Source organism: Acidobacteriota bacterium, from assembly GCA_039028635.1.
Lineage (GTDB): Bacteria > Acidobacteriota > Thermoanaerobaculia > Multivoradales > JBCCEF01 > JBCCEF01.
This window is the reverse complement of the sequence record JBCCHV010000023.1, coordinates 1-57,671: the sequence shown is the minus strand read 5'-3', so window position 1 is coordinate 57,671 and position 57,671 is coordinate 1. Positions and strand designations below refer to the sequence as shown.

General features: G+C 66.3%; 47 protein-coding genes, 2 tRNA genes and 1 other RNA gene (1 of these 50 running past the window's edge). 18 read left to right on the top strand and 32 right to left on the bottom strand.

Features of this window, described 5'->3' with window-relative positions:
• The 3 genes in view from AAF604_11310 to AAF604_11300 are tightly spaced (at most 37 nt apart) and all read right to left on the bottom strand, a layout consistent with a single transcriptional unit that may run on beyond the window.
• A protein-coding gene (locus AAF604_11310; protein ID MEM7050240.1) for an ABC transporter ATP-binding protein crosses the window boundary here: on the bottom strand, positions 1-1,874 show its 5' portion. The gene continues 247 nt to the left of window position 1, outside the view; only the first 1,874 of its 2,121 coding nucleotides appear in the window; its start codon is at positions 1,872-1,874; its stop codon lies off the left edge, out of view.
• On the bottom strand, positions 1,871-4,549 hold the full coding sequence (locus tag AAF604_11305) for an ATP-binding cassette domain-containing protein (protein MEM7050239.1): 2,679 nt from the start codon (positions 4,547-4,549) through the stop codon (positions 1,871-1,873). The genes AAF604_11310 and AAF604_11305 overlap by 4 nt, the downstream gene beginning before the upstream one ends.
• Before the next feature lie 37 nt (positions 4,550-4,586).
• The gene (locus tag AAF604_11300) at positions 4,587-5,723 is read right to left on the bottom strand and encodes an HlyD family efflux transporter periplasmic adaptor subunit (protein ID MEM7050238.1); all 1,137 of its coding nucleotides are present in this window, start codon (positions 5,721-5,723) and stop codon (positions 4,587-4,589) included.
• Positions 5,724-6,209: 486 nt separating this feature from the next.
• Here AAF604_11300 and AAF604_11295 point away from each other — a divergent pair, with 486 nt between their 5' ends.
• Both AAF604_11295 and AAF604_11290 read left to right on the top strand, forming a co-directional pair.
• Positions 6,210-6,995, top strand: coding sequence for a DUF429 domain-containing protein (locus AAF604_11295; GenBank protein ID MEM7050237.1), 786 nt, complete (start codon positions 6,210-6,212; stop codon positions 6,993-6,995).
• A 174-nt stretch (positions 6,996-7,169) separates the two neighbouring features.
• The gene (locus tag AAF604_11290; GenBank protein MEM7050236.1) at positions 7,170-7,628 is read left to right on the top strand and encodes an SRPBCC domain-containing protein; all 459 of its coding nucleotides are present in this window, start codon (positions 7,170-7,172) and stop codon (positions 7,626-7,628) included.
• A gap of 15 nt (positions 7,629-7,643) precedes the next feature.
• Here the strand turns inward: AAF604_11290 and AAF604_11285 are convergent, their stop codons facing one another.
• The 3 genes from AAF604_11285 to AAF604_11275 form a co-directional block, all read right to left on the bottom strand.
• On the bottom strand, positions 7,644-8,087 hold the full coding sequence (locus AAF604_11285) for a hypothetical protein (GenBank protein MEM7050235.1): 444 nt from the start codon (positions 8,085-8,087) through the stop codon (positions 7,644-7,646).
• A 14-nt stretch (positions 8,088-8,101) separates the two neighbouring features.
• Positions 8,102-8,614, bottom strand: coding sequence for a hypothetical protein (locus AAF604_11280; protein ID MEM7050234.1), 513 nt, complete (start codon positions 8,612-8,614; stop codon positions 8,102-8,104).
• A 287-nt stretch (positions 8,615-8,901) separates the two neighbouring features.
• Positions 8,902-9,975, bottom strand: a complete 1,074-nt coding sequence (locus AAF604_11275) for a hypothetical protein (GenBank protein MEM7050233.1) — start codon at positions 9,973-9,975, stop codon at positions 8,902-8,904.
• A gap of 558 nt (positions 9,976-10,533) precedes the next feature.
• On the opposite strand from AAF604_11275, the gene AAF604_11270 reads away from it, so the two are divergent.
• Positions 10,534-11,112, top strand: a complete 579-nt coding sequence (locus AAF604_11270; protein ID MEM7050232.1) for a sigma-70 family RNA polymerase sigma factor — start codon at positions 10,534-10,536, stop codon at positions 11,110-11,112.
• 207 nt (positions 11,113-11,319) lie between these two features.
• On the opposite strand, the gene AAF604_11265 is transcribed toward AAF604_11270, so the two are convergent.
• The 4 genes from AAF604_11265 to AAF604_11250 form a co-directional block, all read right to left on the bottom strand.
• Complete coding sequence (locus tag AAF604_11265) at positions 11,320-14,121, bottom strand: serine/threonine-protein kinase (GenBank protein MEM7050231.1); 2,802 nt, start codon at positions 14,119-14,121, stop codon at positions 11,320-11,322.
• The gene (locus AAF604_11260; GenBank protein ID MEM7050230.1) at positions 14,118-14,678 is read right to left on the bottom strand and encodes an ECF-type sigma factor; all 561 of its coding nucleotides are present in this window, start codon (positions 14,676-14,678) and stop codon (positions 14,118-14,120) included. Before AAF604_11260 ends, AAF604_11265 begins: the two co-directional genes overlap by 4 nt.
• A 103-nt stretch (positions 14,679-14,781) precedes the next feature.
• The gene (locus AAF604_11255) at positions 14,782-16,077 is read right to left on the bottom strand and encodes an ABC transporter permease (protein MEM7050229.1); all 1,296 of its coding nucleotides are present in this window, start codon (positions 16,075-16,077) and stop codon (positions 14,782-14,784) included.
• On the bottom strand, positions 16,067-16,969 hold the full coding sequence (locus tag AAF604_11250) for an ATP-binding cassette domain-containing protein (GenBank protein MEM7050228.1): 903 nt from the start codon (positions 16,967-16,969) through the stop codon (positions 16,067-16,069). The genes AAF604_11255 and AAF604_11250 overlap by 11 nt, the downstream gene beginning before the upstream one ends.
• Positions 16,970-17,123: 154 nt before the next feature.
• On the opposite strand from AAF604_11250, the gene AAF604_11245 reads away from it, so the two are divergent.
• Positions 17,124-19,217, top strand: coding sequence for a TonB-dependent receptor (locus AAF604_11245; protein ID MEM7050227.1), 2,094 nt, complete (start codon positions 17,124-17,126; stop codon positions 19,215-19,217).
• Positions 19,218-19,220: 3 nt separating this feature from the next.
• On the opposite strand, the gene AAF604_11240 is transcribed toward AAF604_11245, so the two are convergent.
• The 14 genes from AAF604_11240 to dnaA all read right to left on the bottom strand — a co-directional run bounded on the left by AAF604_11240 (position 19,221) and on the right by dnaA (position 39,744).
• Positions 19,221-22,508, bottom strand: coding sequence for a hypothetical protein (locus AAF604_11240; GenBank protein ID MEM7050226.1), 3,288 nt, complete (start codon positions 22,506-22,508; stop codon positions 19,221-19,223).
• Between the two features lie 68 nt (positions 22,509-22,576).
• The gene (locus AAF604_11235; protein ID MEM7050225.1) at positions 22,577-24,046 is read right to left on the bottom strand and encodes a SpoIIE family protein phosphatase; all 1,470 of its coding nucleotides are present in this window, start codon (positions 24,044-24,046) and stop codon (positions 22,577-22,579) included.
• An 18-nt stretch (positions 24,047-24,064) separates the two neighbouring features.
• Positions 24,065-24,577 (bottom strand): hypothetical protein, encoded by a 513-nt coding sequence (locus AAF604_11230; protein MEM7050224.1) that lies wholly within the window; start codon positions 24,575-24,577, stop codon positions 24,065-24,067.
• Between the two features lie 366 nt (positions 24,578-24,943).
• Entirely contained in the window at positions 24,944-26,266 is a 1,323-nt protein-coding gene (locus tag AAF604_11225; protein MEM7050223.1) for a PhoH family protein, read from the bottom strand.
• Between the two features lie 43 nt (positions 26,267-26,309).
• Complete coding sequence (locus tag AAF604_11220) at positions 26,310-26,966, bottom strand: HAD-IA family hydrolase (GenBank protein ID MEM7050222.1); 657 nt, start codon at positions 26,964-26,966, stop codon at positions 26,310-26,312.
• Positions 26,963-28,009: an NDP-sugar synthase gene (locus AAF604_11215; GenBank protein ID MEM7050221.1), complete on the bottom strand. Its 1,047-nt coding sequence runs from the start codon at positions 28,007-28,009 to the stop codon at positions 26,963-26,965. The genes AAF604_11220 and AAF604_11215 overlap by 4 nt, the downstream gene beginning before the upstream one ends.
• Before the next feature lie 45 nt (positions 28,010-28,054).
• Positions 28,055-28,615: a class IV adenylate cyclase gene (locus AAF604_11210; protein MEM7050220.1), complete on the bottom strand. Its 561-nt coding sequence runs from the start codon at positions 28,613-28,615 to the stop codon at positions 28,055-28,057.
• A 109-nt stretch (positions 28,616-28,724) separates the two neighbouring features.
• Positions 28,725-30,113, bottom strand: a complete 1,389-nt coding sequence (locus tag AAF604_11205) for a dipeptidase (protein MEM7050219.1) — start codon at positions 30,111-30,113, stop codon at positions 28,725-28,727.
• A gap of 70 nt (positions 30,114-30,183) precedes the next feature.
• Positions 30,184-30,762 carry a CPBP family intramembrane glutamic endopeptidase gene (locus AAF604_11200; GenBank protein ID MEM7050218.1) on the bottom strand — a complete coding sequence of 193 codons (579 nt, stop codon included), beginning with the start codon at positions 30,760-30,762 and terminating at the stop codon, positions 30,184-30,186.
• A gap of 37 nt (positions 30,763-30,799) precedes the next feature.
• Positions 30,800-33,340, bottom strand: a complete 2,541-nt coding sequence (gene gyrA, locus AAF604_11195) for a DNA gyrase subunit A (GenBank protein ID MEM7050217.1) — start codon at positions 33,338-33,340, stop codon at positions 30,800-30,802.
• A gap of 57 nt (positions 33,341-33,397) precedes the next feature.
• On the bottom strand, positions 33,398-35,818 hold the full coding sequence (gene gyrB / locus AAF604_11190; protein ID MEM7050216.1) for a DNA topoisomerase (ATP-hydrolyzing) subunit B: 2,421 nt from the start codon (positions 35,816-35,818) through the stop codon (positions 33,398-33,400).
• Positions 35,819-35,945: 127 nt separating this feature from the next.
• Positions 35,946-37,037 (bottom strand): DNA replication and repair protein RecF, encoded by a 1,092-nt coding sequence (gene recF / locus AAF604_11185; protein MEM7050215.1) that lies wholly within the window; start codon positions 37,035-37,037, stop codon positions 35,946-35,948.
• A 65-nt stretch (positions 37,038-37,102) separates the two neighbouring features.
• Positions 37,103-38,203: a DNA polymerase III subunit beta gene (dnaN, locus tag AAF604_11180; GenBank protein ID MEM7050214.1), complete on the bottom strand. Its 1,101-nt coding sequence runs from the start codon at positions 38,201-38,203 to the stop codon at positions 37,103-37,105.
• 245 nt (positions 38,204-38,448) lie between these two features.
• Positions 38,449-39,744 carry a chromosomal replication initiator protein DnaA gene (gene dnaA / locus AAF604_11175; GenBank protein ID MEM7050213.1) on the bottom strand — a complete coding sequence of 432 codons (1,296 nt, stop codon included), beginning with the start codon at positions 39,742-39,744 and terminating at the stop codon, positions 38,449-38,451.
• A gap of 671 nt (positions 39,745-40,415) precedes the next feature.
• Between dnaA and mutY the strand changes: the two genes are divergently transcribed.
• Complete coding sequence (gene mutY / locus AAF604_11170) at positions 40,416-41,462, top strand: A/G-specific adenine glycosylase (protein ID MEM7050212.1); 1,047 nt, start codon at positions 40,416-40,418, stop codon at positions 41,460-41,462.
• 22 nt (positions 41,463-41,484) lie between these two features.
• Here mutY and AAF604_11165 read toward each other — a convergent pair whose 3' ends face one another.
• From AAF604_11165 to ffs, 7 genes are all read right to left on the bottom strand, one after another.
• Positions 41,485-42,474 (bottom strand): cyclic nucleotide-binding domain-containing protein, encoded by a 990-nt coding sequence (locus AAF604_11165; protein ID MEM7050211.1) that lies wholly within the window; start codon positions 42,472-42,474, stop codon positions 41,485-41,487.
• Between the two features lie 76 nt (positions 42,475-42,550).
• Positions 42,551-43,120 carry an ATP-binding protein gene (locus AAF604_11160; GenBank protein MEM7050210.1) on the bottom strand — a complete coding sequence of 190 codons (570 nt, stop codon included), beginning with the start codon at positions 43,118-43,120 and terminating at the stop codon, positions 42,551-42,553.
• 9 nt (positions 43,121-43,129) lie between these two features.
• Entirely contained in the window at positions 43,130-44,422 is a 1,293-nt protein-coding gene (locus tag AAF604_11155; protein ID MEM7050209.1) for an aminotransferase class III-fold pyridoxal phosphate-dependent enzyme, read from the bottom strand.
• A complete protein-coding gene (gene recR, locus AAF604_11150; GenBank protein ID MEM7050208.1) occupies positions 44,419-45,009 on the bottom strand; it encodes a recombination mediator RecR in 591 nt (196 codons plus the stop codon). Before recR ends, AAF604_11155 begins: the two co-directional genes overlap by 4 nt.
• Positions 45,010-45,195: 186 nt before the next feature.
• The gene (locus tag AAF604_11145) at positions 45,196-45,492 is read right to left on the bottom strand and encodes a YbaB/EbfC family nucleoid-associated protein (GenBank protein MEM7050207.1); all 297 of its coding nucleotides are present in this window, start codon (positions 45,490-45,492) and stop codon (positions 45,196-45,198) included.
• Positions 45,489-47,330, bottom strand: coding sequence for a DNA polymerase III subunit gamma/tau (dnaX, locus tag AAF604_11140; GenBank protein ID MEM7050206.1), 1,842 nt, complete (start codon positions 47,328-47,330; stop codon positions 45,489-45,491). The genes AAF604_11145 and dnaX overlap by 4 nt, the downstream gene beginning before the upstream one ends.
• A 43-nt stretch (positions 47,331-47,373) precedes the next feature.
• An RNA gene (gene ffs, locus AAF604_11135) (signal recognition particle sRNA small type) lies at positions 47,374-47,473 on the bottom strand.
• 157 nt (positions 47,474-47,630) lie between these two features.
• Between ffs and tadA the strand changes: the two genes are divergently transcribed.
• The 12 genes from tadA (at position 47,631) to AAF604_11075 (ending at position 54,802) form a co-directional block, all read left to right on the top strand.
• A complete protein-coding gene (gene tadA, locus AAF604_11130) occupies positions 47,631-48,086 on the top strand; it encodes a tRNA adenosine(34) deaminase TadA (protein MEM7050205.1) in 456 nt (151 codons plus the stop codon).
• Positions 48,087-48,102: 16 nt separating this feature from the next.
• A tRNA-Ser gene (locus AAF604_11125) sits at positions 48,103-48,193 on the top strand.
• Positions 48,194-48,214: 21 nt separating this feature from the next.
• Positions 48,215-48,304, top strand: a tRNA-Ser gene (locus AAF604_11120).
• Positions 48,305-48,440: 136 nt separating this feature from the next.
• The gene (rpmH, locus tag AAF604_11115) at positions 48,441-48,575 is read left to right on the top strand and encodes a 50S ribosomal protein L34 (protein MEM7050204.1); all 135 of its coding nucleotides are present in this window, start codon (positions 48,441-48,443) and stop codon (positions 48,573-48,575) included.
• Positions 48,576-48,604: 29 nt separating this feature from the next.
• The gene (gene rnpA / locus AAF604_11110; protein MEM7050203.1) at positions 48,605-49,006 is read left to right on the top strand and encodes a ribonuclease P protein component; all 402 of its coding nucleotides are present in this window, start codon (positions 48,605-48,607) and stop codon (positions 49,004-49,006) included.
• Complete coding sequence (yidD, locus tag AAF604_11105; protein MEM7050202.1) at positions 49,003-49,200, top strand: membrane protein insertion efficiency factor YidD; 198 nt, start codon at positions 49,003-49,005, stop codon at positions 49,198-49,200. Before rnpA ends, yidD begins: the two co-directional genes overlap by 4 nt.
• Before the next feature lie 164 nt (positions 49,201-49,364).
• Positions 49,365-51,101 carry a membrane protein insertase YidC gene (yidC, locus tag AAF604_11100; GenBank protein ID MEM7050201.1) on the top strand — a complete coding sequence of 579 codons (1,737 nt, stop codon included), beginning with the start codon at positions 49,365-49,367 and terminating at the stop codon, positions 51,099-51,101.
• A 12-nt stretch (positions 51,102-51,113) separates the two neighbouring features.
• Positions 51,114-52,025, top strand: a complete 912-nt coding sequence (locus AAF604_11095; protein MEM7050200.1) for a R3H domain-containing nucleic acid-binding protein — start codon at positions 51,114-51,116, stop codon at positions 52,023-52,025.
• A 99-nt stretch (positions 52,026-52,124) separates the two neighbouring features.
• Positions 52,125-52,823, top strand: a complete 699-nt coding sequence (locus tag AAF604_11090; GenBank protein ID MEM7050199.1) for an RsmG family class I SAM-dependent methyltransferase — start codon at positions 52,125-52,127, stop codon at positions 52,821-52,823.
• Positions 52,777-53,535, top strand: coding sequence for a ParA family protein (locus tag AAF604_11085; protein MEM7050198.1), 759 nt, complete (start codon positions 52,777-52,779; stop codon positions 53,533-53,535). The genes AAF604_11090 and AAF604_11085 overlap by 47 nt, the downstream gene beginning before the upstream one ends.
• Complete coding sequence (locus AAF604_11080) at positions 53,532-54,395, top strand: ParB/RepB/Spo0J family partition protein (GenBank protein ID MEM7050197.1); 864 nt, start codon at positions 53,532-53,534, stop codon at positions 54,393-54,395. The genes AAF604_11085 and AAF604_11080 overlap by 4 nt, the downstream gene beginning before the upstream one ends.
• A complete protein-coding gene (locus AAF604_11075) occupies positions 54,392-54,802 on the top strand; it encodes a polymer-forming cytoskeletal protein (GenBank protein MEM7050196.1) in 411 nt (136 codons plus the stop codon). Before AAF604_11080 ends, AAF604_11075 begins: the two co-directional genes overlap by 4 nt.
• 43 nt (positions 54,803-54,845) lie before the next feature.
• Here the strand turns inward: AAF604_11075 and AAF604_11070 are convergent, their stop codons facing one another.
• Entirely contained in the window at positions 54,846-56,609 is a 1,764-nt protein-coding gene (locus tag AAF604_11070) for an alkaline phosphatase family protein (GenBank protein ID MEM7050195.1), read from the bottom strand.
• Positions 56,610-56,687: 78 nt separating this feature from the next.
• On the opposite strand from AAF604_11070, the gene pyrF reads away from it, so the two are divergent.
• Positions 56,688-57,389: an orotidine-5'-phosphate decarboxylase gene (gene pyrF, locus AAF604_11065; protein MEM7050194.1), complete on the top strand. Its 702-nt coding sequence runs from the start codon at positions 56,688-56,690 to the stop codon at positions 57,387-57,389.
• Positions 57,390-57,671 lie beyond the last annotated feature (282 nt).

Genomic DNA, 57,671 nt, shown 5'->3' with positions numbered 1-57,671 from the left:
TCGCAGATCTCGCCGGCGACGGCGAGATCCTCTGGGCTCGGCGGCCAGTTGCGCCCGAGGAGGAGGTTGAAAGCCAGCGGGGCGGCGAAGAGATGATTGTCGTGGAATTGCGGTGCCGCCGCCACTCGGCGGTGCCAAGCGATGGCGCCCCAAGCGTGCAGATCGGCGCCGCGCAGCAGCATGACCCCCGCCTGCGGCCGCCGCAGGGCCGCCAGCAGGGAGATCAGGGTGGACTTGCCGCTGCCGGAGTCGCCGGAGAGGAGAACGCGATCGCCGGACCGGAGCTCGAGGCCGCAGGCGTCGAGGGTTCGGCGACCACGGCCGGGGTAGCGAAAGTCGATGCCCTGGGCGGTCAGCACCACGGCGTCGGCATCTCGGGTTTCGGCTTCGGCAACGGAGTCGATCTCGGGGGAACCCTCCGGTTCTCGGCGCGTCGCGGCGCCGTAGAGGCTCGCCACCTGACGCCATGCGACGGCGGCCGCGGTCAGGCTCGAAAGGCCACCGGCCACGCCCTGAAGTCCGCGCGCGGCGAGCAGGATTCCTCCCAAGGCGATCGCCACGGAGGCGGCCGAGGTGCCACCGGAGAGGAGCGCCGGTGCCAGGGCGAGCAAGGCGGCGAGGAGCCAGCCGCGGGTGGCGAAGATCTGGATGCGCGGCATCAGTCTGTCGAGGCGCCGCGAGCGCTGCAGATAGCTCTCCAGCTCGGCGTCCTCGGCGTCGTGCCAGTGCTCTCGGGACTCCTGGACCAGTCGGGTCCGCTGGCCGAGCAGGCGTTCGACCAGATGGTCGGTCATGCCGACCCTCTCTTCGGCCCAGCCCCGCCGTTCGAGGTAGAGCCGCCAGCCGGCCACGCCGAGGGCGAAGAGCCAGCCGACGAGCAATAGGGCATGCAATGCACCGCCGGCCCCCAGGGCGAGCACGCCGGCGGCGAGAGCGATCTCGACGATGGCCAGCATCGCGGTGAAGCCGCCACCAAGGGCCAGATCTTCGACCCGCTCGGCCTCCATCACCTTCCCGAGCAGCTCGCCGGCACCTTGGTCGCGGATCTCTTCCGGGTCGAGCCGCAGGGAGCCCGCCAGCAGACGATGTTTGAGCAGAGCACCGGCGCCGAGGGCCGCCGTCCCCTCGGACCACAAAGCCACCGCCTGCAGAGGAATCAAGGTGACGAGAAGAAGGGCCCAGGCAACCAGCCAACCGGGATCGAGACGGCCCTCGAGAACGCCGCGACCGAGCACAGCCCAGGAAGTGATCAACAAGACCCAGGAGGCGGCGTGGGCAATGGCCAGGCGACCGAGGCGGCCGAACAAGCCGGCGCGGCGAAGCTGACTCGAGGTGCGGGCCCCAGGCGGCAAGCGCAGCGACCAGCCCTCGACACAAGGCTCACCGCGGAGGCGCTCGCTGAGCAGGGCGCGGCCGGCGCGAGGCCGGCGTCGGGCCGGAACTCCGGCGCGTTCGAGAAGAGCCTCGACCTCGTGAGCGCCCTCGTCTTCGAGGGGAGCGCGCAAGACGGCGGCCAAGCGCCGCGCCGGCAGTCGGACGATCGAGCCGTCGGCGCTGACCAGACGGACTCGCGCCCCGCCCCCGAGTATCGCCAGCCAGCGGTCGTTCCCGGTCGACCGAAGTAGCAACGGCTCGACGCCGGACAGCAGATGGTCGACATCCCGATAGGAAGCCGAAACCGGCCAGGCCTCGACTCCCGCCCGCTGGGCCGAGGCGGCGATGGCCGCGGGGTTGGTCTCGGTGTTCCCTTCCGCCTCCCCTCCACCCTCGCCGTGGGCCGAGCGGTCGCCGGCCAAACCGGCGGCGCGGGCGAGGGCCGGAATCGCCGCGGTCAAGCGTTCCTCCGGCCAGGCCAGGGCGCCCTCGAGCGTCATCGCTCCGCCTCCACTGGGCTTGCGGAAATACATCCGTCGACGAGATGCAGTCGTCGCCAATCCGGATCGGCCCAGGCAGCGGCTTCTTTCTCGAGCAGGCGTCCGTAGCGGGAGCCGGAATCGACCGCCAGCTTGGCCGGCTCGCCGGCTTCGACAATGCGGCCGCCGTCGAGAATCACCATCTGGTCGAAGTCCCGCACCGAAGCGGCATCGTGGGTGGCGCAGATCAAGGTGGCGCGGGGCCACCATTCGCGAGCGTTCTGGAGTAGGCGGGTGCGCTGCGCGCGGTCGAGACCGCGAAAGGGCTCGTCGAGCAGCACCAGACGGGCCGCCGGCCGTCCGAGGGCGCGACCAAAGCGCACCCGCTGCCCTTCACCGCCGGAGACCAAGCCGCCGCCCTCCCCGAGGCGCGTGGCGAGGCCTTCGGGCAGCTCTTCGAGGACTCCCACCAACTCGGCGGCGGAGAGCAGGTCAGCCAGCGGCGCCGCCCGCGATTCTGCGCCGTAGCGCAAGTTGTCGAGCAGCGGACGATTCCACAACCGCACCCCCGGGTCGACCCAGGCGGTGGCGGCCCGTAGGCGCGCCAGAACCACGGCATCGAGAAGCTCGCCGTCGATTCGAGTTTCGCCTTCGGCGGGCGTTTGCAAACCCAGGAGAAGCCCGAGCAGGGTCGATTTTCCAGCGCCCGACGGACCCAGAACCGCCACCCGGCGACCGGCTCCGATCTCGAGGTCGAGACCTTCGAGAACGGGACCACCCGCCCCCGTCACGGATACGCCGTGCAGCGAGATGGCAACGCCTTGGGATCCTCGTGAGACGGCGTGGACCTCGGCCCCGGTCTCGGACTCGTAGTCCGGCGCTCCGAGGGGCTCCAGCATTCGCACCGCCACGCTGCGATGGGACGGAATCTGCTCGAGGCCGGCGGCGATCTCGCCGCCGAGCTCGGGAAGCTTGAGCGCCCAGTAGGCGAGCAAGAGGGCACCTCCCCCGATTCCGTGGTCCGCGACGTGCAGCCCGACCAGCGCCGCCGCCATCCCGTAACCCACCAACGACTGCACCACCATCGCCGCCAGGGCACCGCGAAGCTGGCTGGTTCCGGCTTCCTGCCAATGCTCCAGAATCTCGTCGTGCTGGCGCCGCACCAGCGGCTCGGCGCCATGGGAGCGAACCGCCAGCAGACCGAGCAGTGCATCGAGCTGGAGGCGAGCCAGGGCCGCGCCGTGATGTCGCATGCGCAGCTCGCGCTCGCCGAGGAAGGGCTGGAGCGCCAGGGGCACGGCAACGGCGAGGACGGCGGCGAGGACCGCCAGGGGAGCGGTTCCGGGGAACAGCCAACCGAGGGCGAGGGCGGTGACGGCCAGCTCGCAGCCGGCGCCGAGAATGCCCAGAACGGCCGCAGGGAACGTGCGCAACCACACGGCGCTGTGGGCCCGTTCGGCGAGATCGGACGGCAACCGGCTGCGAAACCAGCGCTCGCCGAGGCGTGGAATCTTCTCCAGAAAGGCCACTCGCAGGCGCGCTTCGAGGCCGCGACCGAGATCGCGGGCACCAAGGGCGACGGTGAGCTCGAGAAGCGCCAGCGCGGCGGCGAAGGCGAGCAAGACAGCCAGCGCCCCCGGCAGCTGGCCGGTTCCGCCGAGCTGATCTGCGATGCGGAGCAGGCCGTTGAGCAGCAGAGCCTCGCAGGCGGCGAGGAGGGAAGCCACCGCCGCGGCCGCACCCAGCGCCATCAGGCTGCGTCGTCCGCCCTGGCGCAGGAATCCGAGCAGCCGCCGCATCGGCCCCGGCTCGCTTCTTGGCGCCACCGAGTCGCCGAGCCGAGGACCGACTCCGGGTAGTGAAGGAATCGTCGGCGAGTCGGCCGTCTGCCTCCGGCCGAGAGCCCGCACCAGGACGGCACCGCGCAGCGTCAGAGCGGTCGCGGACGCCGGCGATTCGGTCACTGTCGCCGGCCGGACCGACCAAAAGCGCGCAGGAACGATCTTCTCCGGCCGGTCGGCGGCGGCCGCCTCGACCGCCAGGCGTTCCACCAGACGGGTCGCCTCCGGGCCGCGCCGGATGGCGCCGGCCGAGCTCAGGCTGTCGCACAGGCGAGTCGCCGCATCCAGGGCCGCCAGGCCGAGCCAGCCCGGAACCGCCCGAGCCGACTCTTGAATCCTGTCGGCGGCGGCTTCCGCGCCCAGGCGGCTCAACCGTGAGCGCACGATCGCCGTCGCCTCGGGCCCTTCCGACCACTGCCGCCAGTCGGCCGCCGCCACTTCGTGCTGGTGAACGTAGACGTCGTCGAGAAAACGGCGGGCCGACGGCCAGCGGCGGCCGGTCGCTGGGTCCATCACTTGGAGGCGCGAGCCGTGGCGCCGCCAAAGGACGACGAAGTGAGTGACTCCTCCGGCGAGCACGACCACCACCGCCGGTAGGGCCTGGGCCGAAGGGATCAGCAGGTCTTCGGCCGGCACCATGACCTGCTCCGCCTCCAGTCCGGAGGCCGTCGCAAGCTCTTCGATGGCCGCGATGGAAGTGCCGTCGATGCCGGTCTGACAGGCCTCCCGCAGGCGCCCGTAGGCGGCCTCGATTCCGAAGCCGGCAAGCAGCGAGCAGAGAACCGCGGGACCGCAGTCCATCGCCGAAGACTGCACCGTTTCCGGAATCAGAAAACGACGCTTCGGCGCATTCATCGTTCTCGTCATCCCGCGGCCCCGAGGAGCTCCCGCTTCAGCCGCCGCTGGGCACCGGCCGGTCGAGGGTTCCGCCGGCGGCGCGCAGCACCCAGCGCGCCGGAGTCACCGTCTCGACGGCGACCTCGGCCGTCGCGGTCAGACCGTGTCGCGGCGAAACGCCACGGGGGGGCGACGGCGCGAGAGCCAGCTCGGCGCGCAGTCGGCCATCGTTCGGCTCGTCGGCAACCCGCTCGACGGTGGCTTCGACGGCACCGAAGTCGGTCCAGGGATAGGCGTCGAGGCGCAGCCAGGCGGACTGCCCCGGAGCGAGCCGACCGAGCGCTGAGGGCGGAAACCAGGCGACGGCGCGGATCGCTCCGTCGGGCAGCACGTCGGCCAGCCGCTCGCCGGTCGCCACCACCGCTCCGACCTGCACCTCGGCAAGGCGCGCCACTCGCCCAGCGACGGGAGCCACCACTCTCCGCTCGGCGATCTCATGCTGCAAATGCTCGAGGTGGGCAGCCAGCTCCGCGGCCTCCCCCTGCACCGTGACCCGCTCATGCTCGAGGTGGGCGGCACGGGCTTCGAGCTCCGTCTGCTGGCCGCGGATCGAGGTCTGGAGGGCTTCGAGATCGGCGCTTTCGGCTTCGGAGCGAGCGCGGCTCTTCTCGACCTCGCCGCGGTAGCGCTGCCGATCGAGGTCGGACAACAGGCCCTCTTCGTGCAGCCGTCGAGCCCGCTGATGCTCCGATTCCGCCACCCGCCCGACGATCGTTTCGACCTCTTGCTGCAAGCCCGCGGCCCGCAGCCGTTCTTGACCGGCGGCGCGCTCGAGATCCAAGAGTCTCGCCACCAGATCGGACTCCTCCGCGATCGAGGCGAGCTGGCGCTCGAGCGCCTCGAGACGGGTCTTGGCCTCGGTGAGCTCGAACTCGGCGTCTTCCGCTTCGAGATCGAACAGCGGGTCGCCGGCGGCAACCGCCTCACCGAGACGAGCGTGGACCGCCACGATCCGGCCACCGAGGGGAGCGTCGACGGGATGGACTTCGGCGGCGCTCTCGAGGCGAGCTTCGGTGGCGACCTCGTACACCCGGATCTCGCCGCAGGCGAACCAGCCGCCCCAGGCGAGCAGGAAGAAGGTGACGATTCCGAGACGCGGCAGCCAGCGCCGGAGATCGTCACCGGCGATCAAGGAGGTGGATCTGGAAAAAGGGAAGGATTTGGGGTCGGGTAAGGACACGACGACTCACCCGTTCCGGGAACAGGTCTTCCAGGTGGCGGCCCGGCGCCGGCTGCGACCAGCCGCCGGCACCACAGCGCGCCGCGAGCTCAGCCAGCCGGGTTTAGCCGGTGTGACGGCCCTGATAGCTGGTCTTGTGGCCCTTCCTACCGGTTGCGCCGCAACCGCAGGTCGGAGCGAGACCCGCCTTGACGTTGGTCTTCACCTTCATGAGTGTCCTCCTTTCCGGCCGGACGCCAATGGACCCCGGTCCGGCGGTGATCACAATCGGTGTGATCGAAAATCTGAAAAAACGAGCACTTAAGGCTACGCCCGTTCGATCGGTAGGTCAAGGAAGCAGCCCCGGCCGGCCGGTTCCGCCCGGCGGCAGCAGCGGCCAGCGGCTCGAAGCAACGGTGCCACCGAGGACCGATAGGATCCTGCCCCGAAGGAGACCGAATGAGCTCGATGCGATCACACACCGGCCCGGTGGCGCTGTTGGGAATCGACTGTGCCGTCAGCCGCACCAATCTCGGCGCGGCGGTGGGCGTGTTCACCCAGGGACGGCTGCGGTGCTCGGGTTTCGTCGAGCCGGTGCCGTCGGCGATGGCGGCGTGGCTGCGTGAGCAGCGCGCCGCGGGCCGACCGGTGCTGGTCGCCCTCGACGCTCCCCTGGGCTGGCCGGAAGACCTCGGCGCCTCGCTGGCGTCGCACTCGGCCGGCGAGGAGTTGCCGGGGGAGCGCAACCTGCTGTTCCGACGCGAGACGGATCGCTGGGTGAGGGCCCGGATCGGCAAGCAATCGCTGGACGTCGGGGCCGATCGCATCGCCCGCACGGCCCATGCCTCCCTCGAGCTGCTGACCGCCCTGCGGCAAGAAGCGGACGAAGCCCTGCCTATGATCTGGAGCCCCGAGGCGCTCTCGACCGGCGGCAGTATCGAGGTCTATCCCGCCGCAACGCTGCGGGCTTGGAGCTTTCCGAACGCCGGCTACAAGGGAGCTTCTGAAGTCGGCCGGAGCAAACGACGGGAAATCCTCGCCTGCATGACCGGCGCGGGGGTCGACGTGCCCGAGGCGCTACGCCAGGAAGCGCTGGCGAGCGATCATCGGCTCGATGCTCTGATCTGCCTGCTCGCCGGCCACGACTTCCTGGCCGGCCTCTGCTCGCCTCCGGAGAACCTTCCCCAGGCGCAGAAGGAGGGATGGATGTGGGTGCGCGAGCCGACATCCTCCAACGTGCCATGAATCGATCCGGCGGGCCCGCGAATCGCTGAGCGGTCGGTTCGTCGAACGGCGAGCCGGCTGTTCTAAGCTGTCACCTCAACAATTCTCGCGCAGCACCTAGTGGGTTCTCGCTCTTGCGTGGCCGACCCTGCTGGGCTTCCGCCCGATGCATCGAACCAACTTCCGAGGGACCCCATGAAGACCCGAGAGCATTGCCACTCTGAGAGTTTCGCGACCTCCCCCAAGAAGCTGTTCCAGCTCTTGCACACTCCGAGCGCCATCTGCGAATGGTGGGGCGCAGCGCAAGCGATCGTCATGCCTGAAACGGAGGGCCTGTGGGTCGCGATTTGGGGCGCATCCCAGGACAAGCCGGACTACACCACGGCCGCCGACATTCGAGTCTTCGAGCCTCCCCGCCGCATGGAGCTGGAGAACTACCGTTATCGCGCCAAGGAAGGGAACCTGCCGTTCGAGGCGGAGTTCATCACTCGCTTCGAAGTCGAGCCCGAGGCGGACGGCGCCCGTCTGACGGTCACCCAAGAGGGCTTTCCGGCTGGCCCCGAGGCGGACGAGTACTTCGCCGCCTGCGAGCGGGGTTGGAGCGAAACCTTTGAAGGGATCCGCCGCTACCTGGGCTCGGCCAGCGTGGACTGAGCCGAACCGGCAGAGCTAGCGGTTGGCGAGCTTGACGTCGACGAGGCGGAAGGTGAGCCGGGGCCCCATCTTTTCGGACAGCTTCGGGGGCATGAGGGCGGCATCGCCCTTGGCGAGCTCGAGATCCTCGATCCACTTGCCGGGCACCCGGTTGGCGTCGCGCGGATCGTCGAGGGAATAGAGAGCAAGGCGGATGGCGTCGCCGCGCAGGCTGATGTTCTCCGGCTTGAAGCCCACCGCGCCCTCGGTGCCATGGATGTAGGCAGAGCCCATGCGCTCTTCGTCGACGGTGACGTAGCCGACCATGTCGCCGTCGATGACCACCTCGAGGGTCACCTCATCGAGCGCCGCCTTGTCGATGATGTCGTGGGTCGCCGATTCGCTGCCGGCCGACACCGTCAAAGAGGCAACTGCGACCACGAGGAGAACAAAGACGAGCGAAAGGGACTTGGTCTGCATGGGACGGGATCTCCTCACCGAACGTCGCAGGAACCGCACGACGTATCGACGGATCCTCCACACAACATATTATCGCCACAAGAAATACAGCAATTCCGAGGGCGAAAATCAGAATCATCAGGTCCGGGAACTGCAACCAGCCGAGCCCCCTCGAGGGCGATCAGACCGCCAGCACCTGGGATGGCTTGGGACTTTCCGGGCTGTGCCGACACCACGCCGAGGAGGTTGGGCTGGCGTGAGCCGGCCAGCTCGAGAACCTCGTAGACCTCGACGTTCATGACGGGCTTGCTGTCGGGAGATGCTCGAAGCAGGGTGGGCACCAGCTCGAGGGTTGGACCGCCATAGCGCTCATAGCGAGCCGGTGAACCCACCGGCACACGCACCACGAACTCTTCCAGTCCGCGCTCTCCGCCAACACTGAGCCGGAGCTCGGCTTGTTGATGAGTCTCATGGGCGACCTCGGCCGCCATCGGCGAGCCGACCAGAGCGACCCCCGCAATGGCCAAGGCCAGAGCATAGTGCTTCATAGAACTTCCCTCTCTTCGTCATGCTCCCCGCCCAAAGAGGGTACAAATTTCTGCACCGAGAAAAAGTCACAGCAAGAGACGCCGGCGAGGACGCCCCCGTGAAGCTTGGTACCTGATTGGTGCCGCTTCCGCTATGGGCGTAACAGCTAAGACCACAAAAACGCCGAAATTTTAGTAACCAAAGCCTAAGCTGTCAAGCTTACAAGACCTTTCGACAAAGCAACACTCCGGAAGCACGCGGGGTGCAACGAGGATCTGCGGGTTCCGACCGATCGGTTGGCTTTCGATCACGGATCGATGACGGGAGTGACGGAGGTTACCTTGACCTGTAACTGGCCATCGCCATCGGGGGCCCGAAAGGAAGCCGGACGGTCGCCGACAGCGGTGGTCTTGCCGGCCTTGATGACACGACGGATGGCGTCGTTCTCAGGATGGTGGATGGTCAAGACTTCGAAGGTCACTCGGATCTCCCCGGCCTCCGTGGTCGTCGCTTCGACGCGGGGCTTGAGACCGAGGGCGATGTCCTGCTCGGCGTCGTGCAGGGTGAAGATCGCCCCTTCCTCGACCTCACCAGGAACCGACCACTCAGGCCGCACTCCAGGAGCGGTCACCGGGAGCACCTCGAGCGCCACTCGATAGCGCGCCGCGACCGTGTCCCCAGCGACCCGCCGTGAGGCGCCGACACCGTTGAGATCACGTTGAACTCCGTGGCAGAGAAACATCGGCACCTGCCGAGGGGCACTGTCCGGGACGAACCCGTAAAAGCGGAGATCGTCGGCGTAGACCGGCCCGGCAAAGGCCTTTCCCTCGCTCCAGGCAAGGATCGAAACCTCGATCAGCTCGAGCTCTTCCTCGGAGCAGACACCGGTCCACTCAAAGGCCGATGGCAGAGTCAGTCGGAGAGGGGTCCAACGATCCGCCTCGAGGGCAACGTGCTCGCTGGCCACCCGCAACTCCTTGCCGTACTTGTCCCGCAGAATTCCCTCGAGGAAGACTTTGAGCGTGGCCCCTCGGTTCCCGCGGGTCCTCGGCATGCCCACGCTCACCGTCACGATACGCGCATCGCCGGGTGGACTGGGATGTCGAATGCCCTGGTAGGGCGGCTGCTCGGAGGCATCACCGCTCCAGTTCTCGAGTCGCAAGAACATCTCCAGGGAACCGTCCTCTCCCGGACGGCTCTTGCCCCCGAGGCTCCCCTCCGGAACGTCGATCAAGAGATCCTCGAGCTGGTTCCTCGGCAGCCAGGGGTCCACGACTCCGGAGCCCGAAACACTGCTGACCGGATAATCTTTGATTAGCTGGAGCCCGCCTGGCTGACCGGCGGTTTGCTCGGCGAGCCAGCGGTCCTTCCAAAATTCCACGGACCAATCGAAAAAGATCCCAGCTCCAAAAGCGAGCAGCACGATCGCGACGATCCACGGCCAAAGACGTCGGCGGCGCGAAAGGCTGTCGGCTCTCGAGCCAAACTTGACGCTGGCGGCGCCAATCAGAGCGGCAACCACCGTTGCCAAGCCTTGGATCAAGGGAGAAGCCAACCACTCAGGCATAGAAACCTCCTATCTCGAGGCGATCAACCCGGGGGAGTGACTAGGGTGTGGATGGATCTCGACGCCAAACAGCGGCGTGCCCGAGAGGCCTCCCCAAGACAACCAACCAAACGCGGTGAGAACCGCTGAAATTTCGAAGTGTTGCGACTCTTCCTGGAGTCTACCCCACGGCTCCGGTCCCCCCGGGGCGATGGTTTGCGTCCTTTTTCGGCCACTTCCGACTACCAGAGGGAAGCCATTCACGAAGGAGAAACCATGGCCATCGCTTCGACCCGCTATAGCATTCCTCTCGACCACCGGAGTCCCGACGAGCCCAGACGGACGCCACCGAACGGGCCGCCGAGTCCCACCAAGAAGCCACACCCTGTCGCCATGAGCGCCGATCCCGATCACCCGAGCTGGCACCGCTTCCTGAAGGGGCTTCGGGCTTTCGTGGCGCGTCGAGTGCCTGAGCAGGACGCCGACGACGTGGTGCAGGAGGTTCTGCTGCGCCTGCATCAGGGAGCCGCCGGCCTGCGCGACGCAAAGCGCGCCGAGGCCTGGGTCTTCACCATCGCGCGACGCACCATCGCCGACTTCTACCGCGCCCGCCGACCGACGAGCGAGGAGGAGGTCGATCAGCTCGCAGCGAGCCTGCCGGACGAGCCGGGATCCTTCGCCACCTTCCCGGGAGACCACAGCGTCCACGAGGAGGTGCTGAGCTGGTTGCGGCCGATGGCCGAGGAGCTGCCCGAGAAGTATCGCCAGGCGCTGATCCTGGCCGATTTCGAAGGCCTCAAGCAACGCGAAGTCGCCACCCGGCTGGGCCTTTCCTTGTCGGGGGCCAAGTCCCGCGTCCAGCGCGCCCGGACGATGCTCGCCGGCGCCCTCGAGGCCTGTTGTGAGGTCGAGCTCGGTCCCGATGGTCGCGCCGTCGATTTCTTGCGGCGCGACTGTGCCTGCGACTGTTAGCAGGCTGCTGAAAAAGTCCGCTTCGCGACTTTTCCAGCGCTGCTAGCTGTTTTTTCCGAGAGGGGCTGCGCGCCCCTGACTACGCGTCCCGGGCTGAGCGCCCCTCTCCGGCCCAAGAAGCGCGGTTCTTGGGCCTCCTCTCCCGTCGCGGCGGCTGAGCCCTTCTGGGCTCGGTCGCAGGTTGCCGATGAGTTTTTCAGCAACCTGCTAGGGCGCTCCCGAGAGTCGCGCCAGGGACGCCTCCGCCTCCTGCAGGTCTCGATGCCCCGGCGGCAGCAGAACGGTTCGCAGCTCGACCGCCTGGCGCAGGAGCGACTCCGCATCGGCAGGCCGGCTCACGGCCAAGAGCTCGCCCAGGGCAAAGACAGCGTCGGCGTTCGCAACGCTCGCAGGAGCCGCATCCAAGAGCACCAGGGAGCTTCGCAAGAGCTCCTCGGCCTCGGCGAGCCGCCCCTGTTCCCTGGCCATGATTCCGAGATAGGAAAGCACTCGGCCGACCGTGTCATCCTCACCGATCGCCCGGCGGCGCTCGATCACCGACCGCCAGATCCTCTCGGCCTCGGCGTACTCGCCGTTGCGCCATTTCCACCAAGCGAAGTTGCTCTCGTCCCGAAGGGTGGTTCTGTTCTCGGGCCCCAGCTCCTCTCGGCTCGACGCCAGCAACTCCTCGAAGATCGGCCCCGCCGCCGCGACATCGCCGGCTTCCGTTCGCGCAATGGCATAGGACAACAAGAGGATGCTGCGTTGCCTCGGGGTCGCCTCGGCCAGCTGCAGTTCGGCCAACTGTGCCTCGGCGAATCGAATGGCGTGATTCTGACGATCGCTGACGCGGTAGAACATCATCAGAGAGCGAAAGGCACTCAGCGTCCGCGGATGGAGGAGGCCATAGTGCTGCTTCCACCGCTCGAAGGAGCTTTCCAAAAGTTGCTGGGCTTCGGACCACCCCCCCAGACGTTGCTCGACGAAGGCTCGGTTGTAGCGGCTGGCGATCGTCTGCGGATGGTCGCCACCATGCAGTTCGGTGTAAATCCGCTGGGCCTCGATCAGATGCTCGCGAGCTTCCTCCCAACGTCCGGCAGTACGCAACATGACGCCGAGGTTGTTGTGGGATTCCCCGAGGGAGCTGGGATCGAACGGTTCGCGAGTGCGAAGATCCAGCGCGCGGCGGTGGGCCGCCTCGGCCTCGGCAGACCGGTTGGTCGCCCAATAGAGGTTGCCGAGATGGCTGAGGGCCTGGGCGAGCTCCAGGATCGGCGGTGAATCGAGGGACTCCCACTGCTCGAGGGACTGACGGAGAACCTCCTCCGCTTCCTCGGTACTCCCGGTTCGGCGCAACACCACGCCGAGGGCGCTCATCACCCGGGCACGCTCCTGGATCTCTTGCTCGGAGTCTCCCGGCAGCAGCTCGAGGCCTTCGCGCAAGCAGGCTTCGGCTCGGTCGAGAAGGGCCAGAGAGGTGTAGATCTGGCCGATGCGGCGGAGAAACCGCGCCCGCGTGACGGGCTGAGTGGCAAGGTCGACCCGCAGGGTCTCGACTCCTTGCTCGAGAAGGTCCAGCACCGTCGCCGCCGAGCCGCGCTGTTCCGGATCGGCGATACGGAACAGGTTGACCAGAAAGTCGCTCAGCTCTTCGGCGTCTTGCAGCGCCGCTTGGGCGCGCGCCGCCTCCTGCTGCGCTCGCGCCGCCTCGGCGTTGGCCCGCCGAGCCTCGAAGGTTCGAGCGACGAAACCCACCACCAGAGCAAGGGCCAGGAGGGTGACCGCCAGGGCCCCCTTCCAGCGCCGCCGCAGGAAGCGCAAGGTGACATAGGGCAGGGACGGCGCGCGCGCCTCCACCGGCTCGCGCCGCAGAAAGCGGCCGAGGTCCGCCGCGAAATCCGCCGGCGAGCCGTAGCGGCGACCGGGGTTGCGCTCGATGGCCTTGAGAATGATCGCGTTGAGATCGCCGCCGAGCTGGCGCCGCAGCATCGATCGCGAGCTACGGCGCTGCCGGACCACCTCCTCTTGCTCTTCCGAGGACAGCCGCTCGAAGCGTCGCAGCAGGGTCGGGGGATCGTTGTCGCGCAGGTGCTCGACGTAGGTCCAGAGGGTTTTCTGGGCCAGATCGAAGGGCAGAAAACCGGACACCAGGCGGTAGAGAACCAGCCCCAGAGAGTAGACGTCACTGCGCGTATCGAGATCGCCGCCGGCTTCGATGGTGAGGGCCTCCGGGCTCATGAAGGCCGGCGAGCCGGCGAGGCCGAGCTGGGTGAAGCGGGTCTCGTCGAGCAGAGGCTCGTCGAAGGCACGGGCGATGCCGAAGTCGATGATCTTGGCGACGGGCTCACCATCGACCTCCGTCACCAGCATGTTGGCGGGCTTGAGATCGCAGTGCAGGACGCCCTTCTCGTGGGCGTGACGAACGCCGGCGCAGGCTCCCTGGAAGAGCCGCAACCGAGCTTCGACGGGCAGCCGATGGCGGTCGCACCAGGCGGTGATCGGCTCGCCGTCGATCCACTCCATGGCGACATAGGGCACGCGACCCATCTGGGGATCGTCGAGGGTACCGGCTTCGTAGAGGGCGGCAATGTTGGGGTGGCTCAAGCGCGCCAGGGCCTGGCATTCGGCGACGAAGCGCTTGCGGCGACCCTCGGTGCGCAGACCGTGGACGACCTTGAGGGCGAGACGGCGCCGATAGGGCTCGTCCTGCTCCGCCAGCAGCACCGTTCCCATGCCACCTTCCCCCAACAGGCGCAGAATGCGGAAAGGACCGATGCGCTCGGTGAGGCCCCGGCGCAGCTTCTCCTGCGGCGACTGGCGGCGGATCGCTCCGCCCTCGAAGATGGTCTCTTCGAGGAACCCGTCCACAAGGGCCTCTTCCTCGGCCAGCAGCGAGCGCACCTCGGCCGCCAGCTCCGGGTCTCCGGCGCAGCGCGCGAGCAGAAAGGTCTCGCGGTCCGCGGACTCGAGGGCGAGAACCTCTTCGACCAGGTCACAGATCTGTTGATGCCGTTCGGCGGCGTCCGTCAAGAGCGCATCTCACGCCGCAGCCAGAGCTTGGCGGCCCGCATGTCGCGGGCCACGGTGGCGCGCGACAGCTCGAGCACTTTGGCCACCTCGGGCTCGGTCAGGCCGGCGAAGTACTTGAGCTCGACGATGCGGGCTTGACGCTCATTGAGCTTCGCCAGGGCATCGAGGGCACGATCGAGGGCGAGCATCTCCGAGGCCGTCGAGGTCGCCACCTGGCGGGCCGACTCGAGGTTCACCTGCAGGTCCGGGGGAATCCGCTTCTGGGCCGAGCGGCGGCGAGCGTGCTCCACCAGCACTCGGCGCATGGCGATGGCGGCGGTCGAGAACAATTTCCGCCGATCGCTGAGGGTTTCCTGGTTCCAGCCGAACAGACGCAGGTAGGCCTCGTGAACCAGCTCCGTCGTTTTCAGGGTGTGATGGGAGCGCTCACCGCGTAGCAGGAATGACGCCAGCCGGCGCATCTCGTCGTAGACCTTGGGTAAAGCTTCGTCCAAGACCTCGAGCGAGGTCTCCGGATCCTCCAGGAGACGAACGACTTGACGGCGATCGAGGCTCATGCCCCTCCAAATCCAAAGGAGTCCGGTCTTAATTCCGGATAAAAGGAGAGGCTATCAGCAGAGATCGAAAGCCCGCCTCCGTCTCGGAGGCGGGCCGGTGACATCAGGCGTAGCGCACCCAGCGCCAGATCTCGGCGAGGGTGGGCTTCTTGCCGTGCATCAGGATGCCGACGCGATAGATCCGCCCGCACAGCCAGGTCATGAAGACGACGAAGGCGGTGGTCAACACCAGCGACAGTCCGACCTGCCAGAAGGGCGGCATCTTGACCGCGATCCGCACCGGCATGAGAAGCGGTGAAAACACCGGGATCAGAGAGCTCACCACCGCCAGGGCTCCGTCGGGGTCGTTGATCACCGGAAAGATGACCAGGAAGGGCATGATGATGAACATCATCGGCACCGCCGCCAGGTGCTGGGCCTCCTGCAGGTTGTTGAAAGCCGAGCCGACGGCGGCATAAAGGGACGAATAGACGAAGAAGCCGAGGATGAAGAAGAGCACGAAGTAGAGCGCCACCGCCGGCGTCAGCACCGGGATCGAGAAGTCTTCCGGCAGGAAGGCGAGGGAGGCGACGATGCCCGGCGCCGTGGCGACCATCATGGTGCCCAGCCAGACGCTCAGCTGAGTCAGGCCGGCGAGGGCGATACCGACCAGCTTGCCCATCATGAGCTGCTGTGGCCGGGCCGTCGAAACGATCACCTCGACGATCCGCGAGCTCTTCTCCTCGAGCACCCCGGTCAGCACCTGTTGGCCCCACAGCAGGAAGATGATGTAGAGCAGGAAGAACATGCCGTAGGCGAGGAAGAATCCGGACTCCCCGGCCTCTTCGCGGCTGCCCTCTTCGGTGACCCGCAGGGTCTGGAGCTCGACGCCGCGGATCAGGTCGCCGACCTGGTTGGGATCGAGGCCGGCATCGGCCAGGCGCATCTCGCGCACGGCGCTCTCGATGGCGTTTTCGATCACCCCTTGGGTGAGCAGGTTGGAGACACTCTCGGCGTGGTACTCGACGGCATCGTCGGCGAGGCTCTCCTCGCTCACCCACACCCAGGCGTCGATCTCCTCCGCCAGCACCCGGCGGTCGAGGTCGGCACGCTGGCCGTCGCGATCGGCGGCGATCGCTTCGGTGGTGAGCGAGATCTCGGCCTGCTCATCGCCGCGGCGATCGGCCCGCCGGCTCAGGTAGTCGACCACCGAGTCGGCGATACGTCCGGTCTCGTCCACCATCACCACCTGCTGACCGCTGGTGGTGCGCGACAGGATGAGGCCCGGAATGACGAACATGGCGGCCATGAAGACCGGCAGGATCAAGGTGCCGATCCAGAAGCCCTTCGATTTGACGCGCGACAGGTACTCCCGCTTGGCGAGCACCCAGACCTTGCTCGGCCCCCGATCACGCCGCATCGCGCACCGCCTGGACGAAGATGTCCGCCAGCTCCGGCTCTTCACTGCGGAACTCGTGAACCGTGAGGAACTCCATCAGTCGCGGCAGGACGTCGGAGCCCCGGGCCTCCGCTGCCAGCAGCATCCGCGCCTCGCCGGCCACCACCACCGAGGTCACGACCTCCGGGAGATCGGAGATGCGCGCCAGATCGCCATCGGCCCGCAGGCGATAGGCATTGCCGCCGCGCTCCCGCTTGAGGGTCGCCAGCTCGCCGCTGAGCACCGCCCGGCCGTGCGAGATCAGGCAGATGTGATCGCAGAGCTTCTCGGCCTGTTCCATGACGTGGGTCGAGAAAACGATGGTGCGGCCCTCGGTCTTGTACTCTGCCAGCAGATCCTTGAACAACTCCTGGTTGATCGGATCGAGGCCGGAGAAGGGCTCGTCGAGAATCACCAATGCGGGCTCGTGGAGCAGCGTGCCGGCGATCTGCACTTTTTGCTGCATGCCCTTGGAAAGCTCTTCGACCTTCTTCTTGCCCCACTCGGCGAGCTCGAGACGCTCGAGCCAGATCTCACCGCGCTTCAGCCCGTCGGCGCGCCGCAGCCCGTTGAGCTCGCCGAGGAAGGCGAGGTGATCGAGCACCGTCATCTTGCGATAGAGGCCGCGCTCCTCCGGCAGGTAACCGATCCGGTTGAGATCGGTTCGACCGCGGGCTCGGCCCTCGAGCAAGATCTCGCCCCGGTCCGGCGCGATGATGTCCATGATCATGCGAATGGTGGTGGTCTTGCCGGCTCCGTTCGGCCCGAGGAGACCAAAGATGGTCCCCGCCGGCACCGCGAGCGAAACCGAGTCCACCGCGACCACGTCGCGGTAAGTCTTGCGCAGCTGGCGCAGCTCCAACGTCGGAGTCATCGAGCTCTCCAGGTCATTGGTGGGAATTCGGGAGAGGGCGGCGCCTTGCCCCCCTGGGCACTCTATACGAGCCTCGGGAGAGAAGGATTCCGTCTCCCGCGGGGCCTATGTGGTAAACCTTAGGCGCTGTCCGGTTCGTATCCGCCATGTGCCCGTGATTCGACTTCTCGCCTCGTTCCTGCCCTGGGCCCTCGTCGCCTCCTCCGCCGCTGCGACCATTGAAGGTCGAGTGGAAACGGAGGACGGTGTTCCGATCGAAGGGGTGCGCGTCGAGGTGCTCGACACCGCCATCGCGGAGCAAACGGACCGCCGCGGCGAGTTCCGCCTCGACGCCTCCGCCGAGGGCGGCGAAGCGAAGTTTCGACACCCGCGATTCGCCGAGGTCACGGCACCGGTCCCCACCCCGACCGACGCTTCCTGGCGCATCGTTCTGAGCCCCAAACAAGCGGTCTTCGAAGAGATCGTGATCACCGCCAATCGCGACGCCAGCAACGCGATCGAGATCTCCAGCTCCGCCACCACCCGGATCGCGCCGGCCGATGAGCCGGCACCCAGCGCCACCCTGACGGAGCTGATCGAGGGCACCCCCGGGGTTTCCGAGAACGGCCAGGGCGGCATCTTCCAGACCTACTCGATTCGCGGCATCTCGCGCCAGCGGGTCCTGACCCTGATCGATGGCGTGCCGATCGTCGGCGAGCGCCGGGCCGGCGTTTCCGCGTCCTTCCTCGATCCCGCCCTGATGGCGAGCGTCGAGGTGGTGCGGGGGCCGGCGTCGAGCAGCTACGGCTCGGGCGCCCTCGGAGGGATCGTGCAGGTGTTCCCGCGCAGCGACGAAGCGCTCGCCCTCGAGGCCGGCTACGGCACCGCCGGCGACGCCCACTATCTCGTCTTGGGCTACGGCACCGCCGGCCCCGACGGCTGGTCGGTGGGTTTGGCGCAGCGGCGGTCGAACGACCACGAGACGCCCGATGGCGAGCAAATCTTCGATCGCTTCGAGAGCTGGTCCGCCAGCCTGGCGAAGCGTTGGCAGACGGAGCGCCGGCAGTGGCAGCTACGCCTCATCCCAACCCTCGGCCGCGACATCGGAAAGGCGAGCTCGGACTTCCCGCAGCGCACCACCATCTATCCCGAAGAGCGCCACCTGCTGGCGCGGCTGACGGCGCGCGACCAGGCCGGCTGGAGCTGGAGCCTTTACGCCCACCCCAACGACCTGCGCACCGACAGCGTCGACGACGGCGAGCTCTCGGTGGTCGAGAACCAGGCCCTCGACTACGGCGCCTCGCTGGTCAAGGAGGCGAGCGGCGAACGCGGTACCTGGCGCTGGGGCGTCGACTGGACCGGCCGCCAAGGGGTGACCGCCGAAGAAGCCGGCCAGCGCACCCTCGACGACGCCGATCAGGAAGAGCTGTCGCTTTTCGGCTCGGCGCGCACCGGGGTCGGGCCCTGGGTGTTCGAGGCCGGCGGCCGGGCGACCGCCTTCCGCCAGGGCAACGGCGGCGCCGAATCCCGCCGGGACGAAGCCTTGAACGGCTTCGTCGGCCTCTCCCTGCCGTTGCCGAGCGGCTTCGAGATCACCGCCAATGTCGGCACCGGATTGCGCTTCCCCAGCCTGACGGAGCGCTTCTTCACCGGCACCACCGGCCGCGGCCGGGTGATCGGCAATCCCGACCTCGAGCCCGAGCGCTCGACCAGCGCCGAAGCCGGCCTGCGCTGGTACGGCAGCCGCACCTTCGCCGCCGTGCATCTGTTCCGTAATCAGATCGATGACCTGGTCGAGCGCATCCGCATCGACGACGACACCCGCACCTTCCGCAATCTCACCGCCGGCCGCGTCGAGGGCCTCGAGATCGAGGGCTTCTTCCAGCCGGCCGAGGCCTGGCTGATCAGCTGGGGCGGGCACCGCTTCGACAGCAGCTCCGACGACGGGGGACCGCTCGCCGACGTGCCGCCGGATCGGCTGCGCCTCGAGGGCCGCTGGCAGCGCGGCCGCTGGCACAGCTCACTGCGCTGGGAGCATCGCGAGGCGGTCGACGAGCCAGGTCCCGGCGAACGCGCCATTCCCTCGGCAGAGCTGTTGACGGCGGCCGTCGGTGTGCGTTTGCGCGACAGCCTTCAGGTCACCCTTTCAGGCACCAATCTTCTCGATCGCACCTACTTCCGATCGGCCGACGACCGCGCCCCGCTGGCGGAAGGGCGCGGCGTCTCGCTGGCTCTGCGCTGGTCCCCCAGCTCCGCCTCAACGCCTTAGACGCTAGTCGGTCTCGATCGCCGGCACGCGCTCGAGCCCGAGGGCGCGGACCGCCTCGCGGAAAGGCTCGACCTGGTCGGCAATGAAGGTCGCCACCCCGGCCAGGCTCTCGTCGACCTGGGCCGCTGCCCGCTCGAGGTAGGCCTGCTGCGCGGCCGTCGGCTTCTCCTTCGAAGCCCCGAGTAGCCATGAGGCCTCGCTCACCCGGCTCCAGGGCGTATTGCCGGGATGAATGCCCTTGGCCTCCGGCGGTTGCCAGAGGGTTTCCTCGAGCTCGTCGATAGCGCTCGCCAGCTTGCGGGCCTGCTTGGCGAGGGCCTTCTCGGGTGAATCCTCCTGCGAGCCGTCGCCGCGGTGGCCGTCGCCACGATGTTCCTCCTTCTTGACCTTCTCGCCCATCTCGGAGGCGATGTCCCGGGCCGTCTGGCGTACCTCGCGCAGGCCGACGATGGCCTTGGTCAGGCGCTCCTGGAGAGCGCCGGCACGCTGGACGGCGGCCTCTTTGAGGCGGCGATCCTGGTCCGAGATCCGGTGCCGCGGGTCGGCCAGCACCTCGACCGTGCCTTCGGCGCGCTGCTCTCCGTGGGTCACCACGACGCGATAGGACCCTGGCAACACTTCCGGACCGGAGGAGTCGCCCCAGCTCGGACCGTCGCCCCTCGGCGGCGACTCGAAAGCGTCTCGCCGGAGGTTCCAGACGGCGCGGTTGAGGCCGCGGTGCACCGCTACCTCGAAAGTCCGCAAACGCTCGCCGGAGCTGTCGTAGACGCGAATCTCGGCTTTCGGCTCACCTTTCGAGCCAGCCTCGTCGTCCTCCGACTGTTCGTCGTCGCTCGCCGCTTCCTCCGCCTTCGCCTGGCGAGACTCCTCCTCCTCACGCTTCTGGCGCCGGCGCTCCTTGTCGCGCTCTTCGTCCGGGTAGGGCAGATCTTCACCGGTGAGGGAGAAGTTGATCAACGCCCCGTAGGGCGGGTTCTGGCCGCGGAACTCACCGTCGCCGGCGAAGCGCGACGAGCCGGTCTGGGAGATGACATGCTGCTGCGCCGGCGCGATCGCAAACAGATGGAGGGGACTCTCCAGCACCTCGCGGGTCAGGCCGCGCAGCGGGCGAAGGTCGTCGATGATGTAGGCCGCCCGACCGTGGGTGCCGAGGATCAGATCGTGGTCCCGCGGATGGATCACCAGGTCCATCACCGACACCGTCGGCAGGCCATGGGTCCAGCGCAGCCAGGATTCACCACCATCGAGGGAGAACCAGAGGCCGAACTCGGTGCCCAGGAAGAGCAGGTCGGGGTCGACCGGATCCTGCTCGATGACCAGCGCATAGCCCTCGACGCCGTCGGTGGCTAGGCGCTGCCAACGCTGGCCGTAGTCGCTCACCCGGAAGGCGTAGGGGGTCCAGTTCGAGCGCCGATGATCGTCGAAGACGACGAAGGCGGTATCGGCGGCATGGGGCGAGGGCGCGATATGCGGCACCCAGGTGTTGGCCGGTACGCCACGCAGGTTGTCCTCGACGGAAGTCCAGGTGGCGCCGCCGTCGCGGGTGACGTGCACCCGGCCATCATCGCTGCCGGCCCACAGCACGCCGCGCTCGAGCGGGCTCGGGGCGAGGGCCACCAGAGAGGTGAAGTTCTCGGCTCCGGTGACGTCGAGGGTGAGACCACCGGCCTCCGCCTGGCGCTGCCACTCGGGGCGATTGCTGGTCAGATCGTCGCTGATCACCGTCCAGCTATCGCCGCGGTCGGTGGACTTGTGAACAAACTGGCTGCCGTAATAGACCACCGCCGGATCGAAGGGATCGAGGGCGATGGCGGCGCTCCAGTTGAAGCGCAGATCGGCCCCCTCCGGGGTCGGCGCTGGCCGGATGTCCTGGCGCGCCCCGCTGGCGACATCCCAACGGCGCAGAAAGCCCTCCTGGCTCATCGCGTAGCCGCGCTCCGGATCGTCGGCCATCGGCACCGTGTCGAAGCCGTCGCCAAAGGCCACCTCCTGCCAGTGGTGGTTGCGGATGCCGCCGTTCTCCCACACCTCGCTCGGGCCGCGCCAGGAACCGTTGTCCTGCATGCCGCCATAGACGTTGTAGGGCCGCTCTTGGTCCACCCGCAGGTGGTAGAACTGCGCCAGCGGCAGGTTGGCGACGTAGCGCCAGGTGGCACCGCGGTCGCGGCTGATCGCGATGCCGCCATCGTTGCCGTTGATCAAGAGATCGGGATTGGCGGCGTCGATCCAGAGGGCGTGGTGGTCGGGATGGACGGCGCGGAAGGGCACCAGGATCTCGAATTCCTTGCCGCCGTCGTTCGAAACCGACACCGCCGACCACAGACTGTAGACCCGGTCCGGATCCTGCGGATCGACGCGGATATCGGCGTAGTAGAAGGGGCGGTTGCCCACCAGGCTGTGGGTGCTGCGCTCGGCCCAGCTCGAGCCGCCGTCGTCGGAGCGGTAGAGGGCGAGGTCGCCCTCGTTCTCGATCAAGGCGTAGACGATCTCCGGGTGGGAGGCGGAGATCGCCAGGCCGATGCGCCCGAGGTCGCCCTTCGGCAGGCCGTCCTCGGGGGTCAGCTCCTGCCAGCTCTCGCCGCCGTCGCGGCTCAGGTAGAGACCGGAACCGGGACCGCCGGAGCGGAACGACCAGGGCCAGCGCCGGTAATCCCACATCGCCGCCAACAGCTTGCGGGGGTTGTTGGGATCGATCACCAGATCGGCGCAGCCGGTGCGCTCGTCGACGTAGAGCACCTTGCGCCAGGTCTCGCCGCCATCGGTGGTCTTGAAGACGCCGCGCTCCGGATTCTCGCCCCAGGCCTGGCCGAGGGCCGCCACCCAGGCGGTGTCGGGATCGGTCGGATCGACGATCACCCGGTGGATTCGCTCGCTGGCCTCGAGGCCGACGGAGCGCCAGGTCTCACCGCCATCGTCGGAGCGAAAGAGGCCGGCGCCGACGGAGGTGCTGTTGCGCGGATTTCCCTCGCCGGTGCCGACCCAAATGCGCTCCGGGCTCGATGGGTCGATGGCGACAGCGCCGATCGATGCCACCGGCTGATCGTCGAACACCGGCTCCCAGGTCAGACCGTGATCGCGGGACCGCCAGACACCGCCGGTGGCGGCACCGACGAAGATGGTCGCGCCGCCGGCGGTGGCGTCGACCGCCGCCACCCGACCGCTCATCGTCGCGGGACCGATGGAGCGCGCTTCCATAGAGGCGAAGAAATCGGGATCGACCTGCCACTCGGAGGCCTGCAGCAGGATGGGAGAGCACAGCACCAGGGCGAGAACGAGCACAGATCGAGCCATGATTTCCTCCAGGGATGACGACGTCGGTGGAGTGCCGAGTCTATCCCTTGAAGGCGCCGAACGGCGACTCAGCGGGCCCGCAGAACCAGCAGCGTGACGTCGTCCTCCAGCGCCTCCGGCAGGGCCTCGCGGGACGCCGGCGATGGTTCGCCGCGCAGCGAATCGAGGATGGTCGCGATCACCGCCGCCGGCTGCGAGTCCCGACGCGCCGCGGCGAGGAAAGCCCGTTCGCAACCCTCGTAGCCGAGAGGGTCGGCTCCCCCGGCCTCGGGCAGGCCATCGCTGCTCAGCAACACCAGGTCGCCGGCGGTGAGATCGACCTGCTGTCGCTGATAGGGGAAGGGCAGCGGGCTGCCAAGGGGCAGGCCATCGAGAGAGATTCGCTCGAGGCGATCATCGCTGGCGCGATAGACCAGCGCCGGCGGCATACCGGCCCCGACGAGCTCGAGGCGGCGATCGCTCAGGCGCGCCAGGGCGAAGGCCATGTTGCGCCGCCCAAGACGCATGCGACGCAGCCCCTCGGCCATGCTCTCGAGGGCGGACACCAGATCCCTTTGCCGGGCACAGAGGGCGAACAGGCTCTTGACGGCGGTGGCCATCATGCCGGCTTGCAGGCCATGGCCGGTGGCATCGCCGATCGCCAGTAGCAGCTCGTCGTCGTTCTCGACCAAAAAGTCGTAATAGTCGCCGCCGACCTCGGTGGCCGTTTCCATTCGGGCTGCCAGCTCGACCCCCGGCAGCTCCGGAAGCTGGCGCGGCAGAAGGGAGAGCTGGAGCTGACGCGCCTCTTCGAGCTCTGCCGACTTGCGGCGATCCTCTTCTTCAAGGAGGCGTCGCTCGAGCTCTCCCCGCAGCTCGATCTGGCGCTCGTTGCGGCGGCTGACGATGCGCGCCGCGGCCGAGGCCGGAATGGCGAGGAGCAGGCCGATCAGCATCGAGCCGCGCAACAGGTTGCGGCGCAGAGCACTCAGCTCGTCTTCGACCCGGGCCAGGTTCTCGTGCGTCGAAAGGGTCCACGAGGTGCCCGGCACCTGGGTGAAATAGACCATCTCCTGGGTCATGCCGGGACCGTAGGACAGGTGTCCCGCCGCGGTGGCGCCGTCGCGAAGGTAGGCGTCCCAGGGCGTCTGGGCGGTGGTCGCGATGCCGGGGTCGAACAGGGCCTCGGGCTTGACCCGCATGCCGAGCTGCTCCTGGTTCGGATGGCTGACGTAGCGCACCTCGCCCTGCTCGATGAGACAGACATAGCCGCGGTCCGTCTCGGTGCCGGCGATGGCGCTCTGGAACTCGGCGGCGACCTGGTCGCGGCTCAGGCCCGAGGCCAGGCGCCGATCGAGGAACTGAATCATCGCCCGCGCCTGGCGTTGGTTCGAGTCGTCGAGGAGCTCGAGATAGATCCGCTCCGCGAAGCCCAGAATCGATGGCGCCACCAGGCTGCCGACGCACAAGATCGAGAGGAACACCGCCCCGAAGGTGAGCAGCGCCGGAATCGGCAGACGGCGCCCCGGCGGAGTGGGCGGCGGCGCGGCAGTCGTCATGGCTCTCTTCTACCGCGCCTAGCGGCCATCGGCCAGGCGACGCTGCTGCTCGGCCGTCAACACCGCCGGCATGGCACCCCCGAAATAGCTCCAGCTATTGAGGGCGATGGCCTGGGCTTCGCTCAGCCCGATCTGCCAAAGGCGAGGGTAGCGGGTCCGCAGCGAGTGCTTCGAAGGAATGAAATGCGGCTCGCCGGTGACCTCCCGTCGCGGCGTCGACTCACTCAATCCCGATACCTCCGTGCCGGCCGGCAGCATCACGCTGTCGAACGAGCGCTGCGTCCGCAGCGCCGCGACCAGCTCGGGAACATCGGTCCTCTGCGGGTCATAGTCGACCTGCACGATCTCGGCTCCCCCCCAGTGGCCGATGCGCGACGCCACCACCCCATCGACCCGGCCGAGCGTCGCCTCGCCGGTCCAGTAGCAATACATCGAGAAAGTCGCCGTCGCGACCTCCTCCTCACCGAAGGCAAACCCGGCGATGAGAATCGCGGCAGACAGCAGAACAACCTTCACCCATCGACGCTCCATGATCGCTCCTTTCAGACCAGGCGAAAACGCCCCGTCGCCAAATCATACGAGCCACCCCCCGAGACGGGCCCCTGCCGCTCGACCCAAGGGCCAAAAGTGAACATTCCGTGAGAACTCCGAGCGCAAAGCGCGAGACGGCGAACGCCGAGGTGGAGCCGACCAGGCCCACAGCGCTGAAGAACACCTAGAAGCGCCCCTACCCTCTGCAACAAGAAGTCAAGATGCTACAAAGCATCTGACTCCGAGCGCGAAAAGCGCGAGGCGGCGCCCAGAGGGCGCCGAGGACGGGGGCGCCCGGCCAGGGGTGAAAGCCAACGACATGTGCGTTGGCTTGAGGGGGGCGCCCAGCCCCCCTGAAACAGACGTCTACAGCAGCTCGCTCGCCAGGTTGGCGAGGTCCGAGCGCTCGCCCTTCTCGAGATTGACGTGAGCGTAGAGGGGATTGCCCTTCAGGCGGTCGATCAAGTACGACAGCCCGTTGCTGCGCGTGTCGAGGTAGGGCGTATCGATCTGGAAGATGTCGCCGGTGAGCACGATCTTGGTGCCTTCGCCGGCGCGGGTGATGATGGTCTTGATCTCGTGCGGCGTGAGGTTCTGGGCTTCGTCGACGATGAACAGGCAGCGCGAAAAGCTGCGCCCCCGGATGTAGGCCAGGGGAATGACCTCGATCTTCTCCTTCTCGATCATCTCGTCGAGGCGCTTGAATGCCCGGCTGGCGGCGTCGAACTGGTTCTTGATGAAGCGCAGGTTGTCCCACAGCGGCTGCATGTACGGCGTGATCTTCGACTGCACGTCACCGGGGAGATAGCCGAGGTCCTTGTTCGACAACGGCACGATCGGCCGAGCGAGGAAGATCTGCCGGAAGGAGCGGCTCTGCTCGAGCGCCCCGGCGAGGGCGATCAGGGTCTTGCCGGTGCCGGCGGGGCCGGTGAGGGTGACCAGCGGAATGTCCTCGGAGCGCAGAGCATGGAGGGCGAAGGTCTGCTCGGCGTTGCGCGGCGTCACCCCGTAGGCCGGCTCCTTGACGATGCGCTCGAGACCTCCGCGCCGGGCGTTGTAGCGCGCCAGGGCCGAGCTCTGCTGGCAGCTCAAAATGTAGAAGTGGTTGGCCTGGGGCTGTTCCTCGCTGACCTCTTCCCAGGGCAAGAAGCCCTCGCTGTGCAGCCGCCCCATGGCGTCGGGGTCGGCCAGGGCGACCTCGCTGCGACCGCGATAGAGGTTCTCGAGGTCCTCGATCTTGATGTGCTTGTAGTCCTCCGCCGGCAGCTCCAGGGCGCGCGCCTTGAGGCGCAAGTTGATGTCCTTGGAAACCAGCACGACGCGCCGCTCACCGACCTGGGACTTGAGTCCGAGGGCGGCATCGAGGATGCGGTGGTCGTTGTCGGCGCCGAACAGGCGGCGGGCCGTCTCGTCGTCCTTCTGCGGCACGATCACCTTGACACTGCCGCGGCTGGCGCCGTTGAGGGGAATCCACTCGCGCAGCAGATTGTCGCCGGCGAACTCGTCCAGCCGGCGAATGAACTCGCGGGCGTTGCGGTTCAGCACGCTGCTGCCCTTCTTGAAGCGATCGAGCTCCTCGAGCACCGTCAGGGGTATGGCGACGTCATGCTCTTCGAAGCTGTCGAGGGCGTTGTGGTCGTAGAGGATGACCGAGGTATCGAGAACGAAGACTTTGTTTTGGTGGCTCAATGGCGGGGGCTCCCAGAAGCGGCGAACACGGCCGAATCGTACCTCACCGGGAGACCTCCGAGAGCCACTCCGGCAGGTCGCCGATGCCGGCCAGGCAGGCCACCGGAGCGAAGCGTTTCAAACTCGCCTCGGGCTCACTACCGCTGGTCACTCCGAGGGCTTCGGTGCCGGCGCTGCGCGCCATCTCGAGATCCCACCGACTGTCGCCGATCATCAGGGTTTCGCCGGCGGTCGCGCCGAGCTCGTCGAGCAGTTCCAGAAGCATGTGGGGATGCGGTTTGGTGTGACTTTCGTCGGGCGTGCGGCTGGCGTGGAAGAAGCGCTCGAAGCCGGTGGCGGCGAGATCTCGATCGAGGCCGCGGCGGCTCTTGCCGGTGGCGACGGCGAGCAGGTAGTCGCGTTCCGCCAGCTCCGTCAGGACGGCTTCGGCGGCGGGAAAGGGACTGGGGTGGAAGCGGTAGGTCGACAGCCAGAGCTCGCGATAGGTCTCGACGATGCGCTCGGCGGTGGCCTCGTCGCAGCCCGGCTGGAGGTGCTCGACAGTCTCGCGCAGTCCGAGCCCGATGGCGCCGCGCAGATGGTCCTCCGGCGGCGACTCGAGGCCGAGGGTTTCGAGGGTCGCCTCGGCGCAGGTCACGATGGTGCCGACGGAGTCCATCACGGTACCGTCCCAATCGAACACCAGCAGGCGGTAGGTCACGGGTTCTCCGCCAGGATCGGGGTGTAGAGGAGATTGCCGACCCGGGAGTCCTGCGGCGCCGGCGGAACACCCTCGCGGGCCGGACTGACCAGTCGTCGGTCGACTCGGCTGGCGGCCGGCAGCTCGGTGTCCGGCGCCAGGATGACGTCGCGCACCCGGCTACCGCCTCGCACCTGCCCGCCGGGCAGCACCAGGGTACGTTCGAGGACGGCGCCACCCTCGACCCGCGCTCCAACCTCCACCGAAGCACGCCGCAGGCGCGATGAGCGGTCGACGGCGGCTTCGCTCGAAACCCAGGAGCGCCGCCAGAGGCGTTCCGGTCCGGTACCGCGGCACCAGTCGAGGGCGCCGGTGAGATAGCGCTGGGGAGTGCCGAGGTCGTGCCAGCGACGGCGGGATGGCACGGCGTGGAAATGGGCGTCCTTCTCGAGCAGGGGCATGAGGAGATCGCCGACGGTGTCGCCGGGACCGACGTCGACATGGCGCAGCAGGCGCGGCGAGAGAATCTGGGCGCCGGCGAAAACCAGTCGGTGGGCGACCTCGCCACGCTCCGCACCGGCGCCGCGAAAACCCAGGATTCGCCCCTTTTTGTCGATCGCCACGCCACCCCCGTAGGTGTCCGCATCGGGTTCCCGTGCCAGCATCAGGGTGGCCACCGCCCCGCTCGCGCGATGGCGCCGGATGAGCTGCTTGAGGGGCCACCGGCACAGACTGTCACCGTTGATCACCACCACCAGCTCGGCCTGCGAGAGGAAATCCCGCAGCGGGTGGAGGGCCCCCAGCGTGCCGAGCAGCTCCGGTTCTTCGGAGTAGGTCAGGGGCATGCCGGCGAAGGCCTCGCCGAAGTGGTGGCGAATTTGATCGCCGAGATGATGCAGATTGAGGGCCGCCGCCTCGACGCCGGCCCGCGCCAGGCGCGCCAGGGTGTAGCCGGCGATGGGCATGCCCGCCACCGGCAGAAGCGGCTTCGGCATGGTGTCCGTCAACGGCCGCAGGCGAACGCCGCGGCCGGCGGTCAGGACGAGAGCGCGAATCCGGGTCAAGGTTTGGGTGGAGTAGCAGCGTCGCGGTCGGCGCGTCGGCTCCGGTCAGCCGCGATCGCTGAACACCATGTCCGGCGGAGCGTCCGGGTTCTCCTTGAGGTGATCGGCATAGAGCCGCAGGTAGGAGCGCCGCTCGGCGCTCTCGGGATCGAGGTTGCAGCGCCGGGCGACGGTCTCGGCACCTTCCCCCTCGAACTCCGCGAAATCGCCGATCGGGGTGTGATCGAGGGCGATGGTCACGCCACCGAGCTGCCAGGTCTCGCGCATCTTTTGGTAGCGCTTGACGATTTCGAAGCCGAGGCTCTCGAAGAGCTTGTGAACGGCATCGGGATCGCCGAGGGTGGTCTCGTGCTCCTCGCGGATCTTGGTCCGCCCCTCGAAGGTCGCCGGACCCTTGTAGGTGAGATAGGCACCCTTGCCGTCGCGCCGCAGCCGCAGCACGCAGCCGGCGGTTTCGAGGCGACCTTCCTGATCGAAGATCAGGTTGTCCTCGAGGGCTCCCGGTCCCATGCGTTCGGCATCGAGCTCGAGCAGGCGGTCGCGCAGCTCGTCGAGGCCGACGGCGCGGAACTTGAGCTCGCGTTCAATGCCCGTGCTGTCACTCATCGGAAGACCCCTTTCACCCTTCGCGGGAGCGTCGTGGATGAAGGTTCGTCAGGCTCGGAAATCATGGCCAGGGGGTCCTCGTGGTCAGCGCTCCGGGGAATTCCGGTGCTCAGGCCGACAGCGCTCCGAGTTTGTCCATCAAATGGACGATGGAGCGAATGCCGGCATAGTAGTTCTCCAGATTGAACTTCTCGTTCGGCGAGTGCAGGCGGTCATCCTCGAGGCCGAAACCCATCAGCAGAACCGGGATCTCGAGCACCTGCGCGAAGGTCGAGACGATCGGAATCGAGCCGCCTTCTCGCACTCGCACGGGCCGCTTGCCCCAGGTCGCCTCGAGGGCGTCCATGGCGGCTTCGGCGATCGGCCCTTCAGCATCGACGACCACCGCCTCGCCACCGTGAAGATAGGTCACCTCGAGATCGACGCTGGGCGGCGCGATGGCGCGCAGGTGTTCTTCGAAGAGACGCGCGATCTTGTCCGGATCCTGATTCGGCACCAACCGCATCGAAACCTTGGCACCGCCCCAGGACGGCAGCACGGTCTTGGCACCTTTTCCTTGGTAGCCACCGAAGATGCCGTTGACGTCGCAGGTGGGTCGACCCCAGGCGCGCTCGCGGGTGGTGTAGCCCTCTTCACCAAACAGCGCTTCGACACCAAGCTCTTGACGGTACTCGTCTTCGTCGAAGGGCAGAGCGGCCGACTCGCGACGCTCCCACTCGGCGAGCTCGACCACATCATCGTAGAAACCCGGAATCAGAATGCGGCCGGTCTTGGGATCCCGCAGGCTGGCAACCATCGTCGAGAGCACGTTGAGGGGATTGTCGACGGCGCCGCCGAAGGTCCCCGAGTGCAGATCACGGTTGGGTCCCGTGACCTTGATCTCCATGTAGGCCAGGCCTTTGAGGCCGTAGATGATCGACGGCTGGCCGGGAGAGTACATCGAGCTGTCGGAGATGATCACGCAGTCCGCCGCCAGGCGCTGGCCGGCATCGGCCTTGACGTAGGCGTCGATCGCCTCGCCGCCGGACTCCTCCTCCCCTTCGACGATGAACTTGACGTTGACCGGCAGCTCGCCGCGCTCCGAGAGCATCGCTTCGACAGCCTTGAGATGACAGTAGGATTGGCCTTTGTCGTCGGTGGCGCCGCGCGCCACCAGCTTGTCGCCCTCGAGGGTCGGCTCGAAGGGTGGGTTGCGCCACTCCTCGATCGGATCGACGGGCTGAACGTCATAGTGGCCGTAGAAGAGAATCGTCGGCTTACCCGGTGCGCCGTTCCACTCGGCGTAGACCAAGGGGTTGCCCTCGGTCTCGATGAGCTCGCCGTCGAGGCCTGCAGACTTCATCTTGTCGAGCAGGAATCGGGCGCAGCGCAAGACCTCCGGTTTGAACTCGGGATCGGTCGAAACGGAGGGAATGCGCAGGTAGTCCTTGAGCTCTTCCAGGTACTGTTCGCGGTTGTTCTCGACGCGGTCGAGTACGTCTTGCGATTGCGTCGCCATGGCTGATTCCTCGGTCGGTCCTCGGACGGTCAAGACAAGGGACGGGGAGTCTAGCAGAGAGCTTCCGGCCTCAGACTGCAGGGTTCCGGCGAGCGATTCGGAGCAAATTGACCGCATTGACGAGGAAATGGGCGACCACCGGGGCCAAAAGGTTTCCACGCCAGATCAAAAGAGCACCGAAGAGGCCACCGGCGAGAGCCGCGAAGATTCCCCACAGACGCAACGCCGATCCCGGACCGGTGTGAACCAGGGCGAAGACCAAGGTGGCCCAGAACCAGCCGACAGAGCCCTGGAGAGCGCCGCGAAAGAACAGCTCCTCGCCGATTCCCGAGACCACCGCCAGGGCGACCGCCTCCGGGGCCTCGAGGCGACCGAGAAGGCGACCGAGCTGAAGCTCGAGGTCGCGCGCCAGACGGGAGAAGCGAGCCGCTAGATGCCAGAGGCCCAAGAGGAGGCCGCCGCCGGAGATTCCGACCAGGAGGTCGATCCACCAACTTTCGGCATTCCAGAACAGGGCCACCGAAATAGTGTCGTCACGCAGGCCGATCCAGAGCAGGGCGACCAAGGCCAGGACGAGATAGAACCACCAGGCGAGGCGGTAGAGGCGACCCGGTTCCGGCGCAGGAACCTCCTCGCCCGGAAGGCTCAAAGGTTCTTCGTGAAGGAGGCGGAGAGGGGTCCGGCCATCAATTCACCGGCTCGTCAGCGGAGGGGTCCGCCGGCGCCGCGAGATCGCCGCTTTCCTCGCCACCATCCTCAGCCCCGTCGTCGTCGATCTCGTCGTCGGAGGCGGCGAGCTTGGCGGCGGCCACCACCCGATCCTCCTCGTCGAGATTCATGATCGTGACCCCTTGGGTCGAGCGACCGATGACGCGCACCGAGCCGACCTCGGTGCGCATGATCTTGCCGTTCTGGGTGATCAGGATGACGCCGTCGTCCGGCACCACCTGGCGCACGGCGATGACCGGACCGGTCTTGTCGCTCACCTTGAGATTGATGATGCCTTTGCCGCCGCGGCCCTGGGAGCGGTAGTCGGCCAGGGCGGTCCGCTTGCCGTAGCCGAGCTCGGAGATGGTGAGCAGGTCGCCCTCCTGCTGCAGGGAATCGACCGCCACCACCTTGTCGCCCTCGGCGAGGGCGATGCCGCGCACGCCGCGGGTGGCCCGGCCCATCGGCCGCACATCGCTCTGGTGGAAGCGGATCGACTGACCCTGGGCGGTGGCCAGGAAGATGTGCTGGTCGGGATCGGTGACCCGGACTCCCAGCAGACGGTCGCCCTCGTCGATGTTGATCGCGATGATGCCCCGCGCCAGCGGTCGCGAAAAGGCGGAGAGTTGGGTCTTCTTGACGGTGCCGCGCTCGGTGGCGAAGAACAGGAAGTGGTCCTCCGGAAACTCGCGCACAGAGACGGTGGTGGCGACCTTCTCTTCCTTGTCGAGGTCGAGCAAGTTGACGATCGCCTTGCCCTTCGAAGCGGGATTGAGCTCGGGAATCTGGTGCACCTTCATCCAGTAGACCCGACCGCTCTCGGTGAATACCAGCACGTAGCTGTGAGCCGAGGCGACATAGAGGTGCTCGACGAAATCACCGTCCTTGGTCAACATCCCGGTGCGCCCCTTGCCGCCGCGGTGCTGCGCCCGGTAGAGGGCGAGCGGCGAGCGCTTGATGTAGCCGGTGTGGGTGACCGTGATCACCATGTCGTCGTCCGGGATCAGGTCTTCGACGGTGATGTCGAGGGTGTGCGGCAAGATTTGCGTGCGCCGCTCGTCGCCGTAGGTGTCGCGCAGCTCGCCGAGCTCTTTGCGAATCTCGGCCAGCACCAGGTCGTCGGACCCGAGAATGGCGCGCAGTCCTTCGATCAGGACCATCAGCTCGCGGTACTCCCCGACCACCTTCTCGCGCTCGAGGCCGGTGAGCTTCTGTAGGCGCATGTCGAGAATCGCCTGCGCCTGAACCTGGGAGAGGCCGAAGCTCTCACCCAGGCGCTCGCGCGCTTCCGCCGGCGTATGGCTCGCCCGGATGGTGGCGATGACCTCGTCGAGATGATCGAGAGCCTTGAGAATGCCCTCGAGGATGTGAGCCCTTTCCTCGGCCTTGCGCAGATCGTAGCGGGTGCGCCGGATGACCACCGTTTTGCGGTGGTCCAGGAAGTGGCGCAGCATCTCGTGCAGCGTCATCACCCGCGGCTGGTTGTCGACGATTGCCAGCAGGATGATGCCGAAGGTGGTCTGCATCTGGGTCATCTTGTAGAGCGAGTTCAAGATGACCTCGGCGACGTCGTCGCGCTTGACGTCGAGGACGATGCGAATGCCCTGACGGTCGGACTCGTCGCGCAGGTCCGACAGGCCGGTGATCTTCTTGTCGCGCACCAGCTGGGCGATGCGCTCGATCAGCCTGGCCTTGTTGACCTGGAAGGGAATCTCGGTGATCACGATCGACTGGCGGTCGGTGCGCTCGTCGGTCTCGATCTCGGCGCGCGCCCGCACCTGAACGATGCCCCGGCCGGTCGAATAGGCGGAGTGGATGCCGTCGAAGCCGTGAATGTAGCCGGCGGTCGGAAAGTCCGGACCGGGCAGGACTTCCATCAGCTCGGCGAGCGTCGCATCGGGCCGGTCGATCAGTACATTGATCGCATCGACCACTTCGCGCAGGTTGTGCGGCGGGATGTTGGTCGCCATGCCGACGGCGATGCCGGCAGTACCGTTGAGCAGCAGGTTGGGCGCCCGCGCCGGTAGCACCTCCGGTTCCGTTTCGGAACCATCGTAGTTCTCGACCCAGTCGACGGTTTCCTTGTCGATGTCCTCGCGGATCATCTCCTCGGCGAGCTTGGTGAGACGAACCTCGGTGTACCGCATGGCGGCCGGGTTGTCACCATCGATCGAACCGAAGTTGCCCTGACCGTCGACCAGTGGATAACGCATCGAAAAATCCTGCGCCATGCGAACCACCGTGTCGTAAATCGCCGAGTCACCGTGAGGGTGGTATTTACCCATCACGTCGCCAACGATGCGGGCTGACTTTTTATAAGGTTTTCCGGAAGTGTTGCCACTCTCCCACATACCGTAGAGAACCCGGCGATGAACCGGCTTGAGTCCATCTCGGACGTCCGGTAGGGCACGACCGATAATGACGCTCATGGCGTAGTCGAGATAACTACGCTTCATCTCCTCTTCGATATCGACCGGTATCGGCCGCTCGTAGATATCGCGGGGATCCTGTTCGCTCATCGTCTCTGTTTCCGAACGGTCTTCGGGTGGAGCCTGGAAACGCCAGCGGCGATCGGGCTAGATGTCGAGGTTCTTGACCTCGAGGGCGTTGTCTTGGATGAACTGGCGTCGTGGCTCGACGAGATCGCCCATCAGGGTGGTGAAGATCTGCTCCGCCTCGAAGGCATCTTCGATCCGCACCTGCAGCAAGCGCCGCTTGGTGGGATCCATGGTGGTTTCCCAGAGCTGCGACGGATTCATCTCACCCAAGCCCTTATAGCGCTGAATCGAAAGACCTTTGCGAGCTCCCACATAGAGCCGGTCGAGGGTCTCCTCGAAGCTCCCGAAGGTCTCCTCGATGTTGCCGTTGCCGATCCGGAGGGACTCCGCCGCCAAGGCACTGAGACCTTCGCGGTTGTTGGTCAGGGCGCGGTATTCGGCGCTCGCGATCAACGCCGAGTCGACCCGCAGGGGCCGCTCGACGCCGTCACGGCGATAGATGAAGTCGATCGCTCCGCTGCCGGTCTCTTCATCGCGGGACACCTCGACCCGACGAAAACCGGCCTCCTCGAGGTCCGTCGCCAGGCGGGCCAGCAACTCCTCGTCGTCGAGGCCCGAGCGCTCGTGCAGACCGGCGAGCAGGGCCAGTCGAAGCGCCGCAGCAGGATAGCCGCGGGAAGCCAATCGATCCATCCGCTCGCGAAAACGCTCGAGTCGCTGCACCAGATGAGTCAGGCGCGTACCGCTATAAACGTTTCCATCCTCACCGGCGTCGTCGAAAGAGATCTCCCAGCTATCCTGAATCCGCTCGAGTAGAAAGTCACGATACTCGGCGTCGTCTTTGAGATAGACCTCGCGCTTGCCGTGGGCGACTTTATAAAGCGGCGGTTGTGCAATATAAAGGTGACCACGCTCGATCAGCTCGCGCATCTGACGGAAGAAGAAGGTCAAGATGAGCGTGCGAATGTGGCTGCCATCGACATCGGCATCGCACATGATGATCAGCTTGTGGTAGCGCAATTTCGCGGGATCGAAGTCTTCCTTTCCAATCCCGGTACCGAGGGCGATGATGATGGTCTTGATCTCGTCCGAAGACAGCATCTTGTCGAAGCGTGCCTTTTCGACATTCAAGATCTTGCCCTTCAAAGGCAGCACCGCCTGGAAGGTGCGATCACGGCCTTGTTTGGCGGAACCGCCGGCGGAGTCGCCCTCGACCAGGAAGAGCTCCGACTTCTCGGGATCCTTTTCCGAGCAGTCGGCGAGCTTGCCGGGCAGGTTCGAGGAATCGAGCGCACCCTTGCGCCGGGTCAGCTCGCGCGCCTTGCGCGCCGCCTCCCGACCACGCGCCGCCTCGACGCACTTCTCGACGATGCGGCGAGCGTCCCGCGGATTCTCCTCGAGGTAGGTCGCCAGCTTTTCGTTGACCACCTGCTCGACCCAGCCCTTGATGTCCGAAGACACCAGCTTGTCCTTCGTCTGGCTGGAGAATTTGGGGTCCTTGATCTTCACCGAGACGATCGCCACCATGCCTTCCCGCACGTCGTCGCCGGTGAGGTTCTCCTTGAGGTTCTTGGAGAGGCCACTGCTCTGGGCGTAGACATTGAGGGTGCGCGTGAGAGCCGCCTTGAATCCCGACAGGTGGGTGCCGCCGTCGCGATTGTTGATGGTGTTGGTGAAGCTGTAGATGAGCTCCGAGTAACCATCGTTCCACTGCAGGGCGACCTCGACGGTCTCCTCACCGGAACCGTCGTCGCGGCTGTCGATCAGGTAGATCGGATCGCCGTGGATGGTCGACTTGTTACGACTCAGATGCTCTACGAAGCTGCGGATCCCGCCTTCGTAGAGGAAGTCCGCCTGACGGCCAGTCCGTTCGTCGAACAGCCGAATGTGAACGCCGCGGTTGAGGAAGCTCTGCTCCCGCAGGCGCTGGGCCAGGGTGTCGTAGGTGAAATCGAGGAAGGCGAAGATCGAGCCATCGGGCCAGAAGCGCACTTTGGTGCCGGTGCGATCGCTTTCGCCGGTGACAGCGATGGCGGCATCGGGAACCCCGCGGCGGTAGATCTGGGACCAGGTCTTGCCGTCCCGTCGCACTTCGAGATCGAGGCGATCGGAGAGCGCGTTGACCACCGACACGCCGACACCGTGGAGACCGCCGGAAACCTTGTAGGAGTTCTTGTCGAACTTTCCGCCGGAGTGCAGCTCGGTCATGATGACCTCGGCCGCGGAGCGGCCTTCGGACTTGTGCATCCCCACCGGAATGCCGCGACCGTCGTCCTCGACGGTGACCGAGTTGTCCTCGTGAATGGTGACGTCGACCCGGGTACTGAAGCCGGCCAGAGCCTCGTCGATGGAGTTGTCGACGAGCTCGAAGACCATGTGGTGCAAGCCGGAGAGGTCGTCGGTGTCCCCGATATACATGCCGGGGCGCTTACGGACGGCCTCTAAACCCTTGAGGACCTTGATGTTATCCGCTGTATACGTCGCCTTTGATTCCGCCAAACCGGGCTCTCCAAGGGTCTTCGAGAAGAAAGGGCCAGGGACGTCCGGGAAGCCGCCCCTCCAGCCCCCCGATGATACCACACAGGAAGGCTCTGGAGCGAGGGTTTAGCCTTTTGCGATCAGTACCTTACGTTCTTTCCGCAAGGCTCCCTGGAGCGACCCTGCCGGCCTCCACGCGGAGGGTCGAGTCGAGCTCCAGCGAGGTCCATACCTCGGGGCGGTTGGAGCTCGCGAAGAGCTGCCCGACGGGCGCCAGGAGAGTCCAGAAGGCGGCCAACGTCGAGGGCGCCAGCTCGGCATCGAGATCATCGAGCAGGTAGACCGGCTCCGGCCCTTCGCGGGTCATCACCCGCCCTTGGGCGGCAACGATCAGCAAGCCGAGGAGCTTGCGCTCGCCGGCCGAGACGCTGCCGCGCAGAGGATAGCCATCCCAGCGCAGCACCAGATCGTCGCGATGAGGGCCAAGGAGGGACATTCGACGATCCCATTCACTGCCCTCGACGGCATCCAGGCGGGCTCTCAAGGCGTTTTCGTCCGCGCCATCGGGCGGTGACGGGCGATAGTCGAGGGCGATAGCCGGCAGGGACAGGCCGATGCGTTCGAGATCCGTCGCCAGCTCAGCCCCGAGGCGCGCCACGAAGCGCTGACGACGACGCACGATCTCGGCACCGGCGGCCGCCAGCAAATCGTTCCAGGGGGCCAGCAAATCGCTTCTCTGACGTCCGCCGGCCGCGAGCAGGCGGCGCTTCTGTCGCAGAGCTTCTCGGTAGCGCGACATCACCGCCACGGACGTCGCCTGCAGCCCGATCACGCCGCGATCGAGGAAGCGGCGGCGGTCCTTCGGTGGCCCGGTGAAGAGGTCGGCGTCGGCCGCTGTCCAAGAAACCACCGGCAGAGCCGCCAGGTGACGCGCCAGGGGTGCCGCCTTGCCGTTCAACAAACGCCGTTTGTCTCCCGCCGCAACGACCTCCAGCGCCAGGCTCTGGCGAACTCCGGTGTCGACCTCGGCGGCGAGTTCGAATCCCTGGCGCCCACGCTGAATGCACTCGCTGAGGCGATTCGAGCGGAAGCTCTTGGTGGTCGCCAGCAGGTAGATGGCTTCGAGCACGCTGGTCTTGCCGGCGCCGTTGCCACCGAACAGGAGATGCCGACCGCCATCCATCCGGCGCTCGAAGGGAGCAAGGTTGCGGAAGTGACGCAGCTTGAGGGAGGTGAGCAAAGCTCGGGGCAGCGGCGAGAAGGGGATCCAGAGCCGGCGGACCCGATCCGACGGGAATCAGCCGCCTACAGGCGCATCGGCATGATCACGCACAGATAACGGCTGTCCTCCGTCTCGGTGACCGGGTAGCCGACGCACTGGGTGTTCTCGTCCTTGAGCTCGAGGCGCACCTGCTCGGCACCGAGGACGCCGAGGAACTCGCGCAGATAGTCGGGGTTGATACCGATCTTGAAGGCGGTGTCCTGATACTCGCAGGGCAGCACCTCGAGGGCATCGCCGAGGTCCGGGTTCTGGGTCTGGACGATCAGCTCGTCATCGCCGAAGCTGAGCTGCACCGCCCGTGCCCGATCGCCGGTGACCAGAGCGACCCGATGGATCGCCTCCGAGAGCTCCTTGGCCGGAAAGACGATGTGCTTGTCGTTGTCCTTGGCGATCACCCGCTCGTAGTCCGGGAAGTTGCCTTCCAGGATGCGACAGATGAGCTCGCGACGACCGAGCCGGAAAGAGACATGGTGCTCGCCGCGGTGGAAGGCGAGGGTCTCACCGCCCTCGAAACGGCGCAGCTCGTGGAGGGCCTTGCGGGGAATGAGGACGGAATCGTCGCCGCTGGCCCCTTCGATGGGTTCCTCGACCAAAGCGAGGCGGCGGCCATCGGTGGCCACCATCTCCACCATGCCCTCCTTGATCCGGACGAGGGCACCGTTGAGCTGAAAGCGCGACTCTTCGGCGGAGATGGCGAACAGAATGCGGCCGATCATCGACTGAAAGATGACGAAGGGCAGCTCGATCTGGGAACCGCTACCGACCTCCGGCAGGGTCGGGAAGTCGTCCGCCGGCAGACTGTGGATCTTGAACCGCGAGCGCCCTCCCTGTATCGACAGCCAGCCGGGCTCTTCCTGGCGCAACAGCACCTCGTCCCCCACCATCGAGCGCACGATCTCCATGAACTTCTTCGCCGGCACGGCGATCGCTCCCTCCTGCACGACATCCGCCGGGCAAGAGGAGGTCAGGGAGACATCGAGATCCGTCGCCGCCAGATGGAGCTTCTCCTGACGCGCCGAGAGCAGCACGTGGGACAAGACCGGAATCGTGGTCTTGCGCTCGACGATGCCCTGCATGGGTGCCAGCTCGTGGACGAAGTCACTGCGATTGAGACGAATTTCCATAGGCTCTACTCTCCCTGAAGAGACCTCGAATATATCTCATAGTAGTCCATCGTAGAAGGCCCTGAGGAAGCTTCGGAAATCCCTCGAACAGACGCTCTCTGAGTGCTTTGGCGAATCCACTCATGGCGGATTTCGGCTGTTGAGGAGCTGTGGATGAACAGCGGAGAATTCGCCCGGCGGCGACTTTCCGCAGAACCTCCGCAGATCGGTCCGCAGAGATTTCCGGCGGTCTTCCGCAAGCGGACTTACCGCAGCTGGTTTTCGAGCGATTCCAGGGTGCGGTCGAGGTCGGCGTCGTCGGTGCGCTTCTTGTCGATCTTCTCGACCGAGTACATCACCGTGGAGTGATGTTTGTTGTTGAACAGCTTGCCGATCTCCGGGAAGGAGAGCTCGGTGAGCTGCTTGCAGAGGTACATCGCGACCTGTCGCGGGAAGGCGATCTGGCGGGCGTTGCTGCGGCTCTTGATCTCGCCGACCTTGAGGCCGTAGTGGCGCGCCACCAGCTTGACGATGTCGGCACCGCCGGAGCGTCGGCGGTCTTCCGGCAGGATGTCCTTGAGGGTTTCGCGGGCGAGATCGAGGGACATCGGCTTGGCGGTCAACATGGAGAAGGCGATGACGCGATTGAGCAGACCTTCGAGCTCGCGCACGTTGCTGCGCACCTGGTGGGCGATGAAGTGCGCCACCTCGTCCGGCAGATCGATGTCCTCGGTTTCCGCCTTGCGCCGCAGGATGGCGATCTTGGTCTCGAGGTCCGGGGGCTGGATATCGGCGATCAGGCCCCACTCGAACCGGCTGCGCAGGCGTTCTTCGAGGGTCGGGATCTGGCGCGGCGACGAGTCCGACGACAGGATGATCTGCTTCTGGCTGGTGTAGAGCGTGTTGAAGGTGTGGAAAAACTCTTCCTGGGTGCGCTCTTTGTTGGCCAGGAACTGGATGTCGTCGATCAGCAGCACGTCGATGGTGCGGTAGCGCTCGCGAAAAGCCGGCATGCGGTCGAAGCGGATCGAGTTGATCAGCTCGTTGACGAACTGCTCGGCGGCCAGGTACATGACCCGCAACTGGGGGCGCTTGTCGAGAATCTCGTGGGCGATGGCGTGCAGCAAGTGGGTCTTGCCGAGGCCGACGCCGCCATAGAGGAACAGCGGGTTGTAGGAGTGGGACGGGCTCTCGGCGACGGCGCGAGCGGCGGCGTGGGCGAACTGGTTCGAGTTGCCGACGACGAAGGTCTCGAAGATGTACTTCGAGTTGAACTGCTCGCGGGCCCGCGAGGAGCCGGTTTCGTCCGGGTCCTGACTGGAATTTTCGAGGGAGAAGAGGACTTCGAAGGTCGAGCCATCGAGACCGGCGATGGCGCGGTCGACGGCGGGGCGATAGCTCTCTTCGAGGGTGTGGAGAAAACCGGCGTTGGGGGCTACGAGGACGAGCTTGTCGTTGCTTTCGGAGCTGACCTTGAGGGGCCGGAACCAGGTGGCGAACTCATCGGGATCGAGCTGCTTCTCAAGCTGTTTCCGGAGTCGCGCCCACACCGATGGAGTCATGAATTCCACACCATTTCCACAATCTGTGGAAACTTGTCAAGCGTTTGTTTGGGGGGGAACCCCGAATTTGGTTTCCCGAAGACGTGAGGCGGATATTACCACAAGGCAGGCCGTTGACAAGGTCTCCGGAGACTCGAAATGGCTCCCCGGAGGGTGTCTCTGGAGGATCTTCGGGAGCGTCTCTCGGGATCGCAGATTCCGACATTTTGAATGCAAGAGATGAGTAAAAATTCCTTGGTCTGGGGGAATCTCCCATGGCCGGTAGGCGAAAGGATGGTGCCGTCGTCTGAAAAAGCCTGAAGTATCGCTCTTGAGGATGTTGGCATCCGCTTTGCTTATTTGTGGGGCAGAGATGGAAAAGGAAACCAACGGGGAGGTTCCACCCACCAATTTCATCCAACCAGAAGAAGAGACCCACCAGGGTCTCCCCTTCCAAACGATCTAACCCACAACCCCTATTCACTACAGGGATAATCCTCAAGACCTACCAACCAGCGGAACCTCCCCCATCTCCCTCCGCCGGTCTCCCAGCTCGATCTGAATTCCAAAACTGTTCCGATGTGGAACATGCCGCGGTGCGCCATTGTGGCGCTCGGCCATGATCTCTTGGCGTGCGCGCTCGATCCCCCAGGGCGCTTGTAAACTGGCGCTCTTTGTAGACTGCCGAAGCCATGGACGAAGCCCAGCGCCTGCTCGACTGGTTCGACGCTCACCGTCGGGATTTGCCCTGGCGTGAGAATCAGGACCCCTACCGCGTCTGGGTGTCGGAGATCATGCTGCAGCAAACCCAGGTGGCGACGGTCATCCCTTACTACCAGCGCTTTCTCGCGACCTTCCCGTCGGTCGAGGCGCTGGCGGCGGCCGAGATCGACGAGGTTCTGGCTCTGTGGTCCGGCTTGGGCTATTACCGTCGAGCGCGCCAGCTTCACGCGGCAGCTTGCCGCATCGCCGAGCTGGGGGCTTTTCCCGAAACCGTCGCGGGGCTTCGCGAGCTGCCGGGGATCGGTGCCTACACCGCTGCAGCGGTCGCCAGTATCGCCTTCGATGTGGTCGAACCGGTGATGGATGGAAACGTCGAGCGGGTGTTGGCCCGGAAGCTCGCCTTGGAAGGCGATCCCAAAAAGGCGGCGCCGCGTCGGGCATTGCTCGCGGCGGCCGCCGATCTGCTCGACCCGCAACGTCCCGGGGACAGCAACCAGGCGTTGATGGAGCTCGGGGCGATGGTCTGTACCCCGGTCAACCCGAAGTGTTTGCTGTGCTCCTTCCGCGAAAGCTGCACGGCGCGGCTGGAAGGTCGGCCCGAGGACTATCCGCCGGTGCGCAAGCGACGGGCGACGGAGAAGATCCGCTGGGGAACCGTGGTCTTCCGACGGCGCGATGCGGTGCTGCTGTTTCGGCGTTCGGACGACGACGGTCTGTTGGCTGGCACCTGGGAGCTACCCTGGTTCGAGATCGAGGGCAAGGCCTTCGCAGCGCCGGCGGCGAAGCGGATTCTGCAGCGCCGTTATGGCGGCGAATGGCGCATCGGAGACCGCTTGGGGACGGTTCGGCACGGCATCACCTACCGCTCCCTGACGGTCGAGGTCTTCGAAGGCGCCCTGGAAGGTGGGGTCGAAGTTGCCGAGTCGACGGTCGAAGCCGGTTGGTTCGATGACAGCGCACGTCGCCGGCTGGCCCTGTCGGCGCTGGTCGAAAAGGCCCTGCGCAAGGCCGCTTAGGGTCGCCCTGGGCCGGGCCGGGTCAGTCCTCGTCGTCGACGGTGCGGCCGCCGGCGAGGACGAACCAACCGGCGATCTTGTCGTCGAGCTCCCGCAGACGCTGCGCCACCATGGTGCAGAGAATTCGCAGCAGCCGCAGGGAGGACACCTTCTGGATGTCGAGGATGCCCTCGAGGACGTCGGCCGGAATCGCCAGGATGACGGCTCCACCGGCATGGGCCTTGGCGTCGGCGGAGCGCGGCATCTTGTCGATCAGCGCCATTTCACCGAAGTAATCACCGCGCTCGAGAAAGGCGAGGGCCTCTTCACCGGCGCCGGGGATGTACTTGCTGATCATCACCCGTCCGTCGAGCACCACGTAGGCGATGTCGCCGGGCTCGCCCTCACGGAAGATCTGCTCACCGGGGGCCAGCTTGATCTCCTTGGAGAGCGGCGCCAGGAAGTTGATCTCGAGGTTCGAGAGCTTCTGCTCTTCGAACACCTTGCGCTTGTCGCCGAGGTCGAGGCGAAAGTCGGAGGCGGCAGGATCGCGCAGGGGATCGTTGGTGGAAGGGGGCTTGCCGCTCTCCGAGAAGAAGCGGGTCAGGATCTCGTTGGTGTCGCGCAGTTTTCCCGAGAGGCTCTTCCAGAAGGTCCAGTAGAGGGCGACGCTGAAGCGTTGGTCTCTTTCCAGCAGCCAGTTGAGGGCTGAAGGATTGAGGATCAGGATACTCGCTTCGGTGGTGGTGATGGCGTCGCTCGAACGCGGCTGCTGATCGACGAAGGCGGACTCCCCGAAGAGGTCTCCGGGGTAGAGCTTGGCGAAGGAGAACACGCCGTAGGGCGTGGACCGCTGAATGTTCACCGTACCGCTTTCGATGATGAACGACTCGGCGCTCGAATCTCCCTGAATGACGATCGACGAGTCGGCAGCGAACTCGCTGCGCGAAATGCACGGCGCAAGCTGATTGCGCTGAGCCTCGGTGAAGTGGGAGAACAGATCCCAGTCGCTGAGGAGCTCGTCGATGCTCAAGATGACCCCATATTCCTCTTCGTCAACAATCGAACGACCTGCGAAACAGCATCGGCGTGACGGCGCCCCGCCGAGCTTACAGCAAGCGCAGTTGCGGCGGCCGGAGTCGTTCGACGACTGCCGCCTCGACGTCATCGAGCCAGGCATCCCGGTTCGTCGGATCGAGCCGTAGGGGCTGGAGATCGGCTTCGGCCAGTACCTGATCGAGGCGCTGCTCGATGGCGCGCTGGAACGAGGGGTCCGAGGATCGAATACCGTCCGGGCTGGGCTCTTCGAGGATCGGAACGTGAACCAGCAGCTCGTAGGTCGAGATCCAGGAGTCGACCAGTTGGTCGAGACCTTCGCGGCGTCCGGCGGCGAGGTCGAGGTAGACGTAGTTGTCGAGCACGCTGCGGTCGCAGATCACCACCGGATAGCGGTAGGCGGCGGCGATCTCTTCGGCGATCTGGGTGTGCAGAATCCAGGCTTCCGAAGCCAGCGAGGTCTCCTCGTTGATCGGCATGGGGCAGCGGCGAGCGACTTCGTGGACCACCTCGAGAGAAAGGTCGCGCGCCTTGAGGCGGGCGGCGAGGCCATAACAGAGGGTGGTCTTGCCGACGCCGTGACTCCCGATGAAGGCGATCTTGAAGCGCTGGGAGTCGTCCATGGCGAGATCTTAGCGCGCCCTGGCGAGACTTTCGGTGAGCAGATCGAGGGCTGTCGCGAGCTGTCGTGGGGTGATCACCAGCGGTGGAGTGACCTGCACCACCCGGCCGTTGGCGCCGCCGGCGAGCACCAGCAAACCGCGAGCCCGGGCCCGTTCGGCCCAGCCGTAGGCGACCTCGGAGCTCTCGACTTCGGCGCCCCAGACGGCGCCGCGGCCGCGCACCTCGACGACGCCGAGGGCCTGCCATTCCGCCTCGCGAGAAGCGATGGCGGCAGCGATCTCCCGGGCCCGTCCCAGAAGGTCTTCCTGCTCGATCACCTCGAGACTGGCGAGAGCGGCGGCGCAAGCCAGGGGGTGAGCGACGAAGGTCGCCGTCTGCAGGGCTTCGCCGGGCGTCGACCAAACCCGCAGAAGCTCACGATCAGCGACCACCGCCGCCATCGGCAAGCCGCCTCCGAGGGCTTTGCCGCAGACCAGCAGGTCCGGCCGCGCGTCGTCGTGCTCGACGGCGAACCAGCGGCCGGTGCGACCGCAACCGGTGAAGATCTCGTCGGCGATGGTGAGCACGTCGCGCTGGCGGCAGAGCTCGACCACTTCGGCGATCCAGCCCGTCGGCGGCAGCAGAATGCCCTCACGGCCGGCGATGGGCTCGAACAGCAGGCTGCCGATATCCGGTCGCCGGTCGAGCAAGCGGGCGATCTCGGCCGGTGACGCCGCGAAGGGTAGGCGGTGAACGTGGGAGTGCAAGTAGGGCGTGAAGGGCTCGCGAAAGGCCGCTCGGGAGGTGGTGACGAGAGCTCCCAGGGTGAGGCCGTGGTAAGCCGGGTCGAAGGCGATGATGCCGGGTCGGCCGGTGGCGAGGTAGGCGGTCTTGAGGCCGATCTCGACGGCGTCGGAGCCGGAGATCGCGAAATGGACCGCGGCCTCGCCGTCGCCATGAACCGGAGCGCGGCGAGCCAGCGCTTCGGCCAGCCGAACCCGCGGCCGGTGGGCGTGGACGTCGCCCAGGCCGTGAATCAGCTTGCCGCTCTGGTTCAGCAGTGCTTGTTCGACCTTCGGATGGCGATGCCCGACGGCGGCGACGCCGAAGCCGGAGGTCAAGTCGAGATAACGGTTGCCGTCGACGTCGAGAACGTTCGAGCCGCGCGCCTCTTCCCACAGGATGGTTTCACCGTCCGCCCCAACGGTATTGATGCCGGGAGCTTCGTAGGTCGCCAGCCGGCGACAGAGCTGCCGGGCCCGCGGCCCCGGCGGCGGCGTGACGATCTCCGGCAGCGCATCGCCGGGGGGGAGCTGGCTCAAAGCTCGCGACGGCCCGCCAGGGAGCGGGCGAGGGTCACCTGGTCGGTGTACTCGATGTCGCCTCCGACGGGCATGCCGAAGGCCAGGCGGGTCACCTGCACGCCGCGCGCCTTGAGCAGGCGGGCGAGGTAGAGGGCGGTGGCTTCGCCTTCGACGTTGGGATTGGTCGCCAGGATCACCTCTTCCACCCCCTCGAGCCGCTCGAGAAGATCGCCGATGGTGAGCTGGTCGGGTCCGATGCCGCGATGGGGGCGCAGCGCTCCAAGCAGCACATGGTAGTGACCGGCGAACTCTCCGGTGCGCTCGATGGGCTCGATGTTGAAAGGCTCTTCGACGACGCAGAGGCGCTGCCGGTCGCGGCCCGGATCAGCGCAGCGGGTGCAAGGATCGACAGCGGTGATGGCGTGGCAGGTGGAGCAGTGGAAGAGCTTTTCCTTGACGTCGACCACCGCCGCGGCCAAGGCCCGCGCGTCGCCTTCGGGGGCGCGAAGGAGGTGATGGGCGATGCGGGTGGCGGTTTTCGAGCCGATGCTCGGCAGGCGGGAAAGCTCGTTGACCAGACGAGCCAGCGGGTCCGGCTTGGCCAAGGTGGGCCGGCCCTACCTTCTCACCAGATCTTCAGGCGAAAGGCGGTAGGTGATTGAAAATGCAAGGCATCCGACGGCGCAGCGCCGCTGCCGTACTCGCCGTACTGCGAGAAGCGGAGACGACGGATAACGCAGCAGATTCGAGGACATACGGCCTTGCAGCGGAGGTCTGGTGAGACGGTAGGGCTAGAAAATTCCTGGCAGGCTGGCGGCCATCGAGCCCATCTTGCCCTGCATGGTCTCGTCGACCTTGCGGGCGGCCTCGTTGACGGCGGCTTTGATCAGGTCTTCGAGCATGCCGACGTCTTCGGGATCGACCACTTCAGCATCGATCTTCACCGACACCAGGAGCTTGTGACCGTTCATCTCGACGGTCACCATACCGCCTCCAACGCTCGCCTCGACCACCGTTTCGGCGAGCTCTCGCTGGAGCTTCTCCTGCATCTGCTGGGCCTGCTTCATCAACTGCCGAATGCTGCTCATGACTCCTCCCTGGGCCGATTCTCGAGCTCTTCGACCTCTTCCACTTTACCTTGAAACAGGTCGAGGACGATCTGGACGGCGGGGTTGGCTTCGACCTCGTCTTGGGCCTCGGCGGTCGCTTTCGCCACCTCTTCCGGCGGCGTCTCGACGGCGTCGCCCTCGGCCAGCCTCCACGGCATGGCTACGCCCCAGGCGGCGGCGATGGATTCTTCCAGGATCTTGCGATTGCCCGGTCGCTCGAGGGTCTTGGTGAGGAAGGGATCACCAGGTGGCGAGTAGATGACGAGAACGTCGTCTTCCACTGCCAGCTTCTGAGCTTCCGAGAGGTGGGCCGCCAGCGGCTGACGACGCGCCCCGACGGCTTCGAGCAAAGCCGTCAGATTGCCGGCGCTCGACGAAGGTGTCGGATCCGGCGCCGGCTCATCCTTCGATGGCGCCGTTGGCGGGGCCTTCGGTGCTCTGGCCGCGGCCGCCGGATCGGGCAAGGACTCCGGTGGCGGTCCGCTGCTCAGCTCTGGCGGCGCTTCCTCGTCGCCGTGCGGCGGCGGCGGTTCGGGAGGCGGCTCGGGCTGTCGAGCAGGGGGTCTCTGTGCCTTTCTGGTGGCGGACGGCTTTTCAGGAGACTTTTCTCTCGAGCGGGTTGGCTCGCGCCGCGTTGGTTCACGCCGTGCTGGCGTTGGGGCGGTCGCGGTCGCTGCTCCTGCCGGCGCCGCGGTCTCGGCCACCGGCCGGCCGGCGATGAGATCCTCGAGAAGCATCAGCTTGGGCAGCTCGGCGGCCCGCAGCCAGGCGATCTCGAGGGCCAGGAAGGGCACCTCGCTGCGGCGCAGCACGGTCTCACTCGCCAGCAGGTGGTGAATCAGGCGTAGCAGGTTCTCGTAACCGATTTCCTGGGCCAGGCTCCCGATGCGCTCGATCTCGTCGGCGGTGCGGTCGACCTTGCCCTTCATCGCCAAATGGAGCGCGTCGCGACAGAAGGCGAGGAACTGGGCGAAGGCGTGGCGCGGATCCCAGCCGTCCTCTTCCAGGCGCTCCACGGCCTGACGGATCTGGTTGCCGTCGCCATGAGCGATGGCGCGCAGCAGCTCTTCCTGGAGCGGTGAGTCGAGGCCCCCGATCAGCCGTGCCGCTTCGTCGTCGTCGATCGCTCCCGAGCCGAAGGTCGCCATTTGATCGAGCAGGGCGACGGAATCGCGCACGCTGCCTTCGCCGGCTCGGGCGATCAGTCGGAGAGCCGTCGGACTGGCGGTGATCTCTTCCGCTTGGCAGATATTGGCCAGGTGATCCGCCAGCTCGCCGATGGGTACGCGTCGGAAGCGGTACTCCTGACAACGCGACAGGATGGTCGCGGGCACGGCGTCGACTTCGGTGGTGGCGAAGACGAAGACCAGGTGGGCCGGCGGCTCTTCGACGATCTTGAGGAGGGCGTCGAAGGCTTGCCGGGACAGGCGGTGGATCTCGTCGAGGACGGCGACCTTGTAGCGATCCCTTGCCGGGGCGTACTTGAGGCTCTCGGTGAGATCGCGCACCTGCTCGACCTTGGAGTAGGTGGCGGCATCGACCTCGATGACGTCGAGGTCGGCGCCGGAAGTGATCTCCTGACAGATGGAGCACTCGTTGCAGGGCTCCGCCGTCGGGCCTTGCTCGCAGTTGAGGGCCTTGGCGAGGAGGCGCGCCGCGGTGGTCTTGCCGACGCCGCGAATCCCCGAAAAGAGATAGGCCTGGGCGATACGTCCGTCGGTTAGACCGTTCTGGAGCGCCTGGACGATCGGTCCTTGCCCGATGAGCTCAGAGAACCGTTGCGGGCGCCACTTGCGAGCGAGGACCTGATAGGTCATGGGCCTTTGGGGTTTCGGTGGTTGGGTCGGCGTCGGCCGACGAAGGGTTCCGGCGAATCTGCGGCACTCGACCGGGTCCCCTTATCGCTGCTCCCTTCCGGGCCTGACGAGGTTCGGAGCTGGCCGATGCACAGGACCCGAACCCTTCGTCGGCCGGCGCCGGAAACCTCATGGTAAGGCCAGCCGCCGGCGAAGTAAAGGTGCGAAGCCGTTGGACATGGGTGTTTACCGCTCGCGGGGCTCTGTGTATGATAGGCGGCCCTGCGTATCGCCGGGGGAAGTGTGTCTCGTGCGAGCGACATGATGACCGACGATCTCCGCTGGATGGCCGAAGCTCTGGCCGAGGCCCGCCGCGGAGCGCAAGTCGGGGAAGTCCCCGTCGGCGCGGTGATCGTGAGGAACGGCGAGGTCTTGGCGCGGGCCCACAACCGGCGCGAGACCGACGGCGATCCATTGGCTCACGCCGAGATTTTGGCGATTCGGCAGGCGGCGTCGCAGATCGAGGGTTGGCGCCTGGTGGGTTGCGAGTTGTTCGTCACCCTCGAGCCCTGCGCCATGTGCGCTGGTGCTCTGGTCAACGCTCGGTTGGACCGCCTGGTCTTCGGGGCATCCGATCCCAAGGCGGGCTGGTGTGGAAGCTTGGGCGATCTGGTGCGGGATCCGCGCCTCAATCATCGCCTGGAGGTGACCGCGGGAGTCCTCGCAGAGGAATGCTCGAAGGAGCTCAAGAGCTTCTTTGCCGCGTTGCGGCGTTAGTTCTTTGAAGGACAGGGGAGAGGTGTCCGAGTGGCTTAAGGAGCACGCTTGGAAAGCGTGTGTAGGGTAACCCCCTACCGTGGGTTCGAATCCCACCCTCTCCGCCAACTTCGTCGGTGCTTTTCCGAGGAGAGGTGCCAGAGTGGTCGAATGGGGCGGTCTCGAAAACCGTTGACCGGGCAACCGGTCCGTGGGTTCGAATCCCACCCTCTCCGCCATCCCCGACGAAGTCGACTGCGAGATCGTCGGGCCGAATCGAACCCCATCGGGAGCGACGCCGGCCCGCTTTGAATTGAAAGCGTCCGTTCGACGGTGCAGACCGCCGACGGGCGAGAAGAGAAGAGGAAGGGAACCGTGAAGAGAACTTTTCAACCGAACAACCTGCGCCGTAAGCGGCGCCATGGTTTCCGGCTCCGCATGCGGACCCGGAACGGCCGAGCGATCATCTCGAACCGGCGCCGCAAGGGCCGCAAGCGTCTCTCCGCCTGAGCCTGTCCAAGAGCGGCCAGCGGGGAGAGGTGCGGCCGGCTGAGGTGCGGCCGGTCGGGGTGCGGCCAGCCGAGGCGTTGCCGGCCGCCGAGCGCCTGAAGCGTCGGCCGGATTTTCTGCGCTGCTACCGCCGAGGTCGCCGCTTTCACGGAGACCAGGCGATTCTCTATGCGGTTTCCAATGACCTCGGTCACCCGAGGCTCGGCATCACCGCCAGCCGCAAGGTGGGCAAAGCGGTTGTACGGCAGCGGATCAAGCGACGTATTCGGGAGATCTATCGGCGATGGCATCGGCGCAGCAGCCTTCCGGCGGTGGACCTGGTGGTTCACCTCAAGGCGGGCGTCGGTCCGGTGGAGTTTCATCGCCTGCGGGGAGAGCTCCAGGGACTGATGCGTCGGGTGATTCGAAAACCTCCCCCCTCGTCCGCGTGACGGTCTTCTTCCTCGACTCCTACAAACGATGGCTGTCTCCGCTCCTGCCGAGGGCTTGTCGGTTTTCGCCGACCTGTTCGGAATACGCTCGGCTGGCCTTCATCGACCATGGCTTCTTGGGCGGAAGCTGGAGAACCGTGGCGCGGGTAATGCGCTGTAATCCCTTCCATCCCGGGGGTATCGACCTGCCGTAGCCAGAAATCCGACCAGCCTTCCAGCATGACGAGCTGCAGCACCTGGCGGTTCCAATGCGAAGGAGCCGAGAGACTCCCCGTGATTTGCGGGAATGGCGCTCGCAGCGCCGCCGTAGCTCTCGGCAGAGTGGCCGCGAGACGATTCAGAAAGGACAGAAAGAGCCTTGGATATCCGGCGACTGTTACTCGCCTTCGTGTTGTCGTTGGGGATTTTGCTTACCTGGAATTACTTCTTCCCGGTTCAGCCCGTGCGGCCTCCCGGCGACGAGATCCAGCCCGTGCCAGCGGTCGAAGAGGCATTGCCGGTGGAAGCGGCGCTGGACGAGTCCGAGGTCCCGGAGGTGGCGGAGGGTGCGGCGACCGAGTCCGAGGAAGAGGCGCGCCTGGGCGCGACCGCCGAGGAGCGCGTGGTGGTCGACACGGAACGCTTCCGAGCCGAGCTCAGCAACCGCGGAGCCGTGCTGCTGTCGTTCCGCCTCAAGAACCACCGCACCGCCGAAGGGGACGACGTCGACCTGGTGCGCTTCCGCCAGGGTGGCCTCCAGCCCTTCGCGCTGGTGGCCGGAGGTAGCGCCAGTCCGCTCGAGCTCAACCGGGCTCTGTTCGAGGTCGAAGACCTGGACGGCGAGGGCGAGCGGCAGGTCGTCTTTCGCTATCGCGGCCCCCTCGGGGCGGCGGAGAAGAGCTTCCACTTCCGCCGCGACGGTTTCCTCGAGACCAAGATCGAGGTCGAGCGGCCGCAGGACTGGAACCTCTGGCTTGGTCCCGGCTTGCGCAACCCGACCCTCGACGAGCTCGACAATCGCTTCGGCCAGGAGCGTGGCGGGGTTTATCGCCTGGGCGGCGACATGGAGCGGGTGGAGGCCAAGAAGGGCTTCGAGCCGGAGGTCCTGCCGGGCACCGGCATGACCTGGGTGGGTCTCGAGGACCACTACTTCTTGACCGCGTCGATTCCGTCGCCGGCGACGCCGCTGCGCGGAGTCGTCTTCGAGCCGCTGTTCGTGTTGCCCGGTGCGGATGGTCGATGGAGCTTCGAGGCGGTACCGCCGAAGGATGCGCTGACCAAGGAACAGAAGGACCTGCAAACCGACTACGCGCTCCTGCTGCAGCCGACCTCGGATCGGATCGAGCTCGAGAACTACTGGGGCGCCAAGGATATTCGCCGCCTCAGCAAGCTGCCCTACGGTCTCGACGAGACCATCACCTTGGGGATTTTCGGGTTCTTCGCCCGCTTGCTGTTCGCGGGCTTGATGTGGATTTACGAGAACGTGGTGCCCAACTACGGTTGGTCGATCGTTCTGCTGACCACGGCGATCAAGATCGTGTTGGCGCCGCTGACCCACAAGAGCTACAAGTCGGCGCGTCGCATGCAGGAGCTGTCGCCGAAGATGCAGGCGATCCGGTCGCGCTATCGCCCCAAGCTGAAGGACAAGCAGGGCCGCCCCAACATGGAGGCCCAGCGCAAGATGAACGAGGAGATCATGGCCCTCTACAAGAGCGAGGGCGTGAATCCGGCCGGCGGTTGTCTGCCGATGCTGTTGCAGCTTCCGGTGTTGTTCGCCTTCTACCGCCTCCTCGGAGCGGCGGTGGAGTTGCGCAATGCGCCCTGGCTGGGCTGGATCAAGGATCTCTCGGTGGCCGACCCCTACTATGCGTTGCCCTTGATCATGGGAGGAACGCAGTTCCTTCAGCAGCGCATGACGCCGATGGGTGGCGACCCCATGCAGCGTCGAATCTTCCAGCTGATGCCGGTGTTCATGACCTTCCTGTTCCTCAATTTCCCCAGCGGTCTGGTCCTCTACTGGTTGACCAACAACGTGCTGACGATCGCGCAGCAAGGGGCATACAATTGGTTCAAAGAGCGCGGAACGGACAAGGCCAAGGCCGCCAAGAAAGGATGAGGTTTCGTCACTATGGGCCAGAAACAGTACTTTTCCGGTAACAACCTGCGGCAGGCGGTCCTGGCCGCGGCGGCGCAACTCGACGTCGACGCGGATCAGTTGGCCTTCGAAGAGGTCGAGAAGAAGGGCGGCAAACTCAAGGGACGCCGGCGGGTGGTGATCGTGGTCGACGGCGACAACCCCGTAAGCGGAGTGGAGGCCGCGGCTGCGGAGCCAGATGCTCCGCCGGCCGCGGAGCCGATCGCCGAAGCTGTCGTCCCGGCGGAAGCCGAGGTCGCTCCAGAAGAGCCGGCCGCGGTCGAGGTGGCTCCGGAAGCTACCGCCGAAGCGGCCGCGACAGAAGAACCGATGACGGTTGCCGAGGAAACCCCGGCCGCGGCTCCGCCCGCCGCCGAGGAGCCTGCGACGTCGCAGGCGAGCGCCGCCCCAGCCGATCCCGAACCCCCTGCCGCCGACGAGGAAGGAGAAGAGGCCTCGGGAAGGCTGGCGAAGGCCGCTGACCATGCCTTGACCCCGATTCTGGACGTGGCGGGTCTGGAGGTCGAGATCGCCATCTTCCAGGAGCGAGACCGGCTCGAGATCGACCTCTCGGGTCGCGATGAAGATCTTCTTCTGGCCGAGAAGGGCGAGCTCCTCCTGTCGATCGAGCACCTGCTGCCGCGGGTGATTCGCGGCGTGGCGGGAGAAACGACCGCGGTGCGGGTGGATTGTGCCAACTTCCACAGCGCTCGCGAGGACGAGCTCCGGTCGATGGCGTTGCGCCTGGCCGATGAGGTCCGAGAGTCGGGGCGGCCCCGCAGTACGCCCCCGCTGGGCCCGGGCGACCGTCGAGTCGTTCACCTGGCCGTGGTCGACGACGAAGATGTCTCGACGGCCAGCGAAGGGTCGGGGTTCCACAAGAAAGTGAAGATCCGACCGGCCTGAGGTCGACCCGATGAGGCGCCCGCCCAGCCGGGCGCGACGAATCTTCCAGGGCGAGGTGTTTCACGTGAAACATCTCGCCTTTGTTGTTTCACGTGAAACATGACCCAGCTTCCAGAGATCAGTCGACAGGAAATCCGTCGGGGCCTCGACACCTTGCTGGCGGACCCTCTGTCGGACGATGCTCTCGATCGTCTCCATGGCCACTATCAGGAGCTTCGTCGCTGGAGTCCGCGCCTGGCCTTGATCGGCCCCGGCACCCGACATGAAATCCTTGCCCGGCACTACGGCGAGGCGCTCGCCGCTTTGCCTCTGATCACGTCCGGGGGTGTCTTGGTGGATGTCGGCAGCGGTGCCGGTTTTCCCGGCTTCGTGCTCGCCTGCGTCCGCTCCGACCTGCGTTTGACGCTGATCGAAGCCCGCGGTCGAAAGTGCGCATTCTTGCAGGCCGCCGCCCGTCGGGCCGCTTTGCCCTGTCAATGCCTCAATGCTAGAGTCGGCGACCCGCTGCCCGAGGGAGTTCCGGAGAGGGTGGCCTACTATTCGGTGCGGGCGCTGCGGTTGCCCCCCAAAACCCTCTCCGCCATGGCCCACCGCCTGCGAGACGAAGGACGTTTCTTGTTCTGGGCCGGAGCCGAGGATCCCGAGCTGCCGGTGGGGTTTCGGGTTCGACGGCAGGTGCCGATCCCGGGTAGTAAGCATCGGCGGGTTCTCGAAGTCGAAGCGCCACCAGCGAACGGAGATCTTCAAAGGGATGAGCAGGATTCTGGCTATCGCCAATCAGAAGGGCGGGGTCGGTAAGACCACCACCGCGATCAACCTCAGCGCGGCCCTCGGGGCACTCGAGAAGAAGATCCTCCTGGTCGACTGCGACCCTCAGGGCAACGCCACCCGCGGTCTCGGCGCCGACGCCACGCCACCGCACCTTTACCATGCTCTGTCCGGCGAGGCGTCGATGGCCGACGTGATTCGTCCTTCGGGGTTTCCGAATCTCGACCTCGTGCCGACCGACCGGGATTTGGTGGGGGTCGAGGTCGAGTTCGTCGACGAGGAAGGCTGGCAGGGCCGTCTCAGGGACGCTTTGGCTCCGATCGCGGACCGGTACCACATGGTTTTCCTCGACTGCCCGCCGTCCCTTGGTCACCTCACGGTCAGCGCCCTCGCCGCAGCAGACCAGGTCTTGGTGCCTCTACAGTGCGAGTACTTCGCCCTCGAAGGGGTCAGCGAGCTGGTCTCGACGGTGCAGCGGATCGGTGGAGGACTGAATCCCGGGCTCAAGATCGATGGAGTCCTGCTCACCATGTACGACGATCGAACCAACCTTTCCCGTGACGTCGCCGACGAGATTCGACGTCACTTTCCGCAGGCCGTCTTCGACTCCGTGGTGCCGCGCAACATCCGTCTGGCCGAGGCTCCAAGCCACGGTGTGCCGATCTTCCAGTACGACATCCGCTGTCGTGGCGCCGAGGCCTACCTCGCCGTGGCGCGAGAATTTCTCCGGCGGGTGGCATGAGCGCGGCACGCAAGAAAGGTCTCGGGCGTGGTCTCGACTCGTTGATCCAAAGCGCTCCGCCGGCCGAAACGGGAGTCCGTAAGCTCCCGGTCGGGATGCTGCATCCCAACCGTCATCAGCCGCGCACGCAGTTCGACGAGTCCGGTCTCGAAGAGCTCGCCGAGTCGATCCGATCCCAAGGCCTGATTCAGCCGATCATCGTCACCGCCCGGGCGGAGGGCGAGTACACCATCGTCGCCGGCGAACGTCGCTGGCGCGCGGCGCAGCGCGCCGGCCTCGATGTCGTGCCGACGGTGGTGCGGGAGATCTCCGGCGATCAAGAGCTTCTCGAAGTCGCCCTGGTGGAGAACATTCAGCGCTCGGACCTCAACCCGGTCGAAGAGGCCGAGGCCTACCGCACCTTGCAGGACAAGTTCTCGCTCTCGCAAGAAGCCCTGGCCTCGCGGGTTGGCAAGGCTCGAACCACGATCACCAACAGCCTGCGTCTGCTGCGCCTACCGGACGCCGTCACCGACCTGCTGCGCGACGGCAGCCTCTCCGCCGGCCAGGCCCGTCCGTTGCTGCGCCTCGAGGATGCGGACGAGCAGCAGCGGCTGGCCCAGCGGGCGGTCGCCGATGGACTGACGGCGCGCGACCTCGAGCGGCTGGTACGATCGCCGTCGAGCCCCCGCCAGGCGAAGCGGGGCCGTGAGGTGGAAGTCCACACCGCCGCCGCCGAAGAGACGCTTACCCAGCGCCTGCAGACCCGGGTCGAGATTCACCGGCGAGGCAAAGGGGGAACGCTGCGTCTTCACTTCCACACGGAAGAGGAGCTGATGCGGCTCTATGACCTGCTGATCTCGAAGGGAGAAGGCGAATGATCTTCAAGAACGACAGCTCTGCGAGCGATCTCAATGGCTTTCTCGATCGCGGCAGCCATATCGACGGTGAGCTGCGCTTCGAAGCTTCTTTCCGGGTCGATGGCAAGGTCACCGGAACGGTGAGCTCCGGAGGCACGCTGGTGGTCGGCGATTCTGGCGAAGTCGATGGCAAGACCGAAGTCGACCAGGTTTTCGTCTCCGGAGTGCTGCGAGGGGCGGTCAAGGCGCGGACCCGAATTCATATTGCCCCGGGCGGTCGGGTCTACGCTGATCTCGACACGCCAGCCCTGATCATCGAAGAGGGCGCCATCTTCGAAGGCCGCTGTTCCATGGAGCGGTCGCCGAAGAAGGATCCGGGCGAGAAGCAGGATGCTGGCCCGAAGCTGGTCAGCAAGGCCGCCGGATAGATTATAAAGTTTTGATTCTAAAGACTTTGATTCGTCTTTCACGTCAGCGAGGAAGGCTTCCCGAAGGAGCGACCAAGGTCTGGTAGGAAGGGACGAAGGTCAACGGGTTGCGCGCCAGAAAAGACGAGCGATCGAAGGCGTCCGTCAGGACTTGTCCATCGAGGTCGCGGGCCACCGGCAGGCCGAGGGCGTAGATCAGCGTCGGCACGACATCCACCAGATCTGCGCCGGTCAGCAAGGAACCGCCGCGAATGCCCTCTCCATAGAGCAGCAGGACGCCATCCGGTGAGCCGTTGAAGCTGCCCGCCACCAGGGGCTCCCGGCCGAGCTCCCGCCAAGCTCGCCCCCAGCCCGATGGGGAGCCGGAACCGTAGGCCGAAATCACCGCGAGAATTTTCGGAGAAGGTATTTTCTCCCACAGTTTGGCGATCACCTCGTCCGTGTAGCTGTAATAATTTTCCAACTGAAGCGCAGCCTCTTCGTAGGCGGGATCCTGCAGACCTTCGAGCCGAGCGGCGGCATAGCCACCGAAGAACAGCTCCGAGACCTCGGCCAAGCCGTCGAGGGTGAGGATCATGGCCTGGGGAGCCGGTTCGTCGTCGAGGACGAAGGCGCCGAGGGATTCTCGCCAGATGTCGCTCGCCAGCGAGCTCAGCACCCGCTCCTGAGCCACCGGCCCGAAGCGTGCCGCCAGGACCGGGTCGATCTCGTCCTCGCGCAGCCGGAAGATCCGCCCCCGTTCCGCCAGCTCCGGTGGCCGGGTCGTCGCTTCTTCCTCGCGGGGGTGGGTGAAGAAGCGATCGGACAGCACGAGCTGGGCGTCCTCACTCACCGGAGCGCTCGCGGGCCAAGCGATGACGGCGCTCGAGATTCCCAGCCGCGGCAGGATCTCCCACAGAGCCAGCACCTGGCGGTCGCGGCCGTCAGCGGCCCGCCGTGGTTGACCGAGGGTGCCCCAGTGGCGAAAGCCGAGCGCCGACGGCAGGATGCCGATGTGCGCTCCGGCCGCGATCTGTGGTGCTTCGTAGAGCCACGGCGAGACCAGGCCGTGGCGGTAGGGGTACTTGCCCGTCGCCAGCGTCGACCACAGCGGCAGGCGTTGGTTGGGAGTGAGTGAGGTCAGCCGGCCATAGGCGCCGTCGCGCAGGGCTTGCTCGAAGAAGGGTAGCTTGCCTTGGCCGGCGGAGGGCAGGACGGCGTCGAGGGTGGCGCCGTCGAGTCCCACCACCAGCAATCGCGGCCGCAGGGTGTCGGCGACCACCGAGGGCCGCGGCGTCGGCGGCGGGCTCGGACGAAAGGCCTCTCGTCGTTCGACGATGAAGTACACCGAGGCCAAGGCCAGAACCACATAGCCGAGGCGGCTCCGAATGCCATAGGGGCGGTTCTTCCAGGAGTGAATCAGGGCGGTGTAGAAGGCGATCAAGGCGGAGAGGGAGAGCAGGGCCGCGGCCTTGATCAGCCGAACGTTGATCCCCGGCGGCAGGAAAAAGGCGTACTGGGAGGCGTTGACCCAGCTCAGCACGGCCGAAAAAGCCAGCGCACCGGTGATCGCCCAGGGCAGCGCTCGACGAGCCCGGTGGCGCCGCCGCCAGAGGATCGGCACCGTCACCAGCAGGCTGGCGACCCCGATCAGCGCCCCATAGAGGAAGATGCCGCGGCTCACCGACGACGGGCCGAAGGGGAGCTCCGGATTGAGGAAGAAGATCAGTCCGGCGATCTGGGTTCCGGCGAGGACTCCGGGCACGAAGCCCAGCGCCAGGAGGTCGAGCCAGGGCGGAATCAGGGGAGCGGAGGGACGCGATTTCATGGTGCCGGGGCCATGGTAAAGTCCCGGGCCGACGAAGGCCAGGGCCCGCCACCGCGAGTCGCCGGCCGGTGGCGCGAGATGATGACCAGAGCTAGCGGAAACCTCGAACCCATTGCCGTCGCCCTCGACACGCCGGATTGGTCCCGGTTCGAAGAATGGTGCCGTCTGTTCGGTCCGCGGGTGGGGGTGCTCAAGGTGGGGCTCGAGGCCTTCGTGCGCTGGGGCCGGCCGGCGGTCGAAACCGCCCTGACCCACGGTCGGCGAGTCTTTCTCGACCTCAAGCTGCACGATATTCCGAACACCGTCGCCGGTGCCGTGGCCGCGGCCTCCGACCTCGGCGTCCACTACCTGACGATTCACGCCGGCGGCGGTTTCGAGATGATGCGACAGGCGAAGCAGGCCGCCGGGCCTGAGCTCCGGCTGCTGGCGGTCACTGTCCTGACCCACCTCGACGAACCGTCCCTCGAAGCCCTCGATCTGCCCGGCACCAGCTCCGAAAGGGCTCGGCGCTGGGCCGTTCTGGCGCAGCAGGCGGGGGCCGCCGGGGTGGTTTCGTCGGCCCTCGAAGTCGAAACCCTGCGCCGCCACCTGCCTGCGCCCTTCGAGCTGGTGACCCCGGGCATTCGTTGGCAGGGAACCGACGCCGGAGACCAGCGGCGGGTGGCGGGACCGCGACAAGCCCTCGACCGCGGCGCCGACCTGCTGGTCATCGGCCGCCCCCTGACCGCGGCCCCGGACCCCGGCCAAGCCTTAGCCGAGCTCGAGGCCTTGCTCGGCTGATCAGGTCAGTTCGGGCGAAAGGTGAAGCGCTCGACAGTGCGATCGATTCGGCCGTGCAGGCGACAGAAAGCCGCTTAGGACGGATCCGTCCTGGATCGAGGTACCTGGCCGTCGGTGAGGGTCAGATTCCTCGGCTCTCACCAGCAAGCAGCCGTGTGCTAGCAGGCTGCTGAAAAAGTCCGCTTCGCGACTTTTCCAGCGCTGCTAGCTGTTTTTTCCGAGAGGGGCTGCGCGCCCCTCTCCGGCCCAAGAAGCGCGGTTCTTGGGCCTCCTCTCCCGTCG

Bases quoted from the DNA above. Each gene is read 5' to 3' on its own strand.
- AAF604_11305 (MEM7050239.1), bottom strand. From the start codon at position 4,549: ATGAATGCGCCGAAGCGTCGTTTTCTGATTCCGGAAACGGTGCAGTCT.
- AAF604_11295 (MEM7050237.1), top strand. From the start codon at position 6,210: ATGAGCTCGATGCGATCACACACCGGCCCGGTGGCGCTGTTGGGAATC.
- AAF604_11290 (MEM7050236.1), top strand. From the start codon at position 7,170: ATGAAGACCCGAGAGCATTGCCACTCTGAGAGTTTCGCGACCTCCCCC.
- AAF604_11285 (MEM7050235.1), bottom strand. From the start codon at position 8,087: ATGCAGACCAAGTCCCTTTCGCTCGTCTTTGTTCTCCTCGTGGTCGCA.
- AAF604_11280 (MEM7050234.1), bottom strand. From the start codon at position 8,614: ATGAAGCACTATGCTCTGGCCTTGGCCATTGCGGGGGTCGCTCTGGTC.
- AAF604_11270 (MEM7050232.1), top strand. From the start codon at position 10,534: ATGAGCGCCGATCCCGATCACCCGAGCTGGCACCGCTTCCTGAAGGGG.
- AAF604_11260 (MEM7050230.1), bottom strand. From the start codon at position 14,678: ATGAGCCTCGATCGCCGTCAAGTCGTTCGTCTCCTGGAGGATCCGGAG.
- AAF604_11255 (MEM7050229.1), bottom strand. From the start codon at position 16,077: ATGCGGCGTGATCGGGGGCCGAGCAAGGTCTGGGTGCTCGCCAAGCGG.
- AAF604_11250 (MEM7050228.1), bottom strand. From the start codon at position 16,969: ATGACTCCGACGTTGGAGCTGCGCCAGCTGCGCAAGACTTACCGCGAC.
- AAF604_11240 (MEM7050226.1), bottom strand. From the start codon at position 22,508: ATGGCTCGATCTGTGCTCGTTCTCGCCCTGGTGCTGTGCTCTCCCATC.
- AAF604_11235 (MEM7050225.1), bottom strand. From the start codon at position 24,046: ATGACGACTGCCGCGCCGCCGCCCACTCCGCCGGGGCGCCGTCTGCCG.
- AAF604_11230 (MEM7050224.1), bottom strand. From the start codon at position 24,577: ATGGAGCGTCGATGGGTGAAGGTTGTTCTGCTGTCTGCCGCGATTCTC.
- AAF604_11210 (MEM7050220.1), bottom strand. From the start codon at position 28,615: ATGAGTGACAGCACGGGCATTGAACGCGAGCTCAAGTTCCGCGCCGTC.
- AAF604_11205 (MEM7050219.1), bottom strand. From the start codon at position 30,113: ATGGCGACGCAATCGCAAGACGTACTCGACCGCGTCGAGAACAACCGC.
- gyrA (MEM7050217.1), bottom strand. From the start codon at position 33,340: ATGAGCGAACAGGATCCCCGCGATATCTACGAGCGGCCGATACCGGTC.
- dnaN (MEM7050214.1), bottom strand. From the start codon at position 38,203: ATGGAAATTCGTCTCAATCGCAGTGACTTCGTCCACGAGCTGGCACCC.
- dnaA (MEM7050213.1), bottom strand. From the start codon at position 39,744: ATGACTCCATCGGTGTGGGCGCGACTCCGGAAACAGCTTGAGAAGCAG.
- mutY (MEM7050212.1), top strand. From the start codon at position 40,416: ATGGACGAAGCCCAGCGCCTGCTCGACTGGTTCGACGCTCACCGTCGG.
- AAF604_11160 (MEM7050210.1), bottom strand. From the start codon at position 43,120: ATGGACGACTCCCAGCGCTTCAAGATCGCCTTCATCGGGAGTCACGGC.
- AAF604_11145 (MEM7050207.1), bottom strand. From the start codon at position 45,492: ATGAGCAGCATTCGGCAGTTGATGAAGCAGGCCCAGCAGATGCAGGAG.
- dnaX (MEM7050206.1), bottom strand. From the start codon at position 47,330: ATGACCTATCAGGTCCTCGCTCGCAAGTGGCGCCCGCAACGGTTCTCT.
- tadA (MEM7050205.1), top strand. From the start codon at position 47,631: ATGATGACCGACGATCTCCGCTGGATGGCCGAAGCTCTGGCCGAGGCC.
- AAF604_11095 (MEM7050200.1), top strand. From the start codon at position 51,114: ATGGGCCAGAAACAGTACTTTTCCGGTAACAACCTGCGGCAGGCGGTC.
- AAF604_11090 (MEM7050199.1), top strand. From the start codon at position 52,125: ATGACCCAGCTTCCAGAGATCAGTCGACAGGAAATCCGTCGGGGCCTC.
- AAF604_11085 (MEM7050198.1), top strand. From the start codon at position 52,777: ATGAGCAGGATTCTGGCTATCGCCAATCAGAAGGGCGGGGTCGGTAAG.
- AAF604_11080 (MEM7050197.1), top strand. From the start codon at position 53,532: ATGAGCGCGGCACGCAAGAAAGGTCTCGGGCGTGGTCTCGACTCGTTG.
- AAF604_11075 (MEM7050196.1), top strand. From the start codon at position 54,392: ATGATCTTCAAGAACGACAGCTCTGCGAGCGATCTCAATGGCTTTCTC.
- AAF604_11070 (MEM7050195.1), bottom strand. From the start codon at position 56,609: ATGAAATCGCGTCCCTCCGCTCCCCTGATTCCGCCCTGGCTCGACCTC.
- pyrF (MEM7050194.1), top strand. From the start codon at position 56,688: ATGATGACCAGAGCTAGCGGAAACCTCGAACCCATTGCCGTCGCCCTC.